The sequence below is a fragment of the Streptomyces sp. BK340 genome, assembly GCF_007827595.1.
Taxonomy (GTDB): Bacteria; Actinomycetota; Actinomycetes; order Streptomycetales; family Streptomycetaceae; genus Streptomyces.
On record NZ_VISR01000028.1, the window covers coordinates 55,992 to 110,713 of the forward strand.

At 71.4% G+C, this 54,722-nt stretch carries 57 protein-coding genes, 4 pseudogenes and 1 riboswitch (1 of these 62 only partly in view); of the genes and pseudogenes, 23 read left to right on the top strand and 38 right to left on the bottom strand.

Translation table 11 applies throughout. The features are described 5' to 3' along the window. Window positions 1-30 precede the first annotated feature (30 nt). The 4 genes from FB157_RS36450 to FB157_RS36465 form a co-directional block, all read right to left on the bottom strand. Window positions 31-456: a GNAT family N-acetyltransferase gene (locus tag FB157_RS36450; RefSeq protein ID WP_145885002.1), complete on the bottom strand. Its 426-nt coding sequence runs from the start codon at window positions 454-456 to the stop codon at window positions 31-33. 45 nt (window positions 457-501) lie between these two features. Further along, on the bottom strand, window positions 502-1,431 hold the full coding sequence (locus tag FB157_RS36455; RefSeq protein ID WP_145885003.1) for an LLM class F420-dependent oxidoreductase: 930 nt from the start codon (window positions 1,429-1,431) through the stop codon (window positions 502-504). Between the two features lie 148 nt (window positions 1,432-1,579). Next, the gene (locus FB157_RS36460; protein WP_145885004.1) at window positions 1,580-4,147 is read right to left on the bottom strand and encodes an ABC transporter permease; all 2,568 of its coding nucleotides are present in this window, start codon (window positions 4,145-4,147) and stop codon (window positions 1,580-1,582) included. Between the two features lie 4 nt (window positions 4,148-4,151). Continuing rightward, the gene (locus tag FB157_RS36465) at window positions 4,152-4,964 is read right to left on the bottom strand and encodes an ABC transporter ATP-binding protein (RefSeq protein WP_145885005.1); all 813 of its coding nucleotides are present in this window, start codon (window positions 4,962-4,964) and stop codon (window positions 4,152-4,154) included. Window positions 4,965-5,135: 171 nt separating this feature from the next. Here FB157_RS36465 and FB157_RS36470 point away from each other — a divergent pair, with 171 nt between their 5' ends. Further along, window positions 5,136-5,378, top strand: a complete 243-nt coding sequence (locus FB157_RS36470) for a toxin-antitoxin system HicB family antitoxin (RefSeq protein WP_145885006.1) — start codon at window positions 5,136-5,138, stop codon at window positions 5,376-5,378. A 4-nt stretch (window positions 5,379-5,382) separates the two neighbouring features. Then, window positions 5,383-5,749: pseudogene (locus FB157_RS36475) on the top strand (fic family toxin-antitoxin system, toxin component). Here the strand turns inward: FB157_RS36475 and FB157_RS36480 are convergent. From FB157_RS36480 to bioB, 5 genes and pseudogenes are all read right to left on the bottom strand, one after another. Beyond that, the gene (locus tag FB157_RS36480) at window positions 5,750-6,442 is read right to left on the bottom strand and encodes a class I SAM-dependent methyltransferase (RefSeq protein WP_145885007.1); all 693 of its coding nucleotides are present in this window, start codon (window positions 6,440-6,442) and stop codon (window positions 5,750-5,752) included. 78 nt (window positions 6,443-6,520) lie between these two features. After that, window positions 6,521-6,634, bottom strand: a pseudogene (locus FB157_RS48905) (lipase); the annotation flags it as partial. 125 nt (window positions 6,635-6,759) lie between these two features. Further along, window positions 6,760-7,476, bottom strand: coding sequence for a dethiobiotin synthase (bioD, locus tag FB157_RS36490; protein WP_145885008.1), 717 nt, complete (start codon window positions 7,474-7,476; stop codon window positions 6,760-6,762). A 1-nt stretch (window position 7,477) separates the two neighbouring features. Further along, on the bottom strand, window positions 7,478-8,767 hold the full coding sequence (locus FB157_RS36495) for an adenosylmethionine--8-amino-7-oxononanoate transaminase (protein ID WP_145885009.1): 1,290 nt from the start codon (window positions 8,765-8,767) through the stop codon (window positions 7,478-7,480). Further along, a complete protein-coding gene (bioB, locus tag FB157_RS36500) occupies window positions 8,760-9,968 on the bottom strand; it encodes a biotin synthase BioB (protein WP_145885010.1) in 1,209 nt (402 codons plus the stop codon). Before bioB ends, FB157_RS36495 begins: the two co-directional genes overlap by 8 nt. A 147-nt stretch (window positions 9,969-10,115) precedes the next feature. Between bioB and FB157_RS36505 the strand changes: the two genes are divergently transcribed. Continuing rightward, window positions 10,116-11,243: an 8-amino-7-oxononanoate synthase gene (locus FB157_RS36505; protein WP_145885011.1), complete on the top strand. Its 1,128-nt coding sequence runs from the start codon at window positions 10,116-10,118 to the stop codon at window positions 11,241-11,243. Between the two features lie 81 nt (window positions 11,244-11,324). Here FB157_RS36505 and FB157_RS36510 read toward each other — a convergent pair whose 3' ends face one another. Next, window positions 11,325-11,549, bottom strand: a complete 225-nt coding sequence (locus FB157_RS36510) for a DUF397 domain-containing protein (protein ID WP_145885012.1) — start codon at window positions 11,547-11,549, stop codon at window positions 11,325-11,327. A 9-nt stretch (window positions 11,550-11,558) separates the two neighbouring features. Next, complete coding sequence (locus tag FB157_RS36515) at window positions 11,559-12,419, bottom strand: helix-turn-helix transcriptional regulator (RefSeq protein ID WP_145885013.1); 861 nt, start codon at window positions 12,417-12,419, stop codon at window positions 11,559-11,561. 212 nt (window positions 12,420-12,631) lie between these two features. Between FB157_RS36515 and FB157_RS36520 the strand changes: the two genes are divergently transcribed. Next, window positions 12,632-13,087 carry an ATP-binding protein gene (locus FB157_RS36520; protein ID WP_145885014.1) on the top strand — a complete coding sequence of 152 codons (456 nt, stop codon included), beginning with the start codon at window positions 12,632-12,634 and terminating at the stop codon, window positions 13,085-13,087. A gap of 70 nt (window positions 13,088-13,157) precedes the next feature. Here the strand turns inward: FB157_RS36520 and FB157_RS36525 are convergent, their stop codons facing one another. Beyond that, window positions 13,158-14,096, bottom strand: a complete 939-nt coding sequence (locus FB157_RS36525) for a LysR family transcriptional regulator (protein WP_145885015.1) — start codon at window positions 14,094-14,096, stop codon at window positions 13,158-13,160. Between the two features lie 83 nt (window positions 14,097-14,179). On the opposite strand from FB157_RS36525, the gene FB157_RS36530 reads away from it, so the two are divergent. Beyond that, complete coding sequence (locus tag FB157_RS36530) at window positions 14,180-14,797, top strand: LysE family translocator (protein WP_145885016.1); 618 nt, start codon at window positions 14,180-14,182, stop codon at window positions 14,795-14,797. Window positions 14,798-14,804: 7 nt separating this feature from the next. On the opposite strand, the gene FB157_RS36535 is transcribed toward FB157_RS36530, so the two are convergent. From FB157_RS36535 to FB157_RS36545, 3 genes are all read right to left on the bottom strand, one after another. After that, window positions 14,805-15,278 (bottom strand): C40 family peptidase, encoded by a 474-nt coding sequence (locus FB157_RS36535; protein ID WP_145885017.1) that lies wholly within the window; start codon window positions 15,276-15,278, stop codon window positions 14,805-14,807. Window positions 15,279-15,281: 3 nt separating this feature from the next. Beyond that, a riboswitch (cyclic di-AMP (ydaO/yuaA leader) is annotated at window positions 15,282-15,508 on the bottom strand. A 339-nt stretch (window positions 15,509-15,847) separates the two neighbouring features. After that, window positions 15,848-16,156: a hypothetical protein gene (locus tag FB157_RS36540; RefSeq protein ID WP_145885018.1), complete on the bottom strand. Its 309-nt coding sequence runs from the start codon at window positions 16,154-16,156 to the stop codon at window positions 15,848-15,850. A gap of 8 nt (window positions 16,157-16,164) precedes the next feature. After that, window positions 16,165-16,800 carry an ATP-dependent Clp protease proteolytic subunit gene (locus tag FB157_RS36545; RefSeq protein WP_145885019.1) on the bottom strand — a complete coding sequence of 212 codons (636 nt, stop codon included), beginning with the start codon at window positions 16,798-16,800 and terminating at the stop codon, window positions 16,165-16,167. Window positions 16,801-16,886: 86 nt separating this feature from the next. Here FB157_RS36545 and FB157_RS36550 point away from each other — a divergent pair, with 86 nt between their 5' ends. The 8 genes from FB157_RS36550 (at window position 16,887) to FB157_RS36585 (ending at window position 23,664) form a co-directional block, all read left to right on the top strand. After that, window positions 16,887-17,168, top strand: a complete 282-nt coding sequence (locus FB157_RS36550) for a type II toxin-antitoxin system Phd/YefM family antitoxin (RefSeq protein WP_145885020.1) — start codon at window positions 16,887-16,889, stop codon at window positions 17,166-17,168. Between the two features lie 222 nt (window positions 17,169-17,390). Next, on the top strand, window positions 17,391-17,693 hold the full coding sequence (locus tag FB157_RS36555) for an urease subunit gamma (protein ID WP_145885021.1): 303 nt from the start codon (window positions 17,391-17,393) through the stop codon (window positions 17,691-17,693). A gap of 10 nt (window positions 17,694-17,703) precedes the next feature. Further along, window positions 17,704-18,015, top strand: a complete 312-nt coding sequence (locus tag FB157_RS36560; protein WP_145885022.1) for an urease subunit beta — start codon at window positions 17,704-17,706, stop codon at window positions 18,013-18,015. Next, a complete protein-coding gene (locus FB157_RS36565) occupies window positions 18,008-19,729 on the top strand; it encodes an urease subunit alpha (protein WP_145885023.1) in 1,722 nt (573 codons plus the stop codon). Before FB157_RS36560 ends, FB157_RS36565 begins: the two co-directional genes overlap by 8 nt. After that, the gene (locus FB157_RS36570) at window positions 19,729-20,403 is read left to right on the top strand and encodes an urease accessory protein UreF (protein ID WP_145885024.1); all 675 of its coding nucleotides are present in this window, start codon (window positions 19,729-19,731) and stop codon (window positions 20,401-20,403) included. The genes FB157_RS36565 and FB157_RS36570 overlap by 1 nt, the downstream gene beginning before the upstream one ends. An 87-nt stretch (window positions 20,404-20,490) precedes the next feature. Then, window positions 20,491-21,168 (top strand): urease accessory protein UreG, encoded by a 678-nt coding sequence (ureG, locus tag FB157_RS36575; protein WP_145885025.1) that lies wholly within the window; start codon window positions 20,491-20,493, stop codon window positions 21,166-21,168. Then, window positions 21,165-21,923 carry an urease accessory protein UreD gene (locus tag FB157_RS36580; RefSeq protein ID WP_145885093.1) on the top strand — a complete coding sequence of 253 codons (759 nt, stop codon included), beginning with the start codon at window positions 21,165-21,167 and terminating at the stop codon, window positions 21,921-21,923. Before ureG ends, FB157_RS36580 begins: the two co-directional genes overlap by 4 nt. Window positions 21,924-22,068: 145 nt before the next feature. Next, window positions 22,069-23,664 (top strand): alpha/beta hydrolase, encoded by a 1,596-nt coding sequence (locus FB157_RS36585; protein WP_186581852.1) that lies wholly within the window; start codon window positions 22,069-22,071, stop codon window positions 23,662-23,664. A 51-nt stretch (window positions 23,665-23,715) separates the two neighbouring features. Here the strand turns inward: FB157_RS36585 and FB157_RS36590 are convergent, their stop codons facing one another. Both FB157_RS36590 and FB157_RS36595 read right to left on the bottom strand, forming a co-directional pair. After that, entirely contained in the window at window positions 23,716-24,732 is a 1,017-nt protein-coding gene (locus tag FB157_RS36590) for an NAD(P)-dependent oxidoreductase (RefSeq protein ID WP_145885095.1), read from the bottom strand. Between the two features lie 68 nt (window positions 24,733-24,800). Further along, window positions 24,801-25,520 (bottom strand): 1-acyl-sn-glycerol-3-phosphate acyltransferase, encoded by a 720-nt coding sequence (locus FB157_RS36595; RefSeq protein ID WP_145885026.1) that lies wholly within the window; start codon window positions 25,518-25,520, stop codon window positions 24,801-24,803. Between the two features lie 222 nt (window positions 25,521-25,742). Between FB157_RS36595 and FB157_RS36600 the strand changes: the two genes are divergently transcribed. Then, the gene (locus tag FB157_RS36600; RefSeq protein ID WP_145885027.1) at window positions 25,743-27,245 is read left to right on the top strand and encodes an MFS transporter; all 1,503 of its coding nucleotides are present in this window, start codon (window positions 25,743-25,745) and stop codon (window positions 27,243-27,245) included. Window positions 27,246-27,326: 81 nt separating this feature from the next. Here FB157_RS36600 and FB157_RS36605 read toward each other — a convergent pair whose 3' ends face one another. Then, window positions 27,327-27,584: a hypothetical protein gene (locus FB157_RS36605; RefSeq protein WP_145885028.1), complete on the bottom strand. Its 258-nt coding sequence runs from the start codon at window positions 27,582-27,584 to the stop codon at window positions 27,327-27,329. Window positions 27,585-27,765: 181 nt separating this feature from the next. Between FB157_RS36605 and FB157_RS36610 the strand changes: the two genes are divergently transcribed. Further along, window positions 27,766-28,857: a nitrous oxide reductase family maturation protein NosD gene (locus FB157_RS36610; protein ID WP_145885029.1), complete on the top strand. Its 1,092-nt coding sequence runs from the start codon at window positions 27,766-27,768 to the stop codon at window positions 28,855-28,857. A gap of 98 nt (window positions 28,858-28,955) precedes the next feature. Here FB157_RS36610 and FB157_RS36615 read toward each other — a convergent pair whose 3' ends face one another. Continuing rightward, window positions 28,956-29,969, bottom strand: a complete 1,014-nt coding sequence (locus FB157_RS36615) for an amidohydrolase family protein (RefSeq protein WP_145885030.1) — start codon at window positions 29,967-29,969, stop codon at window positions 28,956-28,958. Window positions 29,970-30,018: 49 nt separating this feature from the next. After that, window positions 30,019-31,644, bottom strand: a complete 1,626-nt coding sequence (locus FB157_RS36620; RefSeq protein ID WP_186581857.1) for an FAD-dependent monooxygenase — start codon at window positions 31,642-31,644, stop codon at window positions 30,019-30,021. 292 nt (window positions 31,645-31,936) lie between these two features. On the opposite strand from FB157_RS36620, the gene FB157_RS36625 reads away from it, so the two are divergent. After that, window positions 31,937-33,241: a cytochrome P450 gene (locus tag FB157_RS36625; RefSeq protein ID WP_145885031.1), complete on the top strand. Its 1,305-nt coding sequence runs from the start codon at window positions 31,937-31,939 to the stop codon at window positions 33,239-33,241. Between the two features lie 61 nt (window positions 33,242-33,302). On the opposite strand, the gene FB157_RS36630 is transcribed toward FB157_RS36625, so the two are convergent. After that, on the bottom strand, window positions 33,303-33,659 hold the full coding sequence (locus tag FB157_RS36630) for a carboxymuconolactone decarboxylase family protein (RefSeq protein ID WP_145885032.1): 357 nt from the start codon (window positions 33,657-33,659) through the stop codon (window positions 33,303-33,305). 205 nt (window positions 33,660-33,864) lie between these two features. On the opposite strand from FB157_RS36630, the gene FB157_RS47690 reads away from it, so the two are divergent. Beyond that, on the top strand, window positions 33,865-34,821 hold the full coding sequence (locus FB157_RS47690) for a hypothetical protein (protein ID WP_186581853.1): 957 nt from the start codon (window positions 33,865-33,867) through the stop codon (window positions 34,819-34,821). Further along, entirely contained in the window at window positions 34,818-35,348 is a 531-nt protein-coding gene (locus FB157_RS36640) for an RDD family protein (protein WP_145885033.1), read from the top strand. The genes FB157_RS47690 and FB157_RS36640 overlap by 4 nt, the downstream gene beginning before the upstream one ends. A 17-nt stretch (window positions 35,349-35,365) precedes the next feature. Here FB157_RS36640 and FB157_RS36645 read toward each other — a convergent pair whose 3' ends face one another. Further along, window positions 35,366-36,937 (bottom strand): cellulose binding domain-containing protein, encoded by a 1,572-nt coding sequence (locus FB157_RS36645; RefSeq protein WP_145885034.1) that lies wholly within the window; start codon window positions 36,935-36,937, stop codon window positions 35,366-35,368. A gap of 296 nt (window positions 36,938-37,233) precedes the next feature. Here FB157_RS36645 and FB157_RS48075 point away from each other — a divergent pair. After that, a pseudogene (locus tag FB157_RS48075) lies at window positions 37,234-37,494 on the top strand (DUF6153 family protein); the annotation flags it as partial. 19 nt (window positions 37,495-37,513) lie between these two features. Further along, a pseudogene (locus tag FB157_RS48910) lies at window positions 37,514-37,795 on the top strand (DUF305 domain-containing protein); the annotation flags it as partial. A gap of 95 nt (window positions 37,796-37,890) precedes the next feature. Here FB157_RS48910 and rocD read toward each other — a convergent pair. The 8 genes from rocD to FB157_RS36695 form a co-directional block, all read right to left on the bottom strand. Next, window positions 37,891-39,120 (bottom strand): ornithine--oxo-acid transaminase, encoded by a 1,230-nt coding sequence (gene rocD / locus FB157_RS36660; protein WP_145885035.1) that lies wholly within the window; start codon window positions 39,118-39,120, stop codon window positions 37,891-37,893. After that, complete coding sequence (gene ddaH / locus FB157_RS36665; RefSeq protein WP_145885036.1) at window positions 39,120-39,929, bottom strand: dimethylargininase; 810 nt, start codon at window positions 39,927-39,929, stop codon at window positions 39,120-39,122. The genes rocD and ddaH overlap by 1 nt, the downstream gene beginning before the upstream one ends. 164 nt (window positions 39,930-40,093) lie before the next feature. Next, complete coding sequence (locus FB157_RS36670; protein ID WP_145885037.1) at window positions 40,094-40,579, bottom strand: Lrp/AsnC family transcriptional regulator; 486 nt, start codon at window positions 40,577-40,579, stop codon at window positions 40,094-40,096. Between the two features lie 37 nt (window positions 40,580-40,616). Then, on the bottom strand, window positions 40,617-40,784 hold the full coding sequence (locus FB157_RS36675; protein WP_145885038.1) for a hypothetical protein: 168 nt from the start codon (window positions 40,782-40,784) through the stop codon (window positions 40,617-40,619). A 92-nt stretch (window positions 40,785-40,876) separates the two neighbouring features. Next, the gene (locus FB157_RS36680) at window positions 40,877-41,827 is read right to left on the bottom strand and encodes a cytochrome c oxidase assembly protein (RefSeq protein WP_145885039.1); all 951 of its coding nucleotides are present in this window, start codon (window positions 41,825-41,827) and stop codon (window positions 40,877-40,879) included. 112 nt (window positions 41,828-41,939) lie between these two features. Further along, on the bottom strand, window positions 41,940-42,965 hold the full coding sequence (locus FB157_RS36685) for a 6-phosphofructokinase (RefSeq protein WP_145885040.1): 1,026 nt from the start codon (window positions 42,963-42,965) through the stop codon (window positions 41,940-41,942). A gap of 212 nt (window positions 42,966-43,177) precedes the next feature. After that, complete coding sequence (locus FB157_RS36690) at window positions 43,178-43,906, bottom strand: type 1 glutamine amidotransferase (RefSeq protein WP_145885041.1); 729 nt, start codon at window positions 43,904-43,906, stop codon at window positions 43,178-43,180. 21 nt (window positions 43,907-43,927) lie between these two features. Next, a complete protein-coding gene (locus FB157_RS36695) occupies window positions 43,928-45,166 on the bottom strand; it encodes a MurT ligase domain-containing protein (RefSeq protein ID WP_145885042.1) in 1,239 nt (412 codons plus the stop codon). A 150-nt stretch (window positions 45,167-45,316) separates the two neighbouring features. Here FB157_RS36695 and def point away from each other — a divergent pair, with 150 nt between their 5' ends. Then, window positions 45,317-45,871: a peptide deformylase gene (def, locus tag FB157_RS36700; protein WP_145885043.1), complete on the top strand. Its 555-nt coding sequence runs from the start codon at window positions 45,317-45,319 to the stop codon at window positions 45,869-45,871. Window positions 45,872-45,928: 57 nt separating this feature from the next. Here def and FB157_RS36705 read toward each other — a convergent pair whose 3' ends face one another. Then, window positions 45,929-46,573 (bottom strand): TetR family transcriptional regulator, encoded by a 645-nt coding sequence (locus FB157_RS36705; protein WP_145885044.1) that lies wholly within the window; start codon window positions 46,571-46,573, stop codon window positions 45,929-45,931. Window positions 46,574-46,744: 171 nt separating this feature from the next. On the opposite strand from FB157_RS36705, the gene FB157_RS36710 reads away from it, so the two are divergent. Beyond that, entirely contained in the window at window positions 46,745-47,974 is a 1,230-nt protein-coding gene (locus tag FB157_RS36710) for an acyl-CoA dehydrogenase family protein (RefSeq protein WP_145885045.1), read from the top strand. Window positions 47,975-47,988: 14 nt separating this feature from the next. On the opposite strand, the gene FB157_RS36715 is transcribed toward FB157_RS36710, so the two are convergent. The 3 genes from FB157_RS36715 to FB157_RS36725 all read right to left on the bottom strand — a co-directional run bounded on the left by FB157_RS36715 (window position 47,989) and on the right by FB157_RS36725 (window position 50,880). Next, window positions 47,989-48,486 (bottom strand): cupin domain-containing protein, encoded by a 498-nt coding sequence (locus tag FB157_RS36715; protein WP_261386771.1) that lies wholly within the window; start codon window positions 48,484-48,486, stop codon window positions 47,989-47,991. Window positions 48,487-48,604: 118 nt separating this feature from the next. Next, a complete protein-coding gene (locus FB157_RS36720) occupies window positions 48,605-49,819 on the bottom strand; it encodes a cytochrome P450 (protein ID WP_145885046.1) in 1,215 nt (404 codons plus the stop codon). Beyond that, entirely contained in the window at window positions 49,816-50,880 is a 1,065-nt protein-coding gene (locus FB157_RS36725; RefSeq protein ID WP_145885047.1) for a type III polyketide synthase, read from the bottom strand. The genes FB157_RS36720 and FB157_RS36725 overlap by 4 nt, the downstream gene beginning before the upstream one ends. A gap of 163 nt (window positions 50,881-51,043) precedes the next feature. Here FB157_RS36725 and FB157_RS36730 point away from each other — a divergent pair, with 163 nt between their 5' ends. Continuing rightward, window positions 51,044-51,706, top strand: coding sequence for a transcriptional regulator (locus FB157_RS36730; RefSeq protein ID WP_145885048.1), 663 nt, complete (start codon window positions 51,044-51,046; stop codon window positions 51,704-51,706). Here FB157_RS36730 and FB157_RS36735 read toward each other — a convergent pair. The 4 genes from FB157_RS36735 to FB157_RS36750 all read right to left on the bottom strand — a co-directional run. Beyond that, a complete protein-coding gene (locus FB157_RS36735; protein ID WP_145885049.1) occupies window positions 51,703-51,939 on the bottom strand; it encodes a DUF6213 family protein in 237 nt (78 codons plus the stop codon). The genes FB157_RS36730 and FB157_RS36735 overlap by 4 nt on opposite strands. Window positions 51,940-51,964: 25 nt before the next feature. Then, entirely contained in the window at window positions 51,965-53,350 is a 1,386-nt protein-coding gene (locus FB157_RS36740; protein ID WP_145885050.1) for an NADP-dependent succinic semialdehyde dehydrogenase, read from the bottom strand. A gap of 74 nt (window positions 53,351-53,424) precedes the next feature. After that, window positions 53,425-53,898 carry an NUDIX domain-containing protein gene (locus FB157_RS36745; RefSeq protein WP_145885051.1) on the bottom strand — a complete coding sequence of 158 codons (474 nt, stop codon included), beginning with the start codon at window positions 53,896-53,898 and terminating at the stop codon, window positions 53,425-53,427. After that, window positions 53,895-54,722, bottom strand: the 3' portion of a protein-coding gene (locus FB157_RS36750; RefSeq protein ID WP_145885052.1) for an ATP-dependent DNA ligase. The gene runs 711 nt beyond the window's last position; 828 of the gene's 1,539 nt are visible here — the last part of the coding sequence; its start codon lies off the right edge, out of view; its stop codon occupies window positions 53,895-53,897. Before FB157_RS36750 ends, FB157_RS36745 begins: the two co-directional genes overlap by 4 nt.

Genomic DNA, 54,722 nt, shown 5'->3' on the forward strand with positions numbered 1-54,722 from the left:
CCCCCAATGGTAAAGGATGGGCAAAGCGGCCTAGTCGGTGAGCGGCTTCGTCCAGCGCCGCCACTTCTCCTCCGGCGCGTACCCGGCCGCCCGCCAGGCGTGGTGCGCGGTCTCGTTGCGGACCAGCACCATCGCGTCCCCGCGCCGCCCGCCGAGCCGTACGAACCGCTCCTCGGCGGCGGCCAGCAGCGCCGAGCCGATGCCCTGGCGCCGCCGCTCCGGATGCACCGCGAGCCGGTACAGATGGCAGCGCCAGCCGTCGAAGCCCGCGATCACCGTGCCGACCAGCTCGCCCGCCTGCTCGGCAAGGATCAGCGCCCCGGGATCGCGGGCGACCAGCCGCTCCACTCCCGCACGGTCGTCGCTGATGCTGGTGCCCTCGGCGGCGGTCTTCCAGAAGGCGAGGACGGCGTCGAGGTCGCCGGGCCGGGCGGAACGTGTGCTCGATTCGATCATGGACCCAGCCCAGCACACCGGGCTGCTCGCGCCGGGGGAATTCCATCATGCGGACTCCTCCCGCAGCCGGGCGATCACCGGAGCGAACGCCTCCATGTGGGGCTCCAGGACGGTCAGGTACGAGAATCCGAACCGCTCCCGCTGCGCCCGCACCCGCGTCACGACCTCCTCCAGCGGGCCGGCCAGCACGACGGGCAGCGCCAGCGCGCGGTCCGGGGTCAGCCCGGGCTGCCGCTCCAGCAGCGGCCGGAGCACGGGCTCCGGGTCGTCGGTGACGGCCACCAGCTGGAGGAGCAGATTCAGCTCGGCGGGTTCCGTCCGGCCCGCCGCCAGCTCCCGGTAGCGGGCCACCCGCTCGTCCACCCCCGCCGCGTCGACGGGCTCCAGCTTCCCCGTCGTGGAGCCCGGCACCAGCCGTGCCCCGGTGAAGCCGACGACGTCCGCGTGCTCCGCTGCCAGGCGCAGCATCCGGTCGCCGTTGCCGCCGAGCAGCAGCGGCACCCGGCTCCGGGCCGGGCGGGGCGCGGGGGTCCCGCCGCCCGGGCGGAGCCCGGAGCCGGGGTGATCCGCGGCGCCGAGCAGCCGGTCCAGCTCCTCGACCGTGCGCCGCAGATGGTCCACCCGCTCGCGCGGGGAGCCGTACGGGAGCCCGGCCGCCTCGTGCTCGGACCGGACGTACCCGGTCCCCAGGCCGAGTTCGAGCCGGCCGCCGGTCAGCGCGTCGGTGGTCGCGACCTCGCGGGCCAGCAGGGTCGGGTTCCAGAAGCCCGCGTTCAGCACGAACGTCCCGAGCCGGGGCCGCTCCGTCGCCTCGGCGGCCGCGACCAGCGCGGGGAACGGCGCGGCCATCCCGAGGTGGTCGGGGACCAGGATCACGTCGTACCCGAGCTCCTCGGCGCGGCGGCACTTGGCCCGCCACTCGGCGGCGGGCGACGGCGTGAGCAGACTGACCCCGAAACGGAACGCGCGCGGCATGAACTCTCCTCAACAACAGGTGACTTGAGTCTGTGCCCGTGATTCCATCACGCCCGCGCCACGCGCAGGGGCAGGCCTGCCGCCCGGGAGCAGGCGCCTCGCCCAGGGGAGGAGGCGCCTCGCCCGGAAGAGTCGGAAGAAGGTGCCGTCACTCGTGCGCGATCGCCGCCAGCACGTTCATCCGGGACGCCCGCAGCGCGGGCAGCAGGGCCGCCACGATGCCCACAACTGCCGAGCCGATCACCACCCCGACGATCGTGCCCCACGGGATCGCGAGCGCGCTCATGCCCTGCAGGGCCAGCACCTGCTGGGTGCACACGCCCCACACGAGCCCGAGCCCCAGCCCGAGGACCGCGCCGAACACGGCGATCACCACCGACTCCAGCCGGATCATCCGCCTGAGCTGCCGGCGGCCGAGACCGATCGCGCGCAGCAGCCCGATCTCCCGGGTGCGCTCCACCACCGACAGGGCGAGGGTGTTGACCACGCCGAGCACGGCGATGACGATCGCGAGTCCGAGCAGCGCGTACACCAGGTAGAGCAGCACGGCGATCTGGTCGTGGACGAGCTTCTTGTAGTCGGCCTGGTCGCGCACCTGGACCTGCGGATAGGGCTTCAGCGTCCGCTCCAGCCGGGAGCGCAGCTGGTCCGCGCCGGTGCCGGCGGCCTTGTCGACGTAGAGCGCCGCGTCCTGGCCGCCGGGGACGTACTTCTGCACGGTCGCGATGCCGAAGAACAGCCCGCCCTGCATGCCGAATCCGCCACTGCCGCCCTGGTCGGTGAGGGCGCCGACCCTCATCTCGGTCGTGCGGCCGCCGGGGAACTCGACGGGAAGCGTGCTGCCCAGGCGCACGTGGTGATCCCTGGCGAAGGTGACGTCCATGCCGAGGCCGCCGTCCGCGAGGGCCGCCGCGCTGCTCCCGGCCGCGTAGGTGACATGGGCGACCTCGTCCACCTGGGGGTCGTAGCCGGCGGCGGTCGTCTCCACCCGCTTGCCGTCGGGCAGGCGTACGGCCACGGGTGCGAACCGCTGCCGCACGACGAGCCGTACGCCCTCGGTGCCGCGGACCTTGTCGGTGATCTCCCGGGTGAACGGCAGGAAGTTGGTGTTCTGGACGGTGAAGTCGGCGCCCAGCGTCTTGTCGATCTGCCGGTCGAACGAGGCGGACATGGAGGCGCTCGCCACCGACATCCCGCCGACCAGCGCGAGACCCACCATCAGCGCGGCCGCGGTGGCGCCGGTACGGCGCGGATTGCGCAGGGCGTTGCGCTGGCTCATCCGGCCGACCGATCCGAACAGCGCGGGGAAGGCACCGCCCAGGACGCGGATCACCGGGCGTACCAGCAGCGGCCCCGCGATCACGGTCGCGATCAGCGTCAGCACCACGCCGAGGCCCAGCAGGGAGGCCGCCGAGGCGGTCTTCGTGGCCGCCGCGCACCCGGCCAGTGCGGCCGCGCCGGCCGCCCCGACCACGGATCCGACGATCGCCCGCACCTTCAACGGCTTGCCCACACCGGCGACTTCGGCGTCCGCGAGTGCCGCCATCGGCGAGACGGCCGCGGCGCGCCGCGCGGGCAGGTACGCGGCGACGAAGGTGACGCCGACGCCGACGGCGTACGCCGCGACGGGCGTCGCCCAGCCGATGACCATCTCCGTGGCCTTCAGGTTCATGCCGAACGCGCTCATCAGCCGGATCAGCCCGAACGCCAGGCCGATCCCGGCCGCGAGGCCCAGCGTGGAGCCGACGACACCGAGCAGCACCGCCTCGGTGAGCACCGACCGCCGCACCTGCCGCCGGTCGGCGCCCAGGGCCCGCAGCAGGCCCAGTTCACGGGTGCGCTGGGCGATCAGCATCGAGAAGGTGTTGACGATCAGGAAGATGCCCACGAGCACGGCGATGCCGGCGAATCCCAGCATCACGTACTTGATGACGTCCAGGAATCCACCGAGGTCGGCCGCGGCCGACCTGGCCTGCTCGTCGGCGGTCTTCAGGTCGTAGGTGCCGGTGCCGACGGCCTCGCCGACGCGGCGCTTGAGCTCCGGGTCGCTCACGCCCCTGGCCGCGTCCACCGAGATACTGGTGGCCCGGCCGGCGGAGCCGAGCAGCTCGCGGGCGGCGACCGCGGGGTCCAGGAAGACCAGGGCCGCGCCCGGGTTGGTGGTGGTGAACGTGGCGATGCCGACGACCCGGACCCGGAAGGTGCCCGGCTGCGCCTGGACGGTCAGCGTGTCGCCGATCCGCACGTGCTTCTTGTCGGCGGTGTCCGCGTCCAGCAGCGCCTCGCCCGCGCCGTCCGGCGCATGACCGGAGGTCAGCTTCACCGGGCTGCGGTGGGTGACGTACCAGGAGGTGGCGATGGTCGGGGCACCGGTGGTCGGGCCGACCGACCTGTTGTGGCCGTCGACCACCACCACGTTCTGCACCGACACGTCCGCGTGCACCGCCGCGACCCCGTCGACCTTCGCCACCTGTTCCTTCAGGGCCGCGGGCACGGTCTGCACCGCGCCGCTGGGCACCGGGGACTTCAGGTCCTGCTTCGGCTCGACCGTCACATCGGCGGAGGTCGAGGCGAAGAGCCGGTCGAAGGTACGGGTGACGGTGTCGGAGAAGATCAGGCTGCCCGCGACGAACGCGACGGACAGGACGACCGCCAGCGCGGACAGCGCCAGCCGGCCCTTGTGCGCGAGGAAGCTCCTCAAGGTGGCCTTGAGCACCGGGTCAGTCCTCCAGGGTGATGCTGTCGTCGCCGAGCCGTCCGCGCACCACGTCGAACGCCTTCATCCGCTCCAGTACGGCATCCGCGGTCGGCCGCTCCATCCGGTCCACGATCCGCCCGTCGGCGAGGAAGAGCACCAGATCGGAGTGGGCGGCGGCGCCCGGGTCGTGGGTGACCATGACGACGGTCTGCCCCAGGTCGTCCACGGCGCTGCGCAGGAAGCCCAGCACCTCCAGCCCGGCCCGGGAATCCAGGTTTCCGGTCGGCTCGTCGGCGAAGATCAGCTCGGGCCGGGAGGCCAGCGCCCGCGCGCAGGCGACCCGTTGCTGCTGACCGCCCGAGAGCTGCGCCGGGCGATGGGTCAGCCGTCCGCGCAGCCCGAGGGTGTCGATGACCTGGTCCAGCCACTTCTCGTCGGGTCTGCGGCCCGCGATGTCCATGGGCAGCGTGATGTTCTCGGCCGCGTTCAGCGTCGGTATGAGGTTGAACGACTGGAACATGAACCCGATCCGGTCCCGCCGCAGCCGGGTCAGTTCGCGGTCCTTCAGGCCGGTGATCTCCGTGTCGCCGACCCAGACCTGACCGGCCGACACGTCGTCCAGTCCGGCAAGGCAGTGCATCAGCGTGGACTTCCCCGAGCCCGAGGGACCCATCACGGCGGTGAACCGGCCGCGTGCGATGTCCACGTCGACCGAGTCCAGGGCGAGCACGGCCGTCTCGCCCGAGCCGTACGCCTTGGTCAGGCCGCGGGCGCGGGCGGCGACCCCGCCGTCCGGCGCCCGGCCCGGCGCGTACTCCGAAGCAGGTGTGGACAAGACCGCCTCCCGGTCGCCTGGACGTCCCGACTCATGGTCGGGGCCGAGCCTAGTGTGACCCGTCGCACAGCCGGAATCCCCCCTCGGCCCGAGGACCAGGAGACCGTGTAAGGGGCACCTTCCGTCCGGTGGCCCTTGCCGTTGCTAGCACCTCGGCGCTAGCGTCGAACCATGGCGAAGACCCAGCTGAACGTGCGCGTGGACGAGGACACCGCCCGCGCGGCCCGCGAGCGCGCCCTGGCCCGCGGCATGAGCGTCAACCGCTACATCGAAGAGCTGGTCAGACAGGACGCGGGGGAGGCCGGCCGCACCTTCGTGGACGCCGCGGCCGACTTCATGAAGCAGTACGAGTCCGTGTTCGCCGAGGAGTTCGCCGAGACGCGCGGCACCGACTCCGGCGCGGGGCGCAGCTGATCCCTTGAACGATCTCAGCATCGACCTCGCCTGGCTGCTCATGCTCGCCGAACGCGGGGGATCCGCAGGTCACCGACTGGGGCGCGCTGGTCGCCGCCGTCGCCCGGCACCGGGCCGAGATATTCGACGTGCCCGTCTACGACACCCCGCACGCCCGCGCCGCGGCCCTGCTCCAGCTGCTCATCCACGTGCCCGCGCTGGAGCGCTCCAACGCGCTGTTCGCCTCGGCCGTCGCCTACGCCTATCTGGTGGCCAGCGGCCTGAAGGTCGTCACCACACCCGAGCAGGTCCGTGACCTCGCACGGCTGGTCAAGAACGGCGAGGCGAGCATCGACGACATCGCCGGGGAGCTGCGCCGCTGGAGCCTGTGATCAGCGCCGGACCGGCTCGTCGGGCCGCCAGGCGGTCCCCAGCACGCAGTACGAGGCGGGCAGCCTCGGACCCTTCTCCGGCACCAGCATCCGCCGCAGCGGGCCGAGTTCGAACCCGGCCTCGCGCAGCGCGGCCACCGGCTCCCGGGACAGGTGGCAGCCGCCGTTGAGCGCCGGCCACAGCCTCCGGTCCAGGGCGCGCTGGGTCAGTGTCATCATCCGGCCGCCGCCGCGGCCGTGCTCGAAGAACCGCACCTCGCCGCCGGGCCTGAGCACCCGCCGTGCCTCGGCCAGGGCCCGGGGCGCGTCCCGCACGCTGCACAGCACCAGCGACAGCACGACCGCGTCGAAGGCCTCGCTCTTGACGGGCAGCGCCTCCGCCGCCCCCGGCACCACGTCGACCGGCACCTCGGCGTGCCGCGCCGACTGCAGCGCCAACCGTCTCAGCAGCGGCTCCGGTTCGATCGCCACGACCTCCGCGACCGCCGCCGGGTAGTGGGTGAAGTTCAGCCCGTTGCCCGCGCCGATCTCGATCACCCGCCCGGACAGTCCCGCGAGCAGCCGCTCGCGCACCCCGGCCATCCCGAGCCGGGACTCCGCGGCCACACTGAACCGGGCGTAGTAACGGGCGAACAGCGGGTGGTGGACGGGACTCTGCGCCACCTTGCCTGAACCGGCCGACGACAGCCGCATGGCAACCTCCCGGAGGACGGGCCTACGGGGATTGTCCCCCGTACACCCCCGTCGCACCCCCGCCGAACGAGTCGCGCCTCACAAGAGGAAGCCGCGCACCTGTTCGTAGACGCCGTGGTCGTTGTTCATGTCGGTGCGCGAGACGCAGCCGACATCGACGTCGGCCGCCCCGCTCAGCTCCGCCGAGGTGTCCGTACGACTGGATGCGGCCGTGAGGAGGCCCCCGCGCGAGCGAATTCAAGCGTGCCGGGCCCTGCGACTCCGGCCTGATCCGCCGGACACGCCCCGGGGCGCCTCCCGCACCCGGGACCCCTCCGTCAGGGCGCCTCCCGGATTCGGAACGCCTCCGCGTCCCACGTCCCGTACAGGCGCGGGGCCAGCCACTGCGCTGCAGCCGTGCGGAAGTCGGCGGGCTGGAGTGCCCCGGCCCCCGCGGGCAGTGCGCCGAGCAGCGGGGCGGCGGCCACCTCCGGCAGGTCCATGACGTTGCAGCGGGAGGCGAGGTCGGGGGCGTCGGGCCAGCTGCCGATCACCACGCCGGCCAGCTCCAGCTCGCGCGAGCTCAGTTCACGGGCCGTCAGTTCCGTGGTGTTCAGTGTGCCGAGCCCGGCGGAGGCCACGACCAGCACCGGAGCGTTCAGCAGCCGGGCCGCGTCCGCCAGCGTTCCGCCCGCCGCGTCGAACCGTACGAGCAGTCCGCCCGCCCCCTCGACCAGCACCAGATCGTGCTCGGTGGCGAGCTTGGCCGCGGCCTCGGCCACCTCGTGCGGATGCACCGGGGCCATCCCGGCCCGCCGGGCCGCCGTACCCGGAGCCAACGGCTCCGGGAACCGCGCCAGTTCGGTGGCCGTGACGGGCCCGGCGAGCCGGGCGACCTCGTCCGCGTCACCGCGCTCGTCCGGCCGTACCCCCGTCTGCGCGGCCTTCAGCACGGCCACCGACTGCCCGGCCGCGAGCGCCGCGGCGGCAACGGCCGCGGTCGTGACCGTCTTGCCGACCTCCGTGCCCGTGCCCGTGACTACCAGTACCGGCATCTCATCCCTCCCGCGCCGCGGCGCACACCGCGCGTGCGATCCGTGCCACGTCCGCGTCGTCCGTGACGAACGGCGGCATCGTGTAGATCAGGTCGCGGAACGGGCGCAGCCACACGCCCTCCCGCACCGCGGCCCGGGTGGCCGCGGCCATGTCCACCTGGTGGTCGAGCTGGACGACCCCGATGGCGCCGAGGACGCGGACGTCCTTGACACCGGGAAGGTCCGCGGCCGGAGCCAGGCCCGCGCGCAGGCCCGCCTCGATCCGCCCGACCTCCGACCGCCAGTCCTGCCCGTGCAGCAGCTCGATGGAGGCGCAGGCCACGGCCGCCGCCAGCGGATTGCCCATGAAGGTCGGCCCGTGGGCGAGCACCGGCACCTCGCCCTGCGAGATGCCGTCCGCGACCCGGGGCGTGCACAACGTCGCCGCCAGCGTCAGATAGCCGCCGGTCAGCGACTTGCCCACGCACATCACATCCGGTGTGACACCCGCGTGGTCCGCCGCGAACAGTGCACCCGTGCGTCCGAACCCGGTGGCGATCTCGTCGAACACCAGCAGCACGTCGTGCGCGTCGCACGCCTCGCGCAGCACCCGCAGATACGCGGGGGAGTGGAACCGCATCCCACCCGCGCCCTGCACCACCGGCTCCACGATCACCGCGGCCAGCTCATCGGCGTGCCGCTCGATCGCCGCGCGCAACTCCTGTGCGTACGGCTCCTCGTAATCGGCCGGAGGCGGGCCCACGAACACCTGGCGCTGGAGCACGCCGGTCCACAGCTCGTGCATCCCGCCCTCGGGGTCGCAGACCGACATCGGCTGCCAGGTGTCGCCGTGGTAGCCGCCGCGCCAGGTCAGCAGCCGCTGCTTGCCCGGGCGGCCGAGCGAGCGCCAGTACTGCAGGCACATCTTCACGGCGACCTCGACCGACACCGACCCGGAGTCGGCCAGGAACACATGCTCCAGGCCGTCCGGCGACAGGTCGACAAGGAGCTTCGCCAGCCGTACGGCGGGCTCGTGCGTGAGCCCGCCGAACATCACATGGCTCATCCGCCCGAGCTGCTCGCGCACCGCCTCGTTGAGGACCGGGTGGTTGTAGCCGTGGATCGCCGACCACCACGAGGACATGCCGTCGACGAGTTCACCCGAGCCGTCCGCGAGCCGCAGCCGGACCCCGCTCGCCGACTCCACGACGAGCGGTTCGGCGCGCCCGGGCATCGGACCGTACGGATGCCACACGTGCCGGCGGTCCAGCTCCAGCAGTTCGGGCACGCTCAGGCCGGACGGGTCAGGCATTGGGCGCGAGGTCCGTTCCGGCACCCCGGCGGCGGACGGCGACCAGGTCGGTCCGCGCCTCGTTCGTGGCCGGTACGGACGCCGTACCGTGCACGTCCGCTCCTTCGTGCGAACCGCAGACGGATCCGCACCCGGCCCCGTCGTGCGCCCCGCAGCCCGCATCGGCGTGCGACCCGCAGCCGCCCCCGGCCGCCGTCGCCCGGTGCTCCGGCAGCGTCACCTCGCCGGCGCCCTCCACCTCGAACCCGGCGTCCGCGATCATCTCCAGGTCGGCCTTGCCGGCCTGGCCCTCGCTGGTCAGGTAGTCGCCGAGGAAGATGGAGTTGGCCAGGTTCAGCGCGAGCGGCTGCATCGTGCGCAGGTGGACCTCGCGGCCGCCCGCGATGCGCACCTCGACGTCGGGGCAGACGAAGCGGACCATCGCGAGGATGCGCAGGCAGCGCTGCGGGGTGAGGTTCCACTCCGCGGAGAGCGGGGTGCCCTCCATCGGGATGAGGAAGTTCACCGGAACGGAGTCCGGGTCCAGCTCGCGCAGTGACAGGACCACGTCCACCAGGTCCTCGTCGGTCTCACCCATACCGGCGATGAGACCCGAGCAGGCGGACAGACCGGCGGCGTGCGCCTTCTGCACCGTGTCCACCCGATCGGCGTACGTGTGGGTGGTGGTGATGTCCCCGTACGTGGCCTCGGAGGTGTTCAGGTTGTGGTTGTAGGCGTCCGCGCCCGCCTCGCGCAGCCGTTCGGCCTGGCCGTCGGAGAGCAGACCGAGGCAGGCGCACACCTCGACGTCCTCGTTCTGGCCCTTGATGGCCTTGATGGTCTCGGAGACCCGGTCCACGTCCCGGTCGGTCGGGCCGCGCCCGCTGGCCACCAGGCAGACGCGCTTGGCGCCCCCGGCCAGGCCTGCCGCGGCGGCCTGGGAGGCCTGGTCGGGCTTGAGCCAGGTGTACTTGAGGATGTCGGCCTTGGAGCCGAGCCGCTGGGAGCAGTAGGAGCAGTCCTCGGGGCACAGCCCGGACTTCAGGTTGACCAGGTAGTTGAGTTTCACGCGCCGGCCGAACCAGTGCCGGCGCACCTTGCCGGCCGCGGCCACCACATCGAGCAGGTCGTCGTCGGAGGTGGCGAGCACGGCGAGTGCTTCCTCACGGGTCGGCAGCTCGCGCCGCAGCCCCTTGTCCACCAGCGTGTTCAGCAGGTCCATGAGGCCCGATCCTGTCCTACGGGACCGCTTCCGGCCAAGGAGAGATTGCACAACGGAGACGGATCACCGTGTGGGTATTGCCACACCCTGGGTGGTCGGCCGTGCCGCTAGGGTCTGTCCGCTACCTACAAAAGCCCCGGAGGACCCATGGCGTTCGGCTGGATCGACGAGCAGGCCGAGGCGCGTCGCCGCGCCGGACTCGTACGGACCCTGCGCCCGCGCCCCGCCGACTCGCCGCTGCTGGATCTGGCGAGCAACGACTATCTGGGCCTCGCCCACCACCCCGAGGTCGTCGAAGGGGCGGCCCGTGCCGCCCGGACCTGGGGCGGCGGCGCCACCGGCTCCCGGCTGGTCACCGGCACCACCGAGCTGCACACCGAGCTGGAGCGCGAACTGGCCGACTTCTGCGGGTTCGAGGCGGCTCTCGTGTTTTCATCCGGTTATGCCGCGAACCTCGCCGCGGTCACCGCGCTGGGCCCGCACGGCTCCCTGATCCTGTCCGACGCGGGCAACCACGCCTCGCTCATCGACGGCTGCCGGCTCGCCCGGGGCACCACGCAGGTGGTCGGGCACGCCGACCCGGAGGCCGTGGACAAGGCGCTGGGCACGCACGGCGGAGAGGCGATCGTCGTCTCCGACACCGTGTTCTCCGTCGACGGCGACGCGGCCCCGCTGGCCGCGCTGGCCGAGGCGTGCCGGGAGCACGGCGCGGGGCTGGTCGTGGACGACGCCCACGGTCTCGGAGTGCTGGGCGACGGCGGCCGGGGCGCCCCGCACGCGGCCGGTCTCGCGGGCGCCGGGGACGTGGTCGTCACGGCCACGCTCTCCAAGTCGCTGGGCAGCCAGGGCGGGGTGGTGCTGGGTCCGGCCCGGGTGATCGGCCATCTGGTCAACGCGGCCCGGACGTTCATCTTCGACACGGGTCTGGCCCCCGCGGCCGCGGGGGCCGCGCTGGCGGCGCTGCGGCTGCTGCGGCGCGAACCGGCACGGGCGGAACGGGCCCGTGGGGTCGCCGCCGAACTGCACGCACGCCTGACCGCCGCGGGTCTGGAAGCGGTGCGTCCGGACGCCGCGGTGGTCTCGGTGCGGGCTCCGTCCCCGGAGCAGGCCGTGCGCTGGGCGGCCGACTGCCGTACGGCAGGCCTGGCCGTGGGCTGCTTCCGTCCTCCTTCCGTGCCCGACGGCATCTCACGGCTGAGGCTGACCGCCCGCGCGGACCTCTCCGGGGCCGAGATCGAACGCGCTGTACGTGTGATCGGCGAGACGCGACCATGAGTCGGCGTGACACGGCCGGGCATCGCACGAAAGTGATCGGATCTGATCAGTAGGGGTCGGTCCGAACGGGTGGGAACGGGATCATAGGAGCGCGGTCACGAACCCCGCCCAGCTCCCGGGGGAGAAGAGCAGCGCGGGTCCGGCCGGCTTCTTGGAGTCGCGCACGGCGAGCAGTCCGGCCCAGCGGCCGGAGTGCGGCCGGGCCGTCTCCACACAGTTGTTGGCTCCCGTGCTGTAGCTGCTGCGCAGCCAGCGCACGTCGTGCAGATCGGTACTGGCAGGGACGTTCCGAGGCAGTGCTGGCATGGTGCCTCCTTACGCGCCGTCGCCTATCCCGGCGATGTAATCCAACGATTCCTCGGGTGAAAGGGCGTGGATCTGGAGGGTGTTGAAGGCCTCCAGGTAGGCCTTGAGGTCTTCTTTCCGTTCCAGGTAGAGGCTACTCGTCAACTGGTCGAGAACAACCACGTCCAGATCGGAAGTGCTCTGAAATGAGAAAATAACGAAAGGCCCGGTGAGGCCGACATGCGCACCGGAGGCGAACGGGAGCACCTGGAGGCGCACTTGGGGCAGGCGGGCGCACTCGACCAGCCGGTCCAGCTGCCGCGCCATGACCTCCGGTCCGCCGATCTCGCGCCTGAGCACCGCCTCGTCCAGTACGGCGCTCAGCTCCAGCGGTGGATCGGAGCGCAGCACGTCCTGCCTGGCCAGCCGCACCTCCACCAGCGCGTCCAGCCGCTCCGCGTCCACCCCGTCCAGGGCCGCACGGGTGACCGCGCGGGCGTATTCGGGCGTCTGAAGAAGGCCGGGAACCACCGTGGTCTCCAGGGTGCGCATCCCGGTCGCCTGCGACTCCAGGCTGATGAAATCGCGGTAGGTGGACGGCAGGATGCCGCGGTAGGCGTGCCACCAGCGGCTGCGCCCGCCCGCCTCCTCCGAACCCGCCAACATCAGCAGCAACTCACGCAGTTGGCCGTCCCGTTCCCCGTAGGCGTCGAGGAGTAACCGCACGTCGGCCGGTTTCACCCCGCTGGCGCCGGTTTCGATGCGGCTCACCTTCGACTGGTGCCAGCCCACGAGACGGGCCGCCTCACCGCTGGTGAGCCCCGCCCCGGTACGCAGTGCACGCAGTTCGGCGCCCAGTTTGCGACGCCGCACCGCGGGACCGTTCTGCATGGATTACTCCTTACTCCTTCCGGGCCGCCCAAATACGGTCTCGCGTCGCAGAGTTCACCGCTTCGAGCGACAGATATATGCATATCTTGGTGGATCGCTCCCCTGACCGGCCTGGTGATGGCAGTCTGGCGAACAAGCACCATTCCGGGACCGTACTCGAACCATCCGCTCCTCGTCGGACTGCGGTCCCGTGGGAAAGGGACGACGTCGCCATGGCAGACCATCTGGAAGCATCCGTCACTCTGCCGAGCGATCCCGCCTCGGTCTCCGCGGCCCGCTCCTACGTGGTGGGAACCCTCGAGGAGTGGGGGCTGCCGTCGGACACCGAAGCGGCCGACACCGTGCGGCTCATCGTCTCCGAGCTGGCCACCAATGCCGTACAGCACACCTTCGGACAGTCACCCACCTTCACGGTCGACATCGCGCTGGACCGTGACGAACATCTGCGCATCGGCGTCACGGACAGTCATCCGCGCTTTCCGAAGAGACTGCCCGCCGCCGTCCAGCAGGACAACGGACGCGGCATGGTCATCATCCGCTGGCTCACCGCCGAGTGCGGTGGCAAGCTCCGCGTGCGCCCCACCCGCGAGGGCGGCAAGACGGTCTCCATCGAACTCCCCTGGACCATCCCGGCCGAGCCGGTGACGGCAGGCCAGCCCGAGCTCTAGCCGGTCCCCGCCCGCCCCTGCCGAACCGCTTTGGAAGCACGCGGCCACCCCCGATCGGCCGGGCGACGGTTCACCGCGACGGCCGCTCACGCACCGGAGTCTGCCGGGCGCGGCCGAACGCCCCGTGCAGCAGGGCCCGGAACGCCTCCGCCGCCGGAGCGACCTCGTCGGGCCGGAAGGCGACCGAGATCGTACGGCGCAGCCGTCCCGCCTCCAACGGCCGTACCCCGACGGGAGTCACCGCGGTCCGCGCCACCATCTCCGGTACGACGGCCACCCCGAGCCCCGCGCTGGCCAGCGCGCACACCACGGCATACCCGGGGGTCGGCACCAGCAGCGCAGGAGTGGCGCCCGCCTCGGCGAGCAGAGCCTCCACCTCCCGCCGGGCCGGATGGTGCGGGGCCATGCTGATCAACGGCTGCCCGGCCAGCTGTTCCAGCGGCAGCCGGGACGAGGCGCTGCTCAGCGCATGACCCGGTGCCGTCACCAGCACCAGCTCCTCCACCAGGACCGGCTCCAGACCGACCGAGGCCGGTACCGCCGCGCCCTCGCCCGGGTGGTAGGCGTGGGTCAGCGCCAGATCCACCTCGCCGGCCGCCACCGCGGCGACCCCGGCCGGCGGGTCGTAGTCGGCGACCGACAGCTCGACGTCCGGGTGCGCCCGGCGGAACGCGCTCAGCGCCGGCGGCAGCAGGTGGACGCCCGCGGTCGGGAAGGTGCCGAGCCGCAGCACCCCGCCCGACAGACCGGTCAGCCGTGCCAGTTCGTGCCGGGCCTGCTCCAGCTCGTCAAGGACTCTCCGGGCTCGCGCCACCAGCACCTCGCCCGCCTCGGTCAGCCGGGTCCCGCGGTGATGGCGTACGAGCAGCGCCGCGCCCGCCTCCCGCTCCAGCTTGGCCAGTTGCTGGGAGAGCGCGGGCGGCGTGTAGCCGAGCCGGTCGGCGGCCCGTGTGATGGAGCCCGCCTCCGCCACGGCGACCAGCGCGGCCAGCCGGGTGGGGTCGTACATGGGACCAGCCTAAAGCACTGCTTAAGACAGACCATGTTCATTCGAAATACCTGCTGAAGGCCGCCTCCGTGCACGCTGGCGGTATGGACGGACAGCTCATCGCCTTCACCGGGATCGCCGCCGGACTCGTCGCCATGCCGGGCGCCGACTTCACGGTGGTCGTGCGCAACGCACTGGTCTCCCGCCGCGCCGGCGCGGTCTGCGGGCTCGGCATCGCGGGCGGCCTTCTCGTGCACACCGCGCTGGCGGTGGCCGGAGTCGCGGCCGTGCTGGTGGCCGTCCCCGCGCTCTTCCGCGCGCTGCAGCTGCTGGGCGGCGTCTATGTGCTGCAGCTCGGCGTGCGGACCCTGTGGTCGCTGCGGCGGTCGGCCACCGATTCCGTCGAGGCGACACCGCCGGTCGGGCACCCGCTGCGGCAGGGCTTCGTCACCAACGTCCTCAACCCGAAGGCCTCACTGACCTTCCTCAGCCTGCTGCCCCAGTTCGTGCCGTCCGGCGGCTCCGCGCTTCCCAGGACGCTGCTGCTCGCGCTGATCGTCTGCACGCTGGCGCTGGCCTGGTTCCAGGTGGTGGCCCTGCTGGTGGACCGCCTCGGCCGGTGGCTGCGCCGGCCCCGGGCCGCCCGCATGCTGCGGACGGGCACCGGGGCGGCGCTCACGGTGCTGGGATCGGCCCTGCTGCTGGAGCCGCTCCTGCCCTGAGCCAGGGTCAGCTGACCCTGCCGTACCAGACGCTCCTGGTCCAGATCTTCTCCAGCCGCACCACGGCCCCGGTCTTCGGCGCGTGCCAGATCTTGCCCTTACCGGCGTAGATGCCGACGTGGTAGACGCTGGAACCCGAGTGGAAGAACACCAGGTCGCCGGCCCTGCGGTTGCCGGCCGAGATGTGATGCGTCTTGTTGTACTGCTGGGCGGCCGTGCGCGGCAGCTTCTTGCCCGCCTTCTTGAACGAGTAGAGGGTCAGCCCCGAGCAGTCGAAGCGGCGCGGCCCGGTGGCCCCCCATGCGTACGGGGCACCCTTCTTGGAGGCCGCGACCTGGAGTGCCTTCGCCGCCATGCCGGCGGCCGAGGCGTCGGTGGCGAGGCCCGGCACCACGATCGAGCCGCCCACGGCGGCGAGGGTGAGGGCCGAGGCCGTACCGGCCCGGGCCATGAGCGACGGGACACGATTGAGCGCAGTCATGCGCAACCCTTCGTCAGCCGCCTGTGAAGGATGACCTGTCGGATTCGGGCTGGCGAAGTTGCCCGGCCGCGTTGCTGCGGCTTCACCCCAAGGGCTGCTCGGTGCGACCGCCCGTCTGTGCGACGAACGTCCGTTCCGGCGACCCGGCTTGCTTGGGTCCTCCACTCCTGCCGATCCACTCCTGTCGACCGGTCATCCGGGGCGGCGGCAGGACTCGGCGTCCGCCCGGATCGCCCCGCCGCGGTGGCGGGGTCTTGTCGTCAGACAGGGATCTTCACTCACAGGAGTCGGAAAATCCCAATGGAATCGGGGATTTGTGGCGTTACTCACCACTCACCCGTTCGGGTGGACGCTGCTGTGTTCGAGGCACCGTCAGATCCCGCGCGTAGCCCCGGACCTGGGAAGAAGCACTTTCCCGCCGACCTTGAACCGGCGTGCTGCGCAAGCCGGGAGACCCGGAAAAAGTTCGGAAGATACGCCGGCCGGGGGTACATCGTTCGGGCCGTTTCGTGTCCGGCTCCGACGGGTCCGTCGACGCGTTGGTCCGTCGGGCCGGTCGAGCGTCCGGATCAGCCCACGCAGTCCGGCGGGAGCACGACGCGAGCGGTGCGGCGCTCGCCGTCGAGCACCCTCAACGCCCGTGCCAGCGTGTCCCCATGCAGCTGCGTCTCGCCGCGCTGGTGCATGAGGGCGAGCGCGTCGCGCAGCTCGGACGCCTTGCGCACCAGGGCCTGCGCCGCGCGCAGCCCGCGGTAGGTGTCCCCGGACTGCGCCGGGTTGATCCGGCCCAGCAGGTCGACCGCCTCCAGGTAACAGTCGATCAACTCGCCCTCGGCGCGCGTCAGGGCGGGCAGCGGCGGAAGCTCCGGTGGCAGCATCGGCCGGGTCACCTCGCGTGCCGTGCGCCGGGGGTGCCCCTGCGGCTCGGGACCACCCCGTCCACCAGGCCGTACGCCAGTGCGCCCGGCGCGTCCAGCACCAGTTCCCGCTCCAGGTCCTGGCGGACCTGTTCCAGGGTGCGCCCGGTGTGCAGGACCAGCATCTCCTCCATGAGGGTGCGCGTCCGGGCCAACTCGTCGGCCTCGATGACCAGGTCGCTCGGCTGCCCCTCGGCCGGTTCGGGCAGCGCGGGCTGTTCGAGCACCATGCGCGCGTTCGGCAGGGTGAACCGCTTCCCCGGGGTTCCTGCCGCGAGCAGTACCGCGGCGGCCGAGGCGGCCTGGCCCAGGCAGTAGGTCTCCACGTCGCAGGTGACGTACCGCATCGTGTCGTAGACCGCCGTCATCGCGCTGAACGAGCCGCCCGGGCAGTTGACGTACAGCGTGATGTCCCGGTCCGGGGCCGTGTGTTCGAGGTGCATGAACTGCGTGATGACGTCGGTCGCCGCTGTGTCGTCGAGCGGTGTCCCGAGGAAGACGACCCGGTTCTCGAACAGCTTCGAGTAGGGGTCGAGCGTGCGGTGGCCCGTGCTCGTGCGCTCGGTGAACTCGGGCAGGACGTGACGGGCGGACAGTCGGGTCATGGGCATACCCCTTCGTCGCGACAGGGCCGGTGCGGCCTCGCTTCTGTAAAAAATGTACAGGATGTACGTGACGTTAGAATGGGGGCATGGCCTACGAGATTCCGGTGACGCAAGCCAGGGCTGAGCTCGCCGACCTGATCAACCGGGTGGTGTACGGCGGTGAGCGCGTCGTCGTGACCCGGCACGGCAAGCCGTTGGTCGCGCTGGTCTCGGCCGCGGACCTGGAGCGGCTCGACGCCCTCGACGAGCCGGCCGAGGAGCAGCCGGCGGTCACCTCGGTGTCCCGTGTTCGAGAGGTCGAGCCCACGGCCCGGGAGCGGCAGCGCTTCGGGATCGCGGCCGAGCACCGGGGGCCCGGCGCCTCGTAGTCGGGTATGTGCGGGCCCATTGCGCAGTCATGTGTTGATCAAGGTCTGGTTAACGTCGCTGAAACTCCGGCGAACTAGCCTGCCGATCCACGCCACCAGGGGTTTTTCTGCCTGTGTTGATCATGTTCGGGCGAATTTGTCTGTGTGTTACACCTATCCCCGTCGTGGTGGCTGCGGCAGCCGGACCCCGCACGGTCCGGAGCAAGGACTGTGAGGTGGGACGTGCAACTGACCCCGCACGAACAAGAGAGGCTGCTGATCCATGTGGCGGCCGATGTGGCCGAGAGGCGCCGGGCCCGTGGGCTCAGGCTCAACCACCCGGAAGCGGTCGCCCTCATCACGTCGCACATCCTGGAGGGCGCGCGTGACGGCCGTACCGTCGCCGAGCTGATGTCCTCCGGCCGCAAGCTCCTCACCAGGGAAGACGTCATGGACGGCATCCCGGAGATGATCCACGACGTCCAGGTCGAGGCCACCTTCCCGGACGGCACCAAGCTCGTCACGGTCCACGAGCCGATCATCTGAGGGGGCCGCGATGATTCCCGGAGAGGTGCTTTTCGCGGACGGCCCCGTCGTCTGCAACGAAGGTCGCGAGGTCACCCGGCTGACCGTGCTCAACGCCGCCGACCGGCCCGTCCAGGTCGGCTCCCACTACCACTTCGCCGAGGCCAACCCCGGCCTGGAGTTCGACCGGGCCGCCGCCCACGGCAAGCGGCTGAACGTCGCCGCCGGCACCGCCGTACGCTTCGAGCCCGGCATCCCGGTCGCCGTCGAGCTCGTGCCGATCGCCGGCGCCCGGATCGTGCCCGGACTGCGTGGCGAGACCGGAGGTGCCCTCGATGTCTGAGCTCTCCCGCGAGGCCTACGCCGACCTGTTCGGCCCCACCACCGGCGACCGTATCCGGCTCGCCGACACCGACCTGCTGATCGAGATCGAGGAGGACCGCTCCGGCGGCCCCGGACTCGCCGGTGACGAGGCGGTCTTCGGCGGTGGCAAGGTCATCCGCGAGTCCATGGGCCAGTCGCGTGCCACGCGCGCGGAAGGCACCCCGGACACGGTCGTCACCGGGGTCGTCATCGTCGACCACTGGGGGATCGTCAAGGCCGACGTCGGCATCCGCGACGGCCGGATCACCGGCATCGGCAAGGCCGGCAACCCCGACACCATGGACGGCGTGCACCCCGACCTGGTGATCGGCCCCGAGACCGAGGTCATCGCCGGCAACGGACGGATCCTCACGGCCGGCGCCATCGACGCGCACGTCCACTTCATCTGCCCGCAGATCGCCGACGAGGCGCTCGCCTCCGGCATCACCACCCTGGTCGGCGGCGGCACCGGACCGGCCGAGGGCTCCAAGGCGACCACCGTGACGCCCGGCCCCTGGCACCTGGCCCGGATGCTGGAGGCGATGGAGCAGTACCCGCTCAACATCGGCTTCCTCGGCAAGGGCAACACGGTCTCGCACGAGGCGATGCTCTCCCAGATCCGCGGCGGCGCCCTGGGTCTCAAGCTGCACGAGGACTGGGGGTCCACCCCGGCCGTCATCGACGCGGCCCTGACCGTCGCCGAGCGCACCGGCATCCAGGTCGCCATCCACACCGACACCCTCAACGAGGCCGGTTTCGTGGGCGACACCCTCGCCGCGATCGCCGGCCGGGGCATCCACGCGTACCACACCGAAGGCGCCGGCGGCGGGCACGCGCCGGACATCATGACCGTGGTCTCCGAGCCGCACGTGCTGCCCAGCTCGACCAACCCGACCCGGCCGTTCACCGTCAACACCGCCGAGGAGCACCTCGACATGCTGATGGTGTGCCACCACCTCAACCCGGCGGTCCCGGAGGACCTGGCCTTCGCCGAGTCCCGGATCCGGCCCTCGACCATCGGCGCCGAGGACATACTCCACGACCTCGGCGCGATCTCGATCATCTCCTCCGACTCCCAGGCCATGGGCCGGGTCGGCGAGGTCGTCCTGCGCACCTGGCAGACCGCGCACGTCATGAAGCGGCGTCAGGGCGCGCTGCCCGGCGACGGGCGGGCGGACAACCGGCGGGTACGGCGCTATGTCGCCAAGTACACGATCAACCCGGCGCTCGCCCAGGGCCTGGCCCGCGAGATCGGCTCCGTGGAGACCGGCAAGCTCGCCGACCTGGTGCTGTGGGAGCCCGCGTTCTTCGGGGTCAAGCCGCACCTCGTCATCAAGGGCGGCCAGATCGCGTACGCACAGATGGGTGATGCCAACGCCTCCATCCCGACGCCGCAGCCGATCCTGCCCAGGCCGATGTACGGGGCGATCGGACGGGCGCCGGCCGCCAACTCGTTCAACTTCGTGGCCCCGGCGGCCGTCGAGGACGGGCTTCCGGAGCGGCTCCAGCTGGGCAAGCGCTTCGTCGCCATCGACTCGACGCGCGGGGTGACCAAGGCGGACATGCGGGAGAACGACGCGCGTCCCCAGGTGCGGATCGACCCCGACAGCTTCGCCGTGCACATCGACGGCGAGCTGGTCGAGGCGGCTCCGGCGGCCGAACTGCCCATGGCCCAGCGCTACTTCCTCTTCTGATGTCCAGGGCAGCACTGCTCGTCCTGGCCGACGGCCGCTTCCCCGCCGGAGGGCACGCGCACTCCGGCGGGGCGGAGGCCGCCGTCAAGGCGGGACGGATCACCTCCGCGGCGGGCCTGGAGGACTTCTGCCGCGGGCGGCTGCACACCGCCGGCCTGGTCGCGGGCGCGCTGGCGGCCGCCGCCGTCCTGGGCGTCGAGCCCCGGGAGCTGGACGCGGCCGCGGACGCCCGCACCCCCTCGCCCGCGCTGCGGCTCGCCGCGCGCAGGCTCGGCCGGCAGTTGATGCGGGCCGCGCGAGCGAGCTGGCCTTCCGCGGAACTCGACGCGCTGGCGCAGGAGTTCCCCAAGGGCGCCCATCAGCCGGTCGTGCTCGGAGTCGCGGGGCGGGCAGCCGGTCTCGGCCCCATGGACGCGGCGTACTGCGCGGCCTACGAGAGCGTGAGCGGGCCGGCGACGGCCACGGTCCGTCTGCTGAGCCTCGACCCGTTCGACGCGACGGGAATTCTGGCCCGGTTGGCCCCGGAGCTGGACCGCGTCGCGGACGCGGCGGTGGAGGCGGCGCGCAGGGTGACCGACGAGGGAGTCGATGCGCTGCCCGCCGCGTCCGGGCCCCTGCTGGAGGTCGGTGCGCAGTGGCACGCGACCTGGCCCGTGCGCCTGTTCGCGTCATAGATCTCCGCACCTCACCGCACCCGCCCGACCCGGTCGGGCGGCGAGTGGCCGACCCCACACGAAGCCTCTCAACCATTGGAGCCGTACATGCACCTCGACCACACCCACCACGGCCCCGCCGCCGTGAGCGCCGACGCCCACCGTCCCGACGGCTCCCGCCGCGCGCTGCGCATCGGGCTCGGCGGCCCCGTCGGCTCCGGGAAGACCGCGACCGTCGCAGCGCTGTGCCGCCTGCTGCGCGACCAGCTGTCCCTGGCCGTCGTCACCAATGACATCTACACCCGCGAGGACGCCGAGTTCCTGCTCCGGGAGGCCGTGCTGCCGCCCGAGCGGATCACTGCCGTCGAGACCGGGGCCTGCCCGCACACCGCGATCCGCGACGACATCTCCGCCAACCTCGAGGCCGTGGAGGACCTGGAGGACGAGGTCGGGCCGCTGGACCTGATCCTCGTCGAGTCCGGCGGGGACAACCTCACCGCCACCTTCTCCAAGGGGCTCGTGGACGCGCAGATCTTCGTGATCGACGTGGCGGGCGGCGACGACATCCCGCGCAAGGGCGGGCCCGGCGTCACCACCGCCGACCTGCTCGTCGTCAACAAGACCGACCTCGCGCCGCACGTCGGTTCCGACCTGGCCCGGATGGCCGCCGACGCCAAGGCGCAGCGGGCCGAACTCCCGGTCGTCTTCCAGTCGTTGCGTGGGGAGGCCGGCGTCGCGGACGTGGCCGCGTGGGTGCGGGAGCGGCTGGCCGCGTGGGCGGCATGACGGCGACCGGCGTCCGGGCGAACGCCCGGATCGTCGCCCGCGCCGACGGGCGCGGCGGTACGGCGCTGCCCGTGCTGGACGGCGAGGGCCCGCTGGCGCTGCGCCGCACCCGGGCGAGCGGCGGCGAGGCACGGGTGATGGTCGTCGGCGCGATGAGCGGCCCGCTCGGCGGGGACCGCTTCGCGCTGGAGGCGCGGGTGGAGGAGGGTGCCCGGCTGCACGTCGGCTCGGCCGCCGCCACCATCGCTCTCCCGGGTCAGGGCAAGGGCGAGGCCCGCTACGGCGTACGGCTGGACGTGGCCGACGGCGGCGAGCTGCGCTGGCTGCCCGAGCAGCTGATCTCGGCCGGCGGCAGCGACCTGTACGTCACCACGCGGGCCGAACTCGCCGCCGGGGCACGGCTCGTGCTGCGCGAGGAGCAGGTGCTCGGCCGGGTCGGAGAGGCACCGGGGCGGCTCACCAGTCGGCTCACGGTGCGCGTCGCCGGCCGGACCGTGCTGGACCAGGAGCTGTCCTGCGGACCCGGCGCGCCGGGCGGCTGGGACGGGCCCGCCGTGCTCGCCGGACACCGGTCGGTGGGCCAACTCGTCGTCGTACGGCCTGAGTTCGCCGAGCAGCCGGCTGCGGCGCGGATGCTGGGGGAGTGCGCCGCACTGGTTCCGCTGGCGGGACCCGCCGTACTCGTCAGCGCCGTGGCCCCGGACGCGCTGGGGCTGCGGCGGCTGCTGGACGAGGCCCTGACCCTGCTGGCCTGAAAGGCACGCGTTCCGCTCAGCGGGACGTGATCGTCCGTTTATCGGATTGGTAAAGAAACGTCTGCGCCCCCTGTTCTCAGAGGGCTCACAGCGGAGAGGATCCCCGCCTGACCACTCGTACAACTCTGTTGGGGGAGGGGCCCACTTGAGGGAGAACAGACCGAAGAGCCGCCTGCTGGCGTTCGGTTCGGCCGGAGCACTCGTCACCGCGACCCTGATAGCCGGCGCGGTGTCGGCTCCCGCGGCCAGCGCCGACAGCCGCCACGGGCAGGACCGCGAGGCCAGGGGCGCCCAGATCGCCGCCGCCCGCGCCGCCAAGGCCGGCATCGACTGGCAGGACTGTCCTGCCGACTGGGGCCTGGAGAAGCCCATCCAGTGCGGCTGGGTCTCCGTGCCGCTCGACTACGCCAAGCCGTACGGCAAGCAGATCAAGCTCGCCGTCGACCGCATCGGCAACACGGGGACCCCCGAGGAGCGCCAGGGCGCTCTCGTCTACAACCCGGGCGGTCCCGGCGGCTCCGGTCTGCGCTTCCCGCGCCGGGTCGTCACCAAGAACGCCGTCTGGGCGAACGTCGCCAAGGCCTACGACTTCGTGGGCTTCGACCCGCGCGGTGTCGGTCACTCGGCGCCCATCTCCTGCGTCGACCCGCAGGAGTTCGTCAAGGCCCCCAAGGCCGACCCGGTGCCGGACACCGAGGCCGACAAGAGCGCGCAGCGCAAGCTGGCCCGCGAGTACGCGCAGGGCTGCGCCGAGCGCAGCGGCGCCATGCTGCCTCACATGACCACGCCGAACACCGCCCGCGACCTGGACGTCATCCGCGCCGCGCTGGGCGAGAAGAAGCTCAACTACCTCGGCGTCTCCTACGGCACCTACCTCGGCGCCGTCTACGGCACCCTCTTCCCGGGCCACCTGCGCCGCATGGTCGTGGACAGCGTGGTCGACCCGTCGCGCGAGAACATCTGGTACCAGGCCAACCTGAACCAGGACATCGCCTTCGAGGGCCGCTGGAAGGACTGGGAGGACTGGGTCGCCGCGAACGACGCCGCCTTCCACCTCGGCACCACCCGCGCCGCCGTCCAGGCCAAGTGGCTCGAACTGCGCGCCACCGCCAAGAAGAACCCCATCGGCGGGGTCGTCGGCCCGGCCGAGCTGATCTCCTTCTTCCAGAGCGCCCCGTACTACGACTCGTCGTGGGTGCCGGTCGCCTCGGTGTTCAGCAAGTACGTCGCCGGTGACACCGAGGCCCTCGTCGACGCGGCCGCCCCCGACCTGTCGGACACGGCCGGCAACATCAGCGCCGAGAACGGCAACGCCGTCTACACCGCCGTCGAGTGCGCCGACGCCAAGTGGCCCACCAGCTGGCGCAAGTGGGACCGGGACAACACCCGGCTCAACAAGGACTACCCGTTCATGACCTGGGCCAACGCCTGGATGAACCTGCCCTGTGCCACCTGGCCGACCAAGCAGCTGACCCCGGTGGACGTCAGGACGCACCGAGGCCTGCCGCCGGTGATGATCGTGCAGTCCACGCGTGACGCGGCGACCCCGTACCCGGGCGCCGTCGACCTGCACAAGCGCTTCAAGGGCTCCCGCCTGATCACCGAGGAGGGTGCGGGCTCCCACGGTGTGACCAGCCTGGTCAACCCCTGCATCAACGAGCGGGTCGACAGCTACCTGATCGACGGCAAGCTGGACACCGCCGACGTGAGCTGCGCGCCGCACGCGACGCCCAAGCCGTAATCCCTTCGGTACGGCAACGAGGGGCGGCCGGACTCTCCGGCCGCCCCTTCGTCATGTCCCCGACGCCCAGGCGTCCTCGGCCGCATAGTCGAAGAGGTCGGGATAGGCCCGCGCCAGCAGCGGAAAGCGCTCCCGCCAGTCTCCTCCGGCGAGCCGCCGCCGCAGCCACTCCACCGTCTCGGGCAGGCTCTCCTCGTACGACACCACCGGCCGGTAGTCCAGCTCCCGCCCGGCCGCGGACATGTCGAAGACGACCGGCAGCGGCACCGACCACGGGGTGCGGCCCACGGATCCGGCAGGCGGCGGACCGGCCACGAGTGTGGTCTGCGGTTCCGCGCCCATGAGCGCGTCGATCGCCGCCGCGATCCCGGCGACCGTCGGCGCCTGCGGATCACAGGCGTTGAGCACCCGGGTCCCGGGGCGGGCCGCGGCCAGCCTGACCAGTTCGGCGATGTTCCGGGCACTCGCCGGATGGAACCGGCTCTCCCCGCCGTACGCGAGCACCCGTCCGTTCCGCCCGTCCAGGTGCCGCTTCACGAAGTACAGCTCGCGGGGGAGCGGACTGTACGGCCCGTGCACAGCGCCCGCCCGCAGCACGGTCGTCGGCAAATCCGCGCCCTTCGCGAGCAGTTCACGCTCCAGGGCCACCTTGCGGGTGCTGTAGGTCGCCTCGCCCGGCGCCACCGTCGGCTGCGTCTCGGCGACCGGCACCGGGTACGCCGGGAAGCCGTCGGGCTCGTCCAGGGTGTCGAAGCCCCACCCCTTGTCGTCCTCGTACACCGACACGCTGGAGATCACGACCGCTGAGCCGATCCGGCCCGCGAGGTCCGTCAGCTGCCGTGCGTGCCCGGCGTCGTACGCGACCATGTCGACCACCAGGTCGCAGCCGTCGCCCACCACGGCCGCGAGCGCCCCGTCGTCGGCACGGTCCAGCCGGACCGCACGCACCCCCGGGCCCCACGACTCGTCCCGGCCACCGCCCCGCGAGGCGGCCGTCACGTCCCAGCCGTCCCGTTCCAGTGCCGCCACCGCCGGACGGCCGATCTGTCCGCTCGCCCCGATCACCACAGCCCGTCTCATGGGCCGAGCCTAGGCAGGCGGCACGCTCGGCGGGGAGCCGTTCTGCCGACGGCAGATCAGCTGAGCGGCGCCCGCGGGAACTTCCGCTCCTTCTTCTCGGCCGCCTGCTCCGCCTTGACGACGGCCGCGTACTGGTCGACGTACTCCTGCTCGGACAGCGTGAGGATCGCGTACATGATCTCGTCGGTGACGGCTCGCAGGATGGCCTTCTCGTGCTCCATGCCGGCGTAGCGGGAGAAGTCGAGCGGCTTGCCGAAGCGGATGACCACGGGGTGGATGTTCGGAATGACCTTGCCCGGCGGCTGGGCCTCGAAGGTGCCGATCATCGCGCAGGGCACCACCGGCACCCCCGCCCTGAGCGCCATGACCGCGACCCCGACCTTGCCCTTGTACAGCCGGCCGTCGTGCGAGCGGGTGCCCTCCGGGTAGATGCCCAGCAGCTCGCCCTTGCCCAGCACCCCGAGCCCCTCGCGGATCGCGGCCTGCCCCGCGTCCTTGCCGGAACGGTCCACCGGGATCTGGCCGGCGCTGCGGAAGAAGAACGCGGTGAGGCGGCCCTTGATGCCGGGCCCGGTGAAGTACTCCGCCTTGGCGAGAAAGGTGATGCGCCGCTTCAGCATCGCCGGCATCAGGAAGTGGTCGGAGAAGGACAGATGGTTCCCCGCGACGATCGCCGGCCCCGACGTCGGCACGTTCTCCAGCCCCTCGATCCGGGGGCGGAAGACCAGTCTGAGCAGGGGGCCCAGCAGCACGTACTTGAGCAGGTAGTAGAACACGGTTCGTCCCTCACTTCGCCGGCCGCCCCGCTGGGCCGGTGTTTCCCCAGGTCGGTACAGGGATCACGGGTATGGGCTCAGGTGCGCCTGTGGTCAACTGCGGTTGTGTTCAGCCGGGCTCATGCTGACACCTTACTGAGTTCATTGACAGATGGTCAGGTGTGAGGGCCGCCCCGCTCTCGTCGACTGGTGCGACCGCTCACGCATGCATAGCGTGATCACATGACCACAGAAACGGCCCGGCCCGCTCTCGACGACCGGCGGTGGAAAGCGCTCGGAGTCTGTCTGACCGCGGGCTTCATCTCGCTGCTCGACGTCTCGATCGTGAACGTGGCTCTGCCCTCCATGGAGCGCGGGCTCGGTGCCTCCGAGGCCACCCAGTCGTGGGTGGTGTCCGGGTACGCCCTCGCCTTCGGGCTCGCCCTCGCGCCGGCGGGACGACTGGGTGACCTGTACGGACGCCGCCAGGCGCTGTTGTTCGGCCTCGGCGTCTTCACGGCTGCGTCGGTGGCGTGCGGTCTCGCTGCCGGCCCCACCTGGCTGGTGGTGTTCCGGCTGGTCCAGGGTGCGGCCGCCGGTGTGGTCGCACCGCAGACCTCGGGGCTGATCCAGCAGATGTTCCAGGGTGCCGAGCGGGCCCGGGCCTTCGGTTTCCACGGCAGCGTCGTCGCCGTGTCCACCGCGGTGGGCCCGCTCGCGGGCGGACTGCTGATCCAGGCGTTCGGCACGGACGACGGCTGGCGCTGGGTGTTCTTCGTCAATGTGCCCATCGGGGTGGCCGCCCTCGTCGCGGGGCACCGGCTGCTGCCCCGTCTGCCGGTGCCGGGCGACGGACGGGAGGAGTTCGATCCGGTGGGCGTACTGCTCCTCGGCGCGGGCGTGCTCGCGTTGCTGCTTCCCCTGGTCCAGGAACAGCAGTGGCAGGGGCGGGCGAAGTGGGTACTGCTCCCGGTGGGCGCACTGCTGCTGGGGGCGTTCTGGGTGTGGGAAAGGATCCGGGGCAGCCGGGGCAGGGCGCCACTGGTCGACCTCGGGCTCTTCTCCCTGCGCTCCTTCACGCTCGGCACCCTGATCAGCCTCACGTTCTTCGCCGGGCTCACCACCATCTTCTTCGTCCTGTCGCTGTTCCTGCAGAACTCCGCGGGATACAGCGCCCTTGCCGCCGGTGTGACGATCCTGCCGTTCGCGGTCGCCTCGGCGGTCGGCGCGGCCCTCGGGGGACGGCTGGTGACGCGTTACGGCCGCGGCCTGGTCGTCATCGGCCTGAGTGCGGTGGTCCTCGGGCTGCTCGGCGTCGTGCTGGCCGTTCAGCTGGTGCCCGGCGAGAGGGTGGGCTGGGCCATGGCGCTCCCGCTGGTCATCGGCGGGATCGGGTCCGGTCTCACGGTCTCGCCCAACACGACCCTCACCCTCACGCTCGTGCCGGTGCGACGGGCCGGTGCGGCCGGCGGGGTGATGCAGACCGGACAGCGCATCGGCTCGGCCATGGGTATCGCCGTGGTCGGCGCCGTGTACTTCGCGCACCTCTCCAACCACGGCCGTGCCACGACGGCCCTCCAGCTCGGGCTGCTCACCGCCACGGCCATCATCCTCGTCGCCCTGGTCCTGGCCGTGGCCGATCTGCGGGAGCGCCGGGCGCATCCTGGCCGCGACGACACCGTGGCGAGGCCGCGGTGGGGAACGGGGGAGAGCGGGGCCGGCCAGAGGGCGGGCCGCGGGGCCTGAGACCGGGCTCGGCCCGAGGCCGGACGGGGCGCCTCGGGCCGAGCGGTGTTCAGCCGTCGGAACAGGGATGATCCCCGTGCGTCAGCCCTTCGAGGTGCGAGGCAGCCGACGCGCAGCGAAAAGGACCATCGAAATCTTCAGCGCGGTCGAAATGGTCAGGGCCTGCATGAAGGGCATTCCCATGAGCCACAGTGCCACCATCATGGCCGTGAGGACCAGGAAAACCGGGAGCAGGTTGGTCTGCTTGGCCGCGGAACGCAGAACACCCGTGAGTTTTCGGGGCCGAGCCACCGTATCGAGCGCGCCGAGGCGGATCTGTTCTTCGTGGACTTGCGACATTCTCTTCCCTTCCCGCGGGCTCGTTTCCGCTTGCGAGCCTAGGTACGGCCCGATGGGGTTGCCACCGCTGCTACTCCGACGTCGTCCGGACACGGCCGGTGATATGAACCTTTACGCCCGTTGGGAGGTATGCGGGTGAGTTCCGTGCGGGCATCCGCCGATTCGGTCCTACGTTCCGGACATGAAACTGAACCATGTTCGGTACGCCGCGTTCGTCGCCGTACTTCTCGCTGCGGGCCCGGGCGCTTTCCCGGCCTCGGCGGTCTCCTCCCCGGCCGCGCGGACCTTGACGGTGCACCAGGGTGAGTCGATCCAGAAGGCGGTGGATGCCGCCCGCGCCGGTGACACGGTCCTGGTGCAGGCCGGCACCTACCACGAGAGCGTCACGGTCAAGACCTCCGGACTGACCCTCCGCGGCGTCGGTGCGCGCACGGTGATCGTGCCTCCGAAGAAGAAGGCCGTTCCCAGCCCCAAGGCAGCGGTCGGCTGCGTGGAGGGCGGCAAGGGCATCTGTGTGATCGGGCTCCGGAACAAGCCCGTCACGGACGTGACCGTCTCCGACCTGAAGCTGACGGGCTTCGCCAACGTGGGGCTGTGGTCCATGGCCACCGACCACCTGACCGTGCAGCGGGTGCGATCCGAGAAGAACGGCAAGTGGGGCATCTCGCAGGAGCACTCCACGCGCGGGGTGTTCAAGAACAACGTCGCCCGCGACAACGGTGACGCCGGGCTGTACCTCGCCAACACGACGATGTCGGAGAAGGGGGCCACGGACAGCCGGGGCCTGGTCGTGGAGGGGAACTCCCTGGAGGGCAACCGGAACGGTCTGACGGTCCTGCGCCTGCGAAACCTCACGGTCCAGCGGAACTACATGACCGGGAACTGCACCGGGATGATCGTCATCGGAGACGAGAACAAGCCCCGGGCCGGCGCGCTCACCGTCAGCGAGAACTATGTGCTGCGGAACAACAAGTACTGCGCCAAGACGGCCCGGCTGCCGTTCGTGCAGGGCTCCGGGATCGTACTGTCCGGTGCGGAGAGCGTTCTGCTGAAGCACAACGTGTTCGCGGGCAACAGCGGCCGGTCGCCGCTGTCGGGCGGAGTCGTGCTGTACAAGAGCTTCGTCGGCGCCGTCAACGACAAGAACCGCGTCGACGAGAACTGGTTCACCGGCAACGCCCCGGCCGACCTGGTCAATCAGAACGCTTCGAAGGGCAGCAACCTCTTCCGCGGCAACTACTGCCGGGTCTCGATCCCGGCCGGACTGTGCTGAGCTGAGCCGGCCCGCCGCCCGGACGGCTCGGTGAACAGGGCGGTGTCCCTTCGCGTCGCTCCCCCGCGAGCGGTACGAAGGGACACCGCCGTCACAGCTCAGGCAGGAGCGAGTGCGGGCAGCAGACGCAGGGCGTTCCCGCGGTTGATGTGGTCGCGTTCCCGGTCGCCGAGGGCGGGATCCCCGTCCAGAGCGGGGGCGGTCACCTCGGTGACCACGTGCGTGGGGGTGGGTGGCCAGTCGCTTCCGTAGAGGATCCGGGAGGAACCCGCGGCGGCCAGCAGCGTGGGGGTGGCCGACGGGGACATCGGCGCGGCCGTGTCGTAGTAGAAGCGGTGCAGGTAGTCGCGCACACGGGCCGGGTCGACGGCGGGGACCAGCTGGCGGCCGAAGACCTCGACCCGGCTCGCGATGTAGGGGAGGTACCCGCCGCCGTGCGGGAGGATGAAGGTGAGCCGCGGGAAGCGGTCCAGAGTCCCGTTCATGATCAGGCTCAGGGCGGCGCGGGTGGTGTCCATGAGGAAGTCGCACACGAACGGCGGTACGCCCTGGGGGGTGCCGGAGGTGTTCACCTGCATGGGGTGCGTGCTGATCACGGCGGCGCGTTCGTCCAGCTCCGCCATGATCGGGTCGAGTGCGGGGTCGCCCAGGTACGTGTCGCCCGTGCTGGTGCGCGCGCTGACGCCCACGGCCCCGAGCTGGTCCATTCCGTAGGAGACGGACCAGCGGGAGAGTTCGGCGTCGTCGAGGAAGACGGGTGTGAAGAAGGCGAAGCGGCCGGAGTGCCTGGTGGTGAGGGCGCCGGCGGCGTCGAGGGCGACATGTGTGCTCTCCTTGCGTGCCGCCGCCTCCTTGAAGCGTCCCAGCATGGCGACGGTGAGGATGCTGGTGCGCGTCCCGGTCCGGTCCATCAGGTCCAGGGCGGCGGTCTCGTCCCACCGGGTCCACGGCGGCAGGCTGTCACGGCCCGCGATCCCCTTCTTCTCCGCCCACCGCACCCATTCGGGGGCGGTGTAGTGGTGGTGGACGTCTATTCGTTCGTGCCGGGCGTCGCCGCCGCCCGGTGCGGTGCGGTGGCCTATGTCGCCCGGAGCTTGCAGGTCGGTCGGCATGGAAGGGGCTCCCTACGGTGGAAGGGTCCGGGGGCGTCGGAGAGCGGGATCAGCGGCTGAGGAGGCCTTCGAGGACGCGCGTCAGCTCGGCCGCGGGGTCCGCGGGGAGGTCTGCGGAGCGCCAGGCGACGATTCCGTCCGGGCGGACGAGCACGGCGCCCCGAGAGGTGACGCCGTGGACGGCGGCCCAGTCCGCGCGACCGCCGTCGGTGCCGTGGGCGGGCGTGGTGTCGAGGTCGAAGTCCGGGCCGGCGCCTACGCGGTAGGGCACCAGGGGAACGTCGAGCTTGGTCGCCGCGGCGTGGGCGGCCGACGGCCACGGCCCGTCCGGAAGGCCGGAGAGCAGCACGAAGCTCCGCTCGTACAGATCGATGGTCGACTTGGTGTCCCCGTTGTGCACGACGGTCATGTGCGGGGCCCGGGTGCCGGGGTCCGCCTGCAGGCGGAGGGTCTCCGGGATGGTCGGCGCTCCGGTGTCCGCGCCGGACACGGCCGTGGAGAGGTAGCGGTAGCCGAGGGCCACGGTCATCAGGTCCGTGCTCTGGCCGGGGCCCTGCGCGGCGGCGTAGCCGGGGTGCTCCTCGCGCGCCGCCTGCTCGATGGCCCGGGCGATCGTGGCCAGGGCGACCGGGCGCCGTTCGTTCTCGTAGGTGTCCAGCAGGCCCTCGCCCGCCCAGCCGTGCAGTACCGCGGTGATCTTCCAGGCCAGGTTGTGAGCGTCCTGGATGCCTGTGTTGGATCCGAACGCGCCGGTGGGGGGCATCTCGTGGGCCGAGTCACCGATGAGGAAGACGCGTCCCTGCCGGTAGTGGTCGGCGACCCGGTCCGCCGCGTGCCACGGGGCACGCCCGGTGACCTCGACGTCCAGGTCCCGTACCCCGGCGGCGGCCCTGACATGGTCCGCGATGCGCGCGTCGGTGAAGTGGTCGAGCGTCTGGCCGCGCTCGGGGAACCACGGGATGTGGAAGACCCACTTCTCCTCGTTGTCGACGGGCAGCAGGACCCCGTCGCCCTCGGTCCCGTTCAGGTAGCAGACGAGGAAGCGCTGATCGCCCACCACCTGGCGCAGGAGCTTGCTGCGGAAGGTGACGCTGACGTTGTGGAACAGGTCGCCCCCTCCGCTCTGCCCGATGCCCAGGCGCTCGCGCACCGGGCTGCGCGGTCCGTCGGCTGCCAGGAGGTAGGCCGTGCGCATCGTGTAGGTACGGCCGCTCTCCCGTTCGCGCAGTTCGCACGTCACGCCGTCCCGGTCCTCGGTGAAGGAGACCAGCTCCGTACCGAAGCGCACGTCCCCGCCCAGTTCACGGGCGTGGGTCAGCAGAACCGGCTCCAGGTCGTTCTGGCTGCACGCGCACCGCAGGGCGGAGCACACCTCCTTCTCGGGCGCCCCGCCGGTGAGCCGTGCCGAGAGCCATCTGCTCCGACCGCCCGACAGTTTGTCCGTCTGCATGATGCCGTGATTGCCGGACAGGGAGGCCGCGGCCTTTCTGATGTCCGGTTCCAGGCCGGCGGTGCGGAACAACTCCATTGTCCGCATGTTGTTCCCCCGGCCCCGGGGGTGTTCGGAAGTGGCGGCCCGGCGTTCGACGACCGTATGGCTGACGCCCAGTCTTCCCAGAAACACCGACGCGGACAGTCCGACGAGCGAACCGCCCACGATCAACACCGGCACCATTTCTTCGTCGCGCCTGTCCACGGCCCGTCCTCCTCCAGTGACCCAGCGGTAGTTCGGGCAGCAATTCGAACTCATGGCGGCCCTGGGTTCGAACCTGTCATACGGTCAGCGGGTCGGCAATCGATCCTTCCCTCGGACGGCGCATTCGGTGTTTCCGCGGCCGTACCGTGCCGAGGAGTTCGGTCAGCGTCAGGGTGAATAGCGTTTTCCCGTTACGAGTGGCGTCAATGCATTCCTGCGTTCCAGCGTTCAGCCGACTCGTGCCACTGCGGGAAGAGAAGAAGGGCCGTCGATGACTCAGATGCAAGAGCAGGAGACCGCGGACGAGACAGCCCGGGCAGTGGATGCGGCATCCCGCGGTTGCCCCGAATACCGGTCCAACCCGCACCCTCTCTATCAGCATCTGCGTGAGAACGCGCCCGTGTGCCGTCTCACCCCGCCGCACGGTGTGGACTCGTACCTCATCACGCGGTTCGAGGACGCGAAGGCCGCGCTTGCCGACCCGCGGATCAGCAAGGACATGTACGCGGCCATCGACGCCTACCGTTCGATCTTCGGCGACTCCTCCATCGCCCTGGACGACAACATGCTGTTCGCCGACCCGCCGAAGCACACGCGGCTGCGCCGGATCGTCAGCCGTGCCTTCGTCCCCCGCCGTATCGAGGCCCTGCGCCCGCGGATCCAGGAGATCACCGACGCGCTGCTCGACAGGTGCTCCACCCTGCAGTCCGTCGATCTCCTGTCGGCCTTCGCCTTCCCGCTGCCCCTGCAGGTGATCTGCGAGCTGATCGGGGTCCCCGAGGAGGAGAGGCAGGAGGTCCAGCAGTGGTGCAGCGTCGTCGCGCGGACCGGTTTCAGCAAGAAGGACAAGGACCGGCTGGCCGAGGCCGAGACCGCGCTCCGGGAGTACTTCGAGGTCCTGATCGCCCGTAAGCGCAAGGCCCCCGAGGACGACCTGCTGAGCGTCCTCATCCAGACGCAGGACGAGCAGGAGTCACTGACGGACGGCGAATTGCTGTCCACGCTGTGGGTGCTGCTGTTCGCCGGCCACAAGACGACCGCCTACCTCATCGGCAACGCCGTCTTCACGCTGCTCACGCATCCCGAACAGCTCAAGCAGGTGATCGACTCGCCCGAACTCCTCCCGAACGCCATCGAGGAGATCATCCGCTTCGAGGGCTCGGTCGAGAACGCGACCTTCCGTCACGCGCTGGAGGACGTCACCATCGCGGGGACCCTCATTCCCAAGGGTTCGCTGGTGCAGATCGCGGTCACCTCGGCCAACCGGGACGCCGCCGCGTTCGAGAGCCCCGACACCTTCGACATCGCCCGGCCGGGCGTGCAGAGCAACCATCTGGGGTTCGGTACGGGCCCGCACTACTGCCTCGGCGCACCGCTGGCCAGGATGGAGATGCAGATCGCCCTGGCCTCGCTCTTCCGCCGCTTCCCGAGGATCTCCCTGGCCCTGCCGGCTGACGAGGCCAAGTGGCTGACCGTTCCGTTCCCCGCGTTCCGCGGCCTGACCGAACTGCCCGTCGCGCTCGACCCCTCCAGGGTGCTGGACGACTGGGCGTCCGGGATGCCCGACACCGCGTGAGAACAGCGGCTCGTACCTGACGTCACCTCACGTGCTCAGGTACGAGCCGTTGTCGCCCGGCTCAGGAGCTGTCCCTGCTTCGGGCCTCCGCCTCGGCGATGGACCGGGCCTCTGCCTCGGCCATGGCGATGGCCACGCCGAAGGCCTGGGAGATGTGGCCCGCGGCCGACATGACACGTGCGGTGCCGACGACGGGAGCGATCGCCACGAGGACGTCCTGCAGCTGCTCCACGGTCAGTTCGGCCTTGACCGCCGGGTCGACGTGGGCGAGGTAGGAGATCGCCGGTGCGTCCATGGCCACGAGCGCGGCGATGCGGGTCAGGATGAGGGTGCGCTCGTCCATGCCGCAGCGTTCTATCGAGTCGATCGTCATGGCGGCCAGTGTGTCGAGGACGGGAGCGTCTGATGTGGTGGGCATGGGGGGACCGCCTTCCGGAGTCTGCCGTCTGGGCTCCTTCACGGTAGGCGGCCGCCCCGCGCCCCTTGCTCACCCGACGCGGGTGAGGCTGCCCGGACACCGGTGACCGTGATGCGGATGACGTGTATCCGCGGTCCGGCCGGCCGGCGCAGGTCACCCCTGGTGGGTGAGGGCGGGCCCCGGTCCGGGATGGTCCGATACCGGCATGAGCAGGTCCGCGGGCGACTCGCCCGCCTCCGCGCCGGCGGGTGGGAGCGGCGACGACGGCCTCGTGGGGCCCGTGCCCCAGGGGGTGACGCGGCTGGTCCTGGGGCTGGCCGACCTGGTGTCGCAGACGGTGTCCGCGGCTCGTGCCGGGACTCCGCGTCGGGTGGGTGCGCCGGCGCCGCTGGGCGACGCGCTGTTCGGACTCGCGCTGGAGGTGGAGCGGCAGTCGGTGTCCAGGGTCGTGGGCACGGCCGACCGGGCCGGGCGCTGGGCCCGTGCCGCGACCCGGCTGCTCGTGCCGTCGGCCGTGCGGGGTGCGGCGGACCGCCGCATCGCGTACTGGAGTGCGCGGGGAGCGGCGGAACGGGAGCGGTCGCGAGGCCAGGCGGGGGACCTGGTGCGGGCGCTCGTCCGGGCGGTGACGGCGGCCGTCGTGGACGAACTGGACCTCGACGGCGTGGCCGACCGCCTCGACGTGGACCGCGTGGCCCGGCGCGTCGACCTCGACGCCCTGCTCGCCCGGATCGACCCCGACGCGGTCCTCGCCCGTGTGGACCTGGACGCCGTGCTGGCCCGGGTCGACGTCGACGCCCTGCTGTCCCGGATCGACCTGGACGCCGCCGTCGGCCGGATCGACGTGGACGCGGTGGCGGAGCGGCTGGACGTGGACCGGGTCGCCCGGCGCATCGACCTCGACGCGGTACTGGCCCGGCTGGACCTGGTGACGTACACCGAGCAGGTGCTGGAGGAGCTGGACGTCGGGCGGATCGTCCGGGACACCGGGGGCAGCATGACGGCGGAGACACTGGACGCGTTCCGTGAGCAGAACGCCCGCGCCGACCGGTTCGTGGACCGGTTCACCGACCGGCTGCTGCATCGCGCCGGATCCCCTCCGGGGCCGTCGGCCGGCGGGCCGCCGCCCGGAGCGGGACGCGGGGGACCGGAGCCGTCGTGACCTCGACGGCCCGTGCCCCCGGTCCGGCGGTCGTGCAGGGACTGCCGGCCGGGATCGTCACGCGTACCGTGGCCGCCGTCGTGGACGTCCTCGTCGTGCTGGGCGCGGTCGCGGTCGTTCAGTCCGGTTACGAGGCGCTGCGGTATCTGCTGGTGGGGCCCCCGGTCTCGGCGCCCCGGCTCGGACTGTGGGGTGCCGTGGGATTCGGCTCGGCGCTCGCGGCCGTCTATCTCGCGGGCAGCTGGTGCACGGTCGGGCGCACCGTCGGTGACCAGATGATGGGTCTACGGGTGACCGGCCGGTCCGGCGCCCGGCTCACCCTCGTGCCCGCCGTGCTGCGGGCCGTCCTGTACCTCCTCTTCCCGCTGGGACTGCTGTGGATCCCGGCCAGCAGACGCCGGGCCTCCGTCCAGGACCTCCTGGTGGGCAGTGCCGTGCTGCACGACTGGTACGGCCACTCTCGGCACCGTCCCGGACCGGCCGGCTCGCCCGGTCCACCGGGTCGTGGCGCGGGCGAGCGGCCGTAGACGGCGCTGAGGCCACGTCAGCCGGTGTACGCCGCGAAGATCTTCGCGAACTCGTAGGGGGACTGCGGGACGTTCGTGCACTGGTACAGGGCCCCGGTGCAGGCGTTGCGGTCCCGGGTCGCCTCCCAGAAGGACAGCTCCCCGAGGTGCTTGCCCTGCGCGAAGGAGACCAGCTGGCGGGCGTCGCTCTGGTCGTAGACGTGGCCGTCGTCGTTCTGGCCGAGCATCGGTGTGACGCCGGTCATCGCCCACAGCTGGGCGTCCGACCTGCCCGGGTAGAGCGAGCGCAGCTGGGTGAAGGCGGACTGCGCGGCCTGGAGGGCGGCGTCGCCGTAGTCGACGCTGCGGTAGTAGTCCATGGCCATGACGTTCACGAGGTCGAGGTCGACCCCGGCGTCCCGCGCCGCCTTGACCACGTTCAGGCCGTCCGAGGTCAGACCCTCCGGGAGCGCGGGGAGGGTGAGGGAGATCCGCAGCCCGGGGTGGGCCTGCTGCAGACGGGCCAGGGCCTGGGAGCGGCGGCTGACCGAGGCCGGGTCGGCGACGGCGGCACCCTCGATGTCGAAGTCGACATAGGTCAGGCCGTACGCGTTCACGACCGCGTTGTACTCGGTGTAGAGGGAGTCCACCGAGTCGCAGGCCTGGGCCAGTTCGATGCCGGACGCGCCGCCGAAGGAGACCTTCACGTCACCGCCGTTCGCCCGGATCGCCTCGATCTGGTCCTTGGCCCAGCCGCTGCGCGGGTCGTAGGCGTTGAACCACATGGCCTTGCAGCCGGAGGCGGTGACGAACGCCATGGTGTAGCTCTTCAGCCCGCTCGCGGAGGCCATGTCGGGCATGCTCGGGGTGGGCCAGGCGCCCATGTCGATGTACGGAGCGGTGTGCACGCCGCCGCCCGGCTGGGTGCCCCCGGAGGCGGTCGTACCGCTGGCCGCCGCACTGTAGGCGGATACGTTGCCCGCTGCGTCCCGGGCCCGCACGCGGAACGAGTAACTCGTGGCCGGCTGCAGCCCGGTGGCGGTGTACGAGGTGCCGGTCACCGCGACCGGAGTGCCGCCGTCGCGCGAGACGTCGTAGCCCGCGACGGATCCGGAGTCGTCCGTGGCGGCCGTCCACCGCACGGTCAGTGACGAGCTGGACGCGGAGCCCACGCTCACCCCGCCGGGCACGCCGGGCGGGGTCGTGTCGCCGCCGTCCGAACCACCCGTGCAGGGCGCGCCGTTGAGCCGGCAGCCGGCCGGTGTGCCGGTGCCGCTCGACACCCACCCGAACGTGGTGCTCGCCCCCGGCGCCAACGAACCGTTGTACTCACGGTTCTTGAAGGTGTAGTGACCGTCGCTCCGGGTGAGCAGCGCGTCCCAGTACGAGCCGACCGTGGTGCCGGCGGGCAGGTCGAACTCGACGGTCCAGGCGGACACGGTGGTACTGCCGCCGTTGGTGACGGTGTAGGCGCCCTGGTAACCGCCGTCCCAGGTCGAGGCCTTGGCGAAGGACGCCGTGGCCGAGCCCGCGGCGAGGGCGGGCAGTGGGGAGAGGAGCAGGAGCAGTGCGCCGAGGAACAGGGCGACGAGTGCCGATGGTCTTCGCATCGCTGCCTCCACTGGGGAGTCGGGCGCCGGGTCGGCGCGCGAGGCCGCGCAGGATTGGTCCGTACCAATGGTATGGCATGTACATATCGATCGGCTGAACCCGTGTCAAGGGCTGGGTGCCGTCCGGGATCTGACGGACCGTGCCCGCACCCGCACCGGCAGGCCCCCGGCTCGTTCACCGCCCGCGACCCGTACGACGTCCCCGATGCACAGCGCCGGACAGCACACCGGGGCAACCGCCCCAGCGGTGGCTGCGCGCGCTGTTCGTGCCGGCGGTGCCGGCCGGGCTGCCGGGCATGCACGCCCTCGCTCCCGGCGGCGGCACGGGGCACGGGCACGGGCACGGGGAGCATGCCCGGGCCGCGCACACGAAGGCCGCGGTCATCGCCCGGGGCGACTGTCCCGAGGGTGACGGGCTCTGCGGCGGCCATCGGCTGCACCACGCCGATCCCACCTGTGCGTCCGGCGCCGTGAACGGCTCTCCGCAGCCGCCCGCGCTCGTACCCGACCCCGTGACCGCCCTCGCGCCGGCGGCCGGCCTGCGCTCGTGCGCGGTCACGGCGCCGGACGCGGCCCGTGCACCACCCTCCCTGGCGGAACTCCGACTCCTGCGGATCCAGAGGCCGCGACGACCGCGTGCGCCGCGGTCGTCCTCCCACGCGCGCCTCCGGCTCCGCCACGGCGCACAACGCCCAGGACGTCGCCTTCGCGCAAGGCATGATCCCGCACCACCGGCAGGCTCCGGAGATGGCGCAGGACCCGGAGGTCCGCACCCTGACCGGCTGGCTGAAGGCCTGGGGCGAGCAAGTGCCGATGGCCGGCATGGACCACTCGGGTCACGCCGGCACGTCCGGGATGACAAGAACCAGAACTAGAACTGGTGCAAGAACAGGAAGCAGGGCCGACCGAGTGGGCAGGGGGCCGGCGGTGTGCGGCCGACCCCCTGCCCCCCGTCACCGGCCGCCCGCGCCGAGCACCTTCTCCAGGGAGCCCAGCGCGGAGCGCAGCTCGTCGGCCGTGATGGTCAGCGGGGGCGCCAGCCGGATCGTGGAGCCGTGCGTGTCCTTGACCAGGACACCCTCCCGCATCAGGCGCTCGCTGATCTCACGGCCGGTGCCGATGGCCGGGTCGACGTCGACGCCCGCCCACAGCCCACGCGCGCGGAAGCCGGTCACGCCCCGGCCGACCAGCTCGGCGAGGCCGCTGTGCAGGATCTGGCCCAGGTCGGCCGCCCGGCGCTGGAACTCGCCGGTCTCCAGCAGCTCGACCACCGCCGTGCCGACCGCCGCCGCCAGCGGGTTGCCGCCGAACGTGGAGCCGTGCTCGCCCGGGCGCAGCACGCCCAGCACCTCGCGCCGGGCCACCACCGCCGACACCGGCACGATGCCGCCGCCGAGCGCCTTGCCGAGCAGCAGCACGTCGGGGACGACGTCCTCGTGCTCGACGGCGAGGGTGCGGCCGGTGCGGCCGAGGCCGGACTGGATCTCGTCCGCGATGAACAGGCAGCCCTTGCGGCGCGTCAGCTCACGCACGCCGGCCAGGTAGCCGTCGTCCGGGATGACGACGCCGGCCTCGCCCTGGATGGGCTCGAGCAGCACCGCCGCCGTCGTCTCGTCGACCGCCTCCTCCAGCGCGGCCAGGTCGTTGTACGGAACGATCCGGAAGCCGGGCGTGAAGGGGCCGAAGCCGGCGCGGGCCGTCTCGTCCGTGGAGAAGCTGACGATCGTCGTCGTGCGGCCGTGGAAGTTCTCCGCCGCGACCACGATCGTGGCCCGGTCGGCGGGAACGCCCTTCACGTCGTACGCCCACTTGCGGGCCACCTTGATGCCGCTCTCCACCGCCTCGGCGCCGGTGTTCATCGGCAGCACCATGTCCAGGCCGGTCAGCTCCGCGAGCCGCTCGGCGAACTCGGCGAGCCGGTCGTTGTGGAAGGCGCGGGAGGTGAGGGTCAGCCGGTCGAGCTGGCGGTGCGCGGCCTCGACCAGCGCCGGGTGCCGGTGGCCGAAGTTGAGGGCCGAGTAGCCGGCCAGCATGTCGAGGTAGCGGCGGCCCTCGACGTCCTCCACCCAGGTGCCCTCGGCCCGCGCGACGACCACGGGCAGAGGGTGGTAGTTGTGCGCGAGGACCGGCTCCTCCGCCTTGATCAGGTCGTCGGACGTGCGCTCGTGCGCGGGTGCGGTCATCAGCGGATCTCCTGGGTGCAGCACTTGATGCCACCGCCGGCCTTGTGGAACTCCGACAGGTCGACGGGGACGGGGACGTAACCGTGCTCGGTCAGGCGCTCGGCCAGCGCCTCGGCCTTGGGAGCGATGAAGACGTGCCGGCCGTCGGACACGGAGTTCAGGCCGAACGCCATCGCGTCGTCGCGGGTGGCGAGCACCGCGTCCGGGTACAGACGCTTGAGCACCTCCCGGCTCCCCGGCGAGAAGGCCTCCGGGTAGTACACGATGTTGTCGTCGTCGAGGACGAAGAGCGCGGTGTCGAGGTGGTAGAAGTACGGGTCCACCAGGGTCAGGCCGATCACCGGGTGGCCGAGGAACTCCTGCGCCTCGCGGTGGGCCTCACGGGTGGTGCGGAACCCGGTGCCGGCCAGCACGTACCGGCCCGTCCACACCAGGTCGCCCTCGCCCTCGGTCACCGCCTCGGGCCGGTAGACGTCGTAGCCGGCCGACTTGAACCACGTGTCGTAGTGGACCGACTCGGGGCGTCGCTCCTGCGCGTGGAACAGCGAGCCGAAGACCCGGCCGCCGACCACGAACGCCGCGTTGGCGGCGAACACCATGTCGGGCAGGCCCGGGACCGGGTCGACCGCCTCGACGACGTGACCGTGGGAGCGGTAGGTGCGGATCAGCGCCTGCCACTGCTCCTGGGCCAGATCCACGTCGACGGGTGTGTCGGGATGCATCCAGGGATTGATCGCGTACTGCACGGCGAAATGTCTGGGTTCGCAGACGAGGAAGCGCCGGGGGCGCGACACACGGCTTTCGGGCACAGAGGGTTTCCTCCGCTTTCCTGCGCGTCACTGAGGGTTGGCACAACGGTAGGAAGGGACGGAGGCGGACGACAAGCGACGAAAGCTGCGTGCATGCGCAGCATCGCTGCGTCGTGGCCATGGAGAACGCACGAGAACTGCGCGCTTCGGGGTTTACTTCGCGATCATTCGGGTGCGGCGTGGGTCGCGCCCGCCTCCGGGCTTTCCGGGAGGAGGTGGGACAGCACCATCACGCTGATCGTCTTCCGGATGAACGGCTCGGCACGGATCCGCTCCAGCACCTCCTCGAAGTGCTCCACGTCCCGCGCGCGCACGTGCAGCAGCGCGTCCGCGCCGCCGGTCACCGTCATGGCCGCCGTGATCTCCGGATGGTTGCGCACCACCTCCGCCAGACGCCGCGGCGGGGCCGCGCCCTCGCAGTACACCTCGACGTACGCCTCCGTGCGCCAGCCGAGCGCGGAGGGCTTCACGGTCGCCGTGAACCCGGTGACCACCCCCGTCTCCCGCAGCCGGTCCACGCGCCGTTTGACCGCGGTGGACGACAGCCCGATCGCCGCGCCGATCTCGGCGAAGCTGGTCCTGGCGTTCGCCATCAGCGCGGTGATGATCTTGCGGTCGAGGTCGTCGAAGGAGGCAGCCCTGCTGTTCATGCGGGCACTGTAATCAGCCACGCCCGCGTCGAGCGCCCTACGACTGGGTGACGACCATGGCGAGCGTCAGCAGCATGAGCACCACCCAGCCGAACCACAGCCAGCCGTTGCTGCCGAGTGCGACCGTGTAGGCCGTCACGACGACGAGGCCGCCGACGGTCATCGCCCCCATGGCCTTGGTGGAACCGTTCATGGAACCGGGCATCGCGACACCCTCCTCATGGTCCGTCCCCGACCATGGTGCCCCGAACGCCGCGCGAACGGCATACCGCGGAGCCGGATCCCCGTACCGCGGACTCAGCTCTCCCGCGCGTTGAGAGAGGCCAGATAGGCGTTGTACGCCTCCAGCTCCTTGTCACCGTCCCGGTCGGCGGCCCGGTCCTTGCGCTTGGCCTGCCGCTGCTCGGAGCCGTACCACTGGAACAGCAGTGCGATCAGCACCAGCACGGACGGGATCTCGCTGAACGCCCAGGCGATGCCGCCGGCCGCGTTCTGGTCGGCGAGCGCGTCGACGGCGAGCGAGGCGGGCGGGTGCTTGAACGTCTCGACCATCGGCTCCGACGCCATCATCAGCGCGATACCGAAGAAGGCGTGGAACGGCATGCCCGCGAACAGCTCCAGCATCCGCATCAGGTGACCCGGCCGGTGGGGCCCGGGGTCCACGCCGATGATCGGCCAGAAGAAGACCACACCCACGGCGAGGAAGTGCACCATCATCCCGATGTGCCCGGCCCTCGACCCCATCAGGAAGTCGAACAGCGGGGTGAAGTACAGCGCGTACAGGCTCGCGACGAACATCGGGATCGTGAAGGCCGGGTGGGTGATGATCCGCATGTACCGGCTGTGCAGCAGCGCGAGCAGCAGCTCACGCGGCCCCTTGCGGCCCTTGCCGGCCACCGGCAGCGCGCGCAGCGCCAGCGTGACCGGGGCGCCCAGCAGGATCAGGATCGGCGACAGCATGCTGATCACCATGTGCTGCACCATGTGCACGCTGAACATGACCATGCCGTAGTCGTTCAGCCTGGTGCACATCACCAGCGCGATGGTCAGCACACCGACGACGTACGACACCGTACGGGCCACGGGCCACGCGTCCCCGCGCCGCCGCAGCCGAACCACGCCCCAGCCGTACAGAGCCAGCCCGGCCAGACAGGCGACGAGGAAGAAGGGGTCCGCCGACCACTGGAGTCCCCGCCCCAGCGTGAACGGCGGCAAGTCCATCATCATGCCGTGCCCGCTGTGATCCATCCGGCGGCTCCTGATTCGTGGGGGTTGTACGCGTCTGTCCGCCCCCAAGAGTAGAACCGCCCCCGGTCACGGCTGTGACCGGGGGCGGGTTGTTCTCGGCTGGACCGCTGGGCTAGAGGACGCACTCCGCCTCGTCGTACCGCTCGGCGGGGACCGTCTTGAGCGTCTCCACGGCCTCGGCGAGCGACACCATCACGATCTCGGTGCCGCGCAGCGCGGTCATCATGCCGAACTCCCCGCGGTGCACGGCCTCCACCGCGTGCCAGCCGAACCGCGTGGCCAGCACCCGGTCGTACGCCGTGGGCGTCCCGCCCCGCTGCACGTGCCCCAGGATCACCGGCCGCGCCTCCTTGCCGAGCCGCTGCTCCAGCTCGATCGACAGCTGCCGGGCGATCCCCGCGAAGCGCTCGTGGCCGTAGATGTCCTTGCCGCCCTCGTCGAACTCCATGGAGCCGGGCCGCGGCTTGGCGCCCTCCGCGGCGACCACGATGGCGAACCGCTTGCCCGCCTCGAACCGCTCGCCGACGCGCGCGGTCAACTCGTCGATGTCGAAGGGCCGCTCCGGCACGACGATGGCGTGGGCGCCGGCCGCCATGCCGGAGTGCAGCGCGATCCAGCCGGTGTGCCGGCCCATGACCTCCACGACCAGCACACGCTGGTGGGACTCGGCGGTGGTCTTCAGCCGGTCCAGGGCCTCGGTGGCGACACCGACCGCCGTGTCGAAGCCGAAGGTGACGTCCGTGACGGCGATGTCGTTGTCGATGGTCTTCGGGACGCCGACGACGGGCAGGCCGTTGTCCGACATCAGCCGGGCCGCCTTCAGCGTGCCCTCGCCGCCGATCGGGATGATCGCGTCGAGGCCCAGCTCCTCGACATGGCCCTTGGCCCGCTCCACGCCGTCCCGCAGGTGCGAGGGCTGGACCCGGGAGGAGCCGAGGATGGTGCCGCCGCGGGCCAGGATGCCGCCCACGGCGTCGAGGTCGAGCTTCATGTAGTCGCATTCCAGGAGGCCCTTCCAGCCGTCCCGGAAACCGATGACCTCGTCGCCGTGGTCGGCGACGGCACGGTGCACGACGGACCGGATGACGGCGTTCAGGCCGGGGCAGTCGCCGCCGGACGTGAGGACACCAATGCGCATAGCCCGGATTACCTTCTCAACGTGGGCCGGAAAACCGGACCACGTCGTCCGGCGGATTCCCGGCCACCCTACCGGCGGGAGGGGGTGGCACCGTAGCGGGCGTCCGCCTGCTGGACGCGCCCGCACATGTGAGCGGACGGCCCGTCAGGCGGGCCCGCTACGAGCCTGCCGGAAACGGCTGAGACGACGCTGAAACGGCGCTGAGACGCCGCTTACGCAGGCTGCTGCGCGGCCGTGATGCGCTCGTTGCGGAGCGCGTCGTACCACCGGTCGTCGATCGGCGGCAGCGCGTTGACGTCGAGCGCCAGCTTCAGCAGCAGGTCGGCGATCAGCGGGTTACGGGCCAGCACGGGGCCGTGCATGTACGTGCCGAAGACCGTCCCGTTGTACGCGCCCTCGGTGCCGTCCCCGGTCCCGTTGCCCTTGCCGATCTTCACCCGGGCGAAGGGACGCGCCGTGGCCCCGAGGTGGGTGACGCCCTGGTGGTTCTCGAATCCGGTCAGCTCGGGGAGGCCGAGCTGCGGGTCGATGTCCCCGAGGACGTCGCCGACGCACCGCTCGCCCTCGCCGCGCACCGAGACCACGTCCAGCAGGCCGAGGCCCGGCTCGCGCTGGCCGAGGTCGTTGATGAACTCGTGGCCGAGGATCTGGTAGCCGGCGCACACGGAGAAGACGATCGCGCCGTTCTCCACCGCGCGCTGCAGATGGCCGTCGCGGCGCAGCCGCTCGGCCGCGAGCCGCTGCGGCCGGTCCTCGCCGCCGCCGATCAGATAGATGTCACCCGAGGTCGGGATCGGCTGGTCGCTGCGTACGTCCAGCCGGGCCACGTCCAGGCCGCGCTGCCGGGCCCGCCGCTCCACGACGAGGGCGTTGCCCTGGTCGCCGTAGGTGCTCAGCAGGTCGGGGTAGATCCACACCAGCCGCAGTTGGTTGTCGCTCATGAGGTGATCGCCCTTCGAAGATCAGTTGCCGACGCGGCGGCGCAGGTCCTGGAACGCGGTGTAGTTCGCGATGACCTCGATCCGGCCCGGCGGGCACATCTGCACGGCCTGGTCGAGGTTCTCGCAGACCTGGAAGTGCTGGTTCGCGACTTCCAGACGGACAGCGAGGTCCAGCTTCCGGTCGCCGATGACGAAGATCGGGTGGCCGGTCAGCCGCGTGTAGTCGACGTCCCACAGCCAGGAGGTGTCGGTGCCGTCGGCGCCGCGGGCGTTGACGGACAGGATCACCGGGGCGGGCGGCGGGTCGATCAGGGAGAACGTCTCCAGCCAGCCGGCCGGGTTCTTCGCCAGCAGCAGCCGCAGGTCACGGCCCTCGAACTGGACGACGTCGTAGCGTCCCGCGACGGCCTGCACCTGGTACATGCGTTCCAGGGCGACCTGCGGAGGTACCCCGAAGACGGCGGCGACGGCCGCGGAGCTGGCCGCGTTCGCCTTGTTGGCGCGCCCCGGCAGCTGCAGGTGGATCGGCCAGGCGGAACCGTGCGGATCCAGTACGTGGTCCCCGGACAGCGCCCAGGTGGGCGTCGGCCGGCGGAAGCCGCACTCGCCGCAGAACCAGTCGTCACCCGGGCGCTGCATCACGCCGCCGCAGGACGGGCAGGACCAGGCGTCGTCCTTCCACATCTGCCCGGCTGCGACCCAGATCACATTCGGGGACGAGGAGGCGGCCCAGACCACCAGCGGGTCGTCGCAGTTGGCGACGACCACGGCCTTGGTCCCGGCGAGACCCTCGCGCCAGTTCTCGGCGAGCATCCGGGTCTCGGCCGCGCGGTCCAGCTGGTCGCGCGAGAGGTTGAGCAGCGCGATGCACTTCGGGTCGGTGTCCCGGGCGACGCCGGCCAGGTACTTCTCGTCGACCTCGATGACGGCGAACTTGGCGTCCGAGCCCCCGGCCAGCGCCGAGGTGATGCCGGCCGGCATGTTCGCGCCGAGCGCATTCGAGACGACCTCGCCCGCTGCCCGCAGGGCCTCCGCGATCAGCCGGGTCGTCGTGGTCTTGCCGTTGGTCGCCGAGACCAGGACGACGTCCAGGTGCTGGGCGAGCCGGGCGAGGAGGTCGGGGTCGAGTTTGAGTGCGACCCGGCCACCGATCACCGATCCGCTGCCGCGTCCTGCGGCGCGGGACGCCGCTGCGACCGCCTTGCCCGCGGTCACGGCCAGCTTGGCCCGCGGCGTGAGCGGGTCCGAGTTGCCTGCCATCAGTTCTCGATCCTCCTTGCGTACGCGCCGCGCCTGGGGCCATCCGGCTACGTGGTGTGGGCCTCAGCCTATCGAGATCCATTCGCACACCCGAATCCCGGCCCTTGCCTGGCGGCGGGCATGAACTGAACGAACCGTACCCTTGCCGCCATGCGACACGGCCCGATCCCGGGCGCCCACGGGCGCGTCCGGCCTCTTTCCCTGCTCCACGACCCCGTCCTGCACGAGCCCTGCCGGGACGTCACGGACTTCGGCCCCGAACTGGCGGCACTCGTGGAGGACTTGTTCGCGACCATGTACGCGGCCCCGGGGGTGGGCCTGGCCGCGAACCAGATCGGCGTGCCGCTACGGGTGTTCGTCTACGACTGCCCCGACGACGAGGATGTCCGACATCTCGGACATGTCGTGAACCCGCGCCTGGTGGAGGCCGACGGCGTGGTGGTCCGCGGTCCGGAGGGCTGCCTGTCCCTGCCGGGGCTGGAAGCGGGTACGGAACGCCACGACCACGCGGTCGTCGAGGGTTTCACGGTGACGGGAGAACCGGTCACCGTGCACGGCACGGGTTTCTTCGCCAGGTGTCTGCAGCACGAGTCGGACCACCTGGAGGGCACGGTGTACGCCGACCGCCTCGAGGGCTGGCGCCGCCGCAGACTGATGAGACAAATCTCGCGATCTTCGTGGCACCGTGCGGGCGGTCGCACCTGACGGGACGCGGGGGACTGTGCGACAAGCCCCCACGGTCCGCGGCCAGGAGGCGGGCGGTCAGAACCCCGGACCGCCCATCCTGTCCCCGGCCGCCGCGAGGCGCCCCCACAGCAGATCGGCGAGAGACCTCACCAACTCGGCCCGGGAGCACGGCCGCTCCCCGAGCCACCAGTCCCCGGCCGCATGCATCATCCCGACGATCCCGTGCCCCCAGACCCGGGCGAGCTGCTGGCTCCCGGGCCCGAGATCCAGCCGCTCCTCGATGACCTGGGCCAGTTCCTCACCCATCCGCCGGAGCAGTGGAGCCGAATGCTTGCCGACGTCGAAGCCCGGTTCGCCCCCCTGGCTTCCCTCCGCCGGATGCATGAGGAACCGATACACCTGAGGCCGTGCCTCGATCGCCGCGAGATAGGTGTCCAGCGTGGACTCCACGCGCTCCCGTCGCTCGGCCGGGGCGTCCAGTGCCGCCCGCAGCGAGTCGAGGAGAGCGTCCGTGTGCCGCTTGGCCAGGGCCGCGTAGAGCCCGCCCTTGTCGCCGAAGTGGCGGTAGAGGATCGGCTTGGTGATTCCGGCCTCCGCCGCGATGGCGTTCATCGAGGCCTGCGGGCCGTCACGCAGAACGACTCGGTCCGCCGCCTCCAGCAGCTCGCGCCGTCGGCGGTCGGCGGACCGCTGCTGATCGGTCCGCTGCGTGGTGTCCATGTGCTCTCCCCACCCGTGCTGATTCGGTGACGCCTGCGCAAACTAACACTGTCCACGCCCCTGACATCGAACGGGATGCCGAGGCGTCATCGGGAGTTGACTTTTCCTACCGGTCAGTAACACACTCGGGTTACCGCTAGTAACACCGTACGCGCCGCCGCTGGAGGGGACATGGCCGAGTTCACCATGGAGCTCAACGACGAACAGAAGGAGGTCCGGGACTGGCTGCACGGTTTCGCCGCCGACGTGATCCGCCCCGCGGCCGCCGAATGGGACGAGCGTGAGGAGACTCCCTGGCCGGTCATCCAGGAGGCCGCGAAGGTCGGCATCTACTCCCTCGACTTCTATGCGCAGCAGTACTTCGACCCCACCGGCCTCGGTATTCCGATGGCCATGGAGGAGCTGTTCTGGGGCGACGCGGGCATCGCCCTCTCCATTGTGGGCACCGGCCTGGCCGCCGTGGGCGTTCTCGCCAACGGGACCGAGGAGCAGATCGGCACCTGGATCCCCCAGATGTACGGCGACGCGAACGACGTCAAGGTCGCCGCGTTCTGCTCCTCCGAGCCCGACGCCGGGTCCGACGTCGCCTCCATGCGCACGCGTGCCGTGTACGACGAGGCCAAGGACGAGTGGGTGCTCAACGGTACGAAGACCTGGGCGACCAACGGCGGCATAGCCAACGTCCACGTCGTCGTCGCGGTCGTCGACCCGGAGCTCGGCTCCAAGGGCCACGCCTCCTTCATCGTCCCGCCGGGTACGCCGGGCCTGTCCCAGGGGCAGAAGTTCAAGAAGCACGGCATCCGCGCCTCGCACACCGCCGAGGTCGTCCTGGAGAACGTGCGCGTTCCCGGCTCCTGCCTGCTCGGCGGCAAGGAGAAGCTGGACGAGCGGCTCGCCCGGGCCCGGCAGCGGGCGAAGGCCTCCGGCGGTGAGCGGGTCAGGAATGCGGCGATGGCCACGTTCGAGGCGTCCCGCCCGGCCGTCGGCGCGATGGCGGTGGGTACCGCGCGGGCCGCGTACGAGGTGGCTCTCGACTACGCGACGACCCGTGAGCAGTTCGGGCGGCCGATCATCGACAACCAGGGCGTGGCCTTCCAGCTCGCGGACATGCGCACGCAGATCGACGCCGCGCGGCTGCTCGTGTGGCGTGCCTCCTGGATGGCGGTCAACGGCAAGCCGTTCACCGCGGCCGAGGGCTCCATGTCCAAGCTGTTCGCCAGCGAGACCGCGAAGAAGGTGACCGCGCAGGCGATCCAGATCCTGGGCGGCAACGGGTACACCAGGGAGTACCCGGTGGAGCGGATGCACCGGGACAGCGCGATCTACACGATCTTCGAGGGTACGAGTGAGATCCAGCGGCTGGTGATCGCGCGGACCCTGTCGGGGATGCCGATCCGGTAGCGTCGTGGGGACGCTCAGCGGTGTCTCAGAGGCGTGAGTTGCTCGATGTCGTACCGCCTGCGGAGTTCCTCGATCGCCTCGTGGTCCGGCGGCCCCCCGTTCCCCAGGATCTCCAGCAGCTCCTCGAAGTAGCGCTCGTGATCGGGGGGCGGGGACGCCTGGAAGAACATCTTCGCCGGGGTGTCCGTCGGGTTGGCGAAGGCGTGTGGGCAGCCGGGGGGTACGACGATCACCGTGCCCGGGGTTGCCCGTACCACACGGCTGCCCGAACTCGACTCCCACTTCTGCCAGTTGTCGGGGGTGCGGACACGCGGCTCGAAGGCGAGCACGTCCAGTTCGCCGTCGAGGACGTAGAACAGCTCCTCGCTGCGCGTGTGCACATGGGCACCGACGTCGAAGCCCGGCGGGACCTCCACCTCGAAGGTGGAGGCCGTGCGCGAATGGGTGCCGGTGACCTTGAACGTCACGCGCTGGGCGGACGTCGCGACGACGCGGCCATGGCCGGGAGGCACCAGCAGTCCCTCGGTCTGCGTCGCCTCCCGGACCGGCGCGTCCGCCCGGGCCTGTGCCACTCCTCGGGCCGCGGACCCTTCCGGTACCGCCAGCCCCTCGGTCGTCGTCATCGGCCGCTCACCACGTCACGGGCAGGGCTTCGGGCCCGCGGATCAACGCGCCCTTCTTGAAAGGCACCTGTCCTGGCGGTACGGCGAGCCGCAGACCCGGCAGCCGGTCCAGCAGGGCGTCCACCAGGAGCTCCGACTCCAGCCGCGCCAGCATGCCGCCGGGGCAGTAGTGCGGGCCGAAGCCGAACGCCACGTGCGGGTTGGGGCTGCGGGAGAAGTCGATGGTCTCCGGGTCCGTGAAGACGCCCGGGTCGCGGTTGGCGGCCAGGTAGGAGACGTAGACCGCGTCGCCCGCGCGGATCCGTACACCCCTGATCTCCACGTCCTCCAAGGCGATCCGGGCGAGGCCGACGGCGTTGCGGTGAGGGATGAAGCGCAGCAGTTCGTCGATCGCCCTCGGGCGGATCCCCGGATCGGAGCGCAGCCGTGCGACCAGGTCGGGGCGGGTCAGCAGCAGGTAGAACAGCTGGCCGCTGTTGTTGGTGACCGCCTCCCCGCCGATCTGGAGGAGGACGGCGAGACCGACGGCCTCCTCCAGGGTGACCTCGCCCCGGCCCACGGCGGCGCCGAGCAGCGAGGTGACGTCCTCGGCGGTGCTGCCCTCGCGCAGCCCGACGAGATCGGAGAAGTAGGCGCTCATCTCGCGCTTGGCCTTCTCGCTGGCCTCCTTTCCGTGCGCGGAGGACAGGATCAGCTGGGTCCAGGTGTGCATGTCGGGCCGGTCGCCCGCCGGGACGCCCATCAGCTCGCAGATCACCGCGATCGGGAAGGGCGTGAGGACCGTCGCCGTCAGGTCGGCGGGCGGGCCGTCCTGGAGGAGTTCGTCGACCAGCTCGTCCAGCATGCCGCGCGCCTGCGGCCGGATCCGCTCCACGCCCTTCGCGGTGAACGCGGCGGCGACCGAACGCCGCAGCCGGGTGTGGTCGGGCGGATCCAGGACGCCGACCGCACCCCGGTCCGGGATGTAGTGCGGGGCGAGCCGGGTCACCTGCCTGCCCATGACCGCCGCGCGGCTGAAGCGGGAGTCGTTGGTCACCATGCGCACGTCGTCGTACCGGGTGACCAGCCACGCCCAGCCTTCGCCGCTGGCCAGCTGGACGCGGGTGACCGGGCCCTCGCGCATCAGGTCGGCCAGCACCGGGTCGAAGTCCGTCCCGGTCAGATCGAACGCCGGCCAGTGCCGGATCGGGGGCAGGGTCTCGGTGAGGGTCTCCTCGCTCATCGAGTCGTCCCGCTGTCCTGGACCCAGCGGCCCACGGTCATCTCGGCGGTGATGCCGGGACCGAACCCGGCCAGCAGCCCGCGCGCCCGGTGTTCGGCACCGCCTTCCTCGAACAGCCGGCGCAGCGCGTCCAGGACGACGGCGCTGGCGATGTTGCCGTACTCGGTGAGCGTGGCCCGGCTGAACCGGAACGCGTGCGGGTCGACCTGCAGGAACTTGCTGAGGTCGTCGAGTATTCGGGGGCCGCCCGCGTGGATGATGTAGAAGTCCAGGTCGGCGGCGTCCCAGCCGTGCGTGCCCGCGAGGTCCTGGAGCGCCGGGGCGAGCGGCTCCATGGTGGTCGGCACCCGCTTGTCCAGCAGGAAGTGGAAGCCGGTGGCCCGGACGTCGTACGCGATCCAGTCCTCGGTCTTGGGGATCAGGTACGAGCCGTTGCGCTCCAGCTGGACGCCCGATCCGCCCCGGCCGCGCACCACGGCAGCGGCGATGCCGTCGCCGAACAGGCCGTTGGACAGCAGCGAGCCGACGCCGAGGTCGGTGGGCTGGTAGCACAGCGAGCAGAACTCGCAGGCCACGATGAGGGCGTTGCCCTCGGGGTAGGCCGAGCAGAAGTCGTGGGCCCGGTTGATGGCCGCGCCGCCGGCCGCACAGCCCAGCTGGGCTATGGGGAGCTGGCGGGTGTTGGACGGGAAGTCCATCTCGTTGATCAGCCACGCGGTCAGCGACGGCATCATGAAGCCCGTGCACGACACGTAGATGATGACGTCGATGTCGGAGGTCAGGACCTCCGCTTCGTCGAGCGCGCGCTGGATCACCGCGGGGACGCGGGCCTTCGCCTCGGCCTCGTAGAGCTTGTTGCGTTCCTCGAACCCGGGGTGTTTCAGGGTCTCCTCGATGGGCTGCACGATGTGCCGGGTGCGGACGCCCGTGTTCTCGATCAGCCGGAGGGCCAGCGGGAGCTGGGGGTGGTCCGCGTGGTGCGTACGTGCCAGCTCCAGCGTCTCCTCCATCGTGATGACGTGTTCGGGTACGGACACCGAGGGTCTGCACAAAGTCGCCATGAGCCGTCCCTGCTTTCGCCGTCCGCGGACTCGCGCCCGCCGGTGAGAAGGTGGTCCACCCAGGTTCACCCGAGGGGGCGACGATCTCTCGTCGGATTACTCCGAATCGGGGACAAGGGGTATGTATCGGACCTGGAATCCGTACATCCCCCAGGAGGACCCGATGGCGCCCGAAGCCGCAGAACTACTGGCCGGCACGACCGCTCAACTCGCCCCGGACCCGCGGACCAACCGCCTCGTCCCGCTGATCGCCGGGGGCGTGGCGAGCGGCGAGATCCTCGCCGCCCTGGCGCTGGAACAGCGGTGGGTGATCGCCGCGGACCGGCGCGCCTTCGTACACCTGGCGGAGCGCGCGGCCGGCTCCCGCACCGCGGCCGCTTTCTTCACCTCGCTCGCCGAGGGTGAGACGCTGGCGGGGGAGCATCTGGCCGCGTTCGCGGCGGCATCCGGCGTGACCGGGGAGCAGACGCGCGCGTACGTTCCCCGCCCCGGCTGCCAGGCCTACCCCGCCTACGTCTCCTGGCTCGCCCTCAACGCCTCCCCGGCCGACGCGATCCTGGCCCTCACCGCCAACTTCTCGGCGTGGGGCGGCTATTGCGCCCGCATCGCCGAAGGCCTGCGCCGTCACTACGGCTTCTCGGACGAGGCCTGCGCCTTCTTCGACTTCTTCGCGCAGCCGTCCCCCGCCTTGGACGCACAGGCGACGGCGGCAGTGGAGGAGGCACTGGAATCCGGCCGACTGAACACCGGCCTGGCCCGCGCCTACGGAAGCCTGCTCCAGTCCTACGAGGCGATGTTCTGGAACTCGCTGGGGGAAACTCCCTAGCCAGGAGCTCCACTGCTGTGGGCGATGCACGCCACGTCGATACGATCCGCGAGCTTCGCCAGCTCGATGGTCAACGCGGCGACCGTATCCTCGTCGAGCCCCTGCTCCCCGGCCTCGACAAGATGCAGCCACCGCCCACCGACGGTCCGCAACAACTTACTCACGTCGGCCGCGGCAACCTGCAGGGCACCGCGGTCGTCGACGATCAGAGGCAGAGTCACTTCGCGGTTCACAAACGGGATGGTAGCCGCGCAGTCCTCACGCACCCTGCCAAACCGTGGTGATGTTGCAGAACTCCCGGATTCCGTGCCCGGACAGCTCACGCCCGTACCCGGACCTCTTCACACCGCCGAAGGGGAACGCCGGATGGGAGACGGTCATCCCGTTGACGTACACGCCACCCGCCTCCAGGTCCCGCGCGAACCGCTCCACCTCGTTCTCGTCCTGCGTCCACACGTTCGAACTCAGCCCGAAGAAGGAGTCGTTCGCGATCAGGATCGCCTCGTCCAGGTCGTCGGCCCGGTACAGCGTGGCGACCGGTCCGAACGCCTCCTCGCGGTGGATGCGCATCTCCCGGGTGATGCCCGCCAGGACGGTCGGCGGGTAGAACCAGCCCGGCCAGTTGGGGCGTTCCCCGCCGCACAGCACCCGGGCGCCGCTGCGCTTCGCGTCGTCGACCAGCTCCTCCAGGTCGACCCGGCCCTGCTCGGTGGCGAGCGGCCCGACCTCGGTGTCCTCCGCCAGCGGGTCACCGATCTTGAGCGCCTTCATGCCCGCGACGAACTTCTCGGCGAAGGTGTCGTACGCGTCGGTGTGCACGATGAACCGCTTCGCCGCGATGCAGGACTGTCCGTTGTTCTGCACCCGCGCGGTCACGGCGACCTGCGCCGCCCGGTCGAGGTCGGCGGAGGGCATGACGACGAACGGGTCGCTGCCGCCCAGCTCCAGCACCGTCTTCTTGATCATCTCGCCGGAGGCGGCGGCGACGGCCCGCCCGGCCGGCTCGCTGCCCGTGAGCGTCGCGGCCTTCACCCGCTCGTCGCGCAGGACGCCGTCGACCGCTCCCGAGCCGACCAGCAGTGTCTGGAAGCAGCCCTCCTTGAAGCCCGCCCGGTGGAACAGGTCCTCCAGGTACAGGGCCGTCTGGGGGACGTTCGAAGCGTGCTTGAGCAGGCCCACGTTGCCCGCCATCAGCGCGGGTGCGGCGAAGCGGATGACCTGCCACAGGGGGAAGTTCCACGGCATCACCGCGAGGACGGGCCCGAGCGGCCGGTAGCGCACCCGGACCCGCGAGGCGCCGGAGTCCCGCACGTCCGCCTCGGCCGGTTCCTCGTCGGCGAGCAGTCCCTCGGCGTGTTCGGCGTACCAGCGCATCGCCTTGGCGCACTTCGCGGCCTCCGCGCGGGCCTGCTTGACCGGCTTGCCCATCTCGGTGGTCATGACCCGGCCGATCTCCTGCTGGTCCTCCTCCAGCAGGTCGGCGGCCTTGTTCAGCAGTCGGGCGCGTTCGGCGAACGTGGTCGTCCGGTACGTGCGGAACGTCGCCTCGGCGAGCTGGAGCCGGCGTTCCAGCTCCTCCTCACCCATGGGCTCGTACGTCTTGAGCGTCTCGCCGTTCGCCGGGTTCACCGTCGCGATGGGCATGGCTGACCTCCCTGGGAGCGGGCTTGCTTCGACCTTCGCGCGCGGCGGTGCCGACCGCAACGCGTAGGCCCCCCTCAGCCCGAGTGCTCCTCCAAGCGGTCGAGAAACGCGGCCTGAGCCGTGATGATCAGCGCCCGGGCCCGGTCCAGGCCGAACCACGCCACCCGGTCCAGCTCCGGGAACTCCTGCGTCCGCCCGGACCTCGGCGGCCACTCCATGGTGAAGGTGCCGGGGGTTATCGCCTCCGGGTCCAGGTCGGCCTCGATCGCCCACACGGTCACGATCTTGCCGTTGGCCTGCGCGACCTCGCCCAGCGGTACGGCCTGCCCGTCGGGCGGCGCCAGCCCCAGCTCCTCCCGGAACTCGCGCCGGGCCGCTTCCCAGGCGGGCTCGTCCGGCTCGTACTCGCCCTTGGGCACGGTCCACGCTCCCGCGTCCTTCTTCGCGAAGAAGGGACCGCCCATATGGCCGAGCAACACCTCCAGCCTGTCGTCGGTGTGCCGGAACAGCAGTAGTCCCGCGCTGCGCTTCGTCGTCCGCACCGTCACGGCTTGACCTCCGGGTGGGCCGCCAGCAGGGCCTCCACCGTATCGGCCTGTGCCGCCCTCTTGTCCTCGCGGTATCGGACCACGCGGGCGAAGCGCAGGGTGACGCCGGCCGGGTAGCGGGAGGAGCGCTGCAGGCCGTCGTAGGCGATCTCCACGACGAGTTCCGGGCGTACGGTGACCAACCGGCCGTCGTCCTCGACGGCCAGCTCCCGCAGCCGCTCGGTCTGCCAGGCGAGCATCGCGTCGGTCATGCCCTTGAAGGTCTTGCCGAGCATCGCGAAGGTGCCGTCCGGGTTGCGGGCGCCGAGGTGGAGGTTGGAGAGCCTGCCGGTGCGGCGGCCGTGGCCCCACTCGGCGGCCAGGACGACCAGGTCGAGCGTGTGCACGGGCTTGACCTTCAGCCAGGACGCACCGCGCCGGCCCGCGCTGTAGGGGGCGTCCAGCGCCTTCACGACCACGCCCTCGTGGCCGCGGGCGAGGGTGTCGGCGAGGAAGCGTTCCGCGTCGGGAACGTGCTGCGGCCCCGACGCCACGGTCCGGCGGACCCGCAGCGGCGCGGGCACCAGATCGGCCAGGAGCGCGTGCCGTTCGGAGCACGGGAGGTCGAGGACGTCCTGGCCGTCGACCAGCAGCACGTCGAAGAAGACGGGGCAGACCGGCACCTCCGCGGCGGCCTTCGCCACGTCGGTCCGGGAGCCCACCCGGCCCGCGGTCTCCTGGAAGGAGCGGGGCCGGCCGTCCGCGCCGAAGGAGATCACCTCGCCGTCGAGGATGAACCGGTCGCTCGCCAACCCCAGGGCCGCCCGGGTCACTTCGGGCAGCCG

Coding starts and splice junctions, on each gene's coding strand:
- FB157_RS36450 (WP_145885002.1), bottom strand. CDS start 456: ATGATCGAATCGAGCACACGTTCCGCCCGGCCCGGCGACCTCGACGCC.
- FB157_RS36455 (WP_145885003.1), bottom strand. CDS start 1,431: ATGCCGCGCGCGTTCCGTTTCGGGGTCAGTCTGCTCACGCCGTCGCCC.
- FB157_RS36470 (WP_145885006.1), top strand. CDS start 5,136: ATGGCGAAGACCCAGCTGAACGTGCGCGTGGACGAGGACACCGCCCGC.
- FB157_RS36480 (WP_145885007.1), bottom strand. CDS start 6,442: ATGCGGCTGTCGTCGGCCGGTTCAGGCAAGGTGGCGCAGAGTCCCGTC.
- bioD (WP_145885008.1), bottom strand. CDS start 7,476: ATGCCGGTACTGGTAGTCACGGGCACGGGCACGGAGGTCGGCAAGACG.
- FB157_RS36495 (WP_145885009.1), bottom strand. CDS start 8,767: ATGCCTGACCCGTCCGGCCTGAGCGTGCCCGAACTGCTGGAGCTGGAC.
- bioB (WP_145885010.1), bottom strand. CDS start 9,968: ATGGACCTGCTGAACACGCTGGTGGACAAGGGGCTGCGGCGCGAGCTG.
- FB157_RS36505 (WP_145885011.1), top strand. CDS start 10,116: ATGGCGTTCGGCTGGATCGACGAGCAGGCCGAGGCGCGTCGCCGCGCC.
- FB157_RS36510 (WP_145885012.1), bottom strand. CDS start 11,549: ATGCCAGCACTGCCTCGGAACGTCCCTGCCAGTACCGATCTGCACGAC.
- FB157_RS36515 (WP_145885013.1), bottom strand. CDS start 12,419: ATGCAGAACGGTCCCGCGGTGCGGCGTCGCAAACTGGGCGCCGAACTG.
- FB157_RS36520 (WP_145885014.1), top strand. CDS start 12,632: ATGGCAGACCATCTGGAAGCATCCGTCACTCTGCCGAGCGATCCCGCC.
- FB157_RS36525 (WP_145885015.1), bottom strand. CDS start 14,096: ATGTACGACCCCACCCGGCTGGCCGCGCTGGTCGCCGTGGCGGAGGCG.
- FB157_RS36530 (WP_145885016.1), top strand. CDS start 14,180: ATGGACGGACAGCTCATCGCCTTCACCGGGATCGCCGCCGGACTCGTC.
- FB157_RS36535 (WP_145885017.1), bottom strand. CDS start 15,278: ATGACTGCGCTCAATCGTGTCCCGTCGCTCATGGCCCGGGCCGGTACG.
- FB157_RS36540 (WP_145885018.1), bottom strand. CDS start 16,156: ATGCTGCCACCGGAGCTTCCGCCGCTGCCCGCCCTGACGCGCGCCGAG.
- FB157_RS36545 (WP_145885019.1), bottom strand. CDS start 16,800: ATGACCCGACTGTCCGCCCGTCACGTCCTGCCCGAGTTCACCGAGCGC.
- FB157_RS36550 (WP_145885020.1), top strand. CDS start 16,887: ATGGCCTACGAGATTCCGGTGACGCAAGCCAGGGCTGAGCTCGCCGAC.
- FB157_RS36560 (WP_145885022.1), top strand. CDS start 17,704: ATGATTCCCGGAGAGGTGCTTTTCGCGGACGGCCCCGTCGTCTGCAAC.
- FB157_RS36565 (WP_145885023.1), top strand. CDS start 18,008: ATGTCTGAGCTCTCCCGCGAGGCCTACGCCGACCTGTTCGGCCCCACC.
- FB157_RS36570 (WP_145885024.1), top strand. CDS start 19,729: ATGTCCAGGGCAGCACTGCTCGTCCTGGCCGACGGCCGCTTCCCCGCC.
- ureG (WP_145885025.1), top strand. CDS start 20,491: ATGCACCTCGACCACACCCACCACGGCCCCGCCGCCGTGAGCGCCGAC.
- FB157_RS36580 (WP_145885093.1), top strand. CDS start 21,165: ATGACGGCGACCGGCGTCCGGGCGAACGCCCGGATCGTCGCCCGCGCC.
- FB157_RS36600 (WP_145885027.1), top strand. CDS start 25,743: ATGACCACAGAAACGGCCCGGCCCGCTCTCGACGACCGGCGGTGGAAA.
- FB157_RS36605 (WP_145885028.1), bottom strand. CDS start 27,584: ATGTCGCAAGTCCACGAAGAACAGATCCGCCTCGGCGCGCTCGATACG.
- FB157_RS36610 (WP_145885029.1), top strand. CDS start 27,766: ATGAAACTGAACCATGTTCGGTACGCCGCGTTCGTCGCCGTACTTCTC.
- FB157_RS36615 (WP_145885030.1), bottom strand. CDS start 29,969: ATGCCGACCGACCTGCAAGCTCCGGGCGACATAGGCCACCGCACCGCA.
- FB157_RS36620 (WP_186581857.1), bottom strand. CDS start 31,644: ATGGTGCCGGTGTTGATCGTGGGCGGTTCGCTCGTCGGACTGTCCGCG.
- FB157_RS36625 (WP_145885031.1), top strand. CDS start 31,937: ATGACTCAGATGCAAGAGCAGGAGACCGCGGACGAGACAGCCCGGGCA.
- FB157_RS36630 (WP_145885032.1), bottom strand. CDS start 33,659: ATGCCCACCACATCAGACGCTCCCGTCCTCGACACACTGGCCGCCATG.
- FB157_RS47690 (WP_186581853.1), top strand. CDS start 33,865: ATGAGCAGGTCCGCGGGCGACTCGCCCGCCTCCGCGCCGGCGGGTGGG.
- FB157_RS36645 (WP_145885034.1), bottom strand. CDS start 36,937: ATGCGAAGACCATCGGCACTCGTCGCCCTGTTCCTCGGCGCACTGCTC.
- rocD (WP_145885035.1), bottom strand. CDS start 39,120: ATGACCGCACCCGCGCACGAGCGCACGTCCGACGACCTGATCAAGGCG.
- FB157_RS36670 (WP_145885037.1), bottom strand. CDS start 40,579: ATGAACAGCAGGGCTGCCTCCTTCGACGACCTCGACCGCAAGATCATC.
- FB157_RS36675 (WP_145885038.1), bottom strand. CDS start 40,784: ATGCCCGGTTCCATGAACGGTTCCACCAAGGCCATGGGGGCGATGACC.
- FB157_RS36680 (WP_145885039.1), bottom strand. CDS start 41,827: ATGGATCACAGCGGGCACGGCATGATGATGGACTTGCCGCCGTTCACG.
- FB157_RS36685 (WP_145885040.1), bottom strand. CDS start 42,965: ATGCGCATTGGTGTCCTCACGTCCGGCGGCGACTGCCCCGGCCTGAAC.
- FB157_RS36690 (WP_145885041.1), bottom strand. CDS start 43,906: ATGAGCGACAACCAACTGCGGCTGGTGTGGATCTACCCCGACCTGCTG.
- FB157_RS36695 (WP_145885042.1), bottom strand. CDS start 45,166: ATGGCAGGCAACTCGGACCCGCTCACGCCGCGGGCCAAGCTGGCCGTG.
- def (WP_145885043.1), top strand. CDS start 45,317: ATGCGACACGGCCCGATCCCGGGCGCCCACGGGCGCGTCCGGCCTCTT.
- FB157_RS36705 (WP_145885044.1), bottom strand. CDS start 46,573: ATGGACACCACGCAGCGGACCGATCAGCAGCGGTCCGCCGACCGCCGA.
- FB157_RS36710 (WP_145885045.1), top strand. CDS start 46,745: ATGGCCGAGTTCACCATGGAGCTCAACGACGAACAGAAGGAGGTCCGG.
- FB157_RS36720 (WP_145885046.1), bottom strand. CDS start 49,819: ATGAGCGAGGAGACCCTCACCGAGACCCTGCCCCCGATCCGGCACTGG.
- FB157_RS36725 (WP_145885047.1), bottom strand. CDS start 50,880: ATGGCGACTTTGTGCAGACCCTCGGTGTCCGTACCCGAACACGTCATC.
- FB157_RS36730 (WP_145885048.1), top strand. CDS start 51,044: ATGGCGCCCGAAGCCGCAGAACTACTGGCCGGCACGACCGCTCAACTC.
- FB157_RS36740 (WP_145885050.1), bottom strand. CDS start 53,350: ATGCCCATCGCGACGGTGAACCCGGCGAACGGCGAGACGCTCAAGACG.